Genomic DNA, 55,460 nt, shown 5'->3' with positions numbered 1-55,460 from the left:
GCCTCACCGTCGAGGGCATTCCGGAGACCACCGACACGACCAGCAACTCCCTGGTGACCGTGCAGTACCAGGTCTGGCCGGTCACCGACCCGACGCACACCGCGACGGTCACCCGCCCCAACGCCCTCCCCGGATTCGAGGCCACCGCCAGTCTGCCCGCCGACGCGCTCCCCGACGGGCAGACCTACGCGTGGCGGGCACAGACCGTGGCCGGGAGCACCGCATCGGACTGGTCCGCTCCCTGCTACATCGCGGTCGACAACACGCGGCCGGCGAACCCTCCCGGCATCTCCTCGTCCAACTACCCGCAGGGCACGCGGAATCCGGGCGGAAGTCCGGTCGAGTTCACGCTCAACGCCAACGGCGACGAGGATGTCACCGGGTTCGAGTACTCCTGGCAGCAGGACCTCCCGATCGCCGGTTACGCGAACATCGGCGAGCACGGCGTCCCGCAGTTCGTCGACCCGTACGCCGACCCCAGATACTTCACCCGCGCCGATGCCCCGGGAGGTTCGGCCACGATCAGCCTACTTCCGCCCAGCGGCTCCTCCGGTCTGACGACCCTGTGGGTTCGCAGCCTCGACCGGGCCTACAACGGATCGGCGATCACCAGCTACTCGTTCTTCCTCAACTCAACGGCGCCCACCGTCACCCCGGCCGTCGCATCGCCAGCGTTCGACAAGCCGACCACCTTCACGTTCCAGCCCGACGCGGGCCTCCAGTCGACGAGTCCGGTCGTCAGCTATTCCGTGGAGATCGTCGGCGGTCAGGGCGGCGACAGGACCATCGACGTAGCGGCGGGGCCGGACGGCACAGCGAGCACCAAGCTCACGCTGGACGGCATCTACGGCGAGTCCCTCCGGGTGAGCAGCAGGAGCGCGAACGGCTGGGTCAGCGACGCCACCTTCTGGGGCATCACCTACGACACCACACCCACCGTCGCCTCGGACGTCTACCCCGAGAACGCCTCCGGCGGCGGCGCCGGCGTCCCCGGCACTTTCACGCTCAGCCCGAAGGTGAAGGGCGTCGCGAGCTACACGTACTCCGTCAACGGGGACCCGGAGATCACGGTCGCCGCGGGCGCACACCACTCCGCGAGCGTCGACTGGACCCCGACCGAGAGCGGCGACTACGACCTCACGGTCTACGCGACGACCCGCTCCGGCATCCAACTGGCGCCCTACTACTACTCCTTCACCGTGAACTGAACCGCGTCACGGGTGGACAAGCACTCCGAGGACGTCGGGGCCATGTACATCGTCGTCGACACCGGTGTCGGCAGCTACTACGGGAACCCCCGCGCCTGATTGGCATGTCGCGGCTTGACAGGGTGGTGGGGGGGGGGGGGGGGGGGGGGGGGGGCGCCCCCCGCCGGCCCCCCCCCCCCCCCCACCACCCTGTCGTGCTACCCCCGTAGACTGCCGGGGCGGTGACCGCCGTCCTCCTCGTTGCCGCGCTCCGTGGACATGTCCTGGCCCGGCACGACAAGGATCGAGGTGGCGGCGCGATGAGTACGGCCACCGACGGTGCACCGTTCGCGCATCCCGCGCTGTTCTACCGGGGCGAGGAGCAGTACACGGCCGGTACGGTGCCGTTCGTACATGCGGGGCTGGCCGCCGGGGAGGCCGTCGCGGTCGCCGTTCCCGGCCCTCAACTCAATTTGATCAGGGCCGGACTTGGGTCGAGTGCCGTCGGTGTGCGGTTCCTGGACATGACCGAGGTCGGGCGCAACCCGGGGCGGATCATCCCGGGCGTGCTGCGGGCCTTCGCCGACGCCCATGCCGACCGCGGTAGCCGGGTGCGGATCATCGGGGAGCCGATCTGGCCCGGCCGTACCGCCGTCGAGTACCCGGCGTGCGTCCAGCACGAGGCACTGATCAACTCCGCGTTCCGGGGCCGTGAGGTGACGATCCTCTGTCCGTACGACGCGGACCGGCTGGAGCCCGACGTGCTCGCCGACGCTCACGCCACGCATCCGGTCGTCATCGACGAAGGCGCCCAACTACCCAGCGGCACCTACGATCCGCAGCGTGTGATCGCCCGCTACAACGAGCCGCTCCCCCACCCGCCGGGCGCCGCGTCCATCGTTTTCGACGTGGGAGAGCTCCCCAAGTCCCGTTATTTCGCGGTGCAGGAGGCCGAGCGGCTGGGCTTGGCGGGCGCACGGCTGCAGGATCTGACCCTGGCCGTGGCGGAGCTGACCACCAACAGCGTGCTGCACGGCGGCGGTTCGGGGACGCTGCGGATCTGGGCCGAGGGCGAGCGGATCGTCTGCGAGGTGCACGACCACGGCCGGCTGACGGATCCGCTGGCCGGCCGGCGCCCGCCGTCACGTGACCAACCCGGTGGACGGGGACTGCTGTTGGTGCACTACGTCGCCGACCTCGTCCGCGTCCATACGGCACCGGACGGCACAACCATCCGTTTCTACCTGGCCCGTTGACGCTTCAGCGGCGGTCGGCCGGAGGTGTCCAGATGATCGGCGCTACCGTCCGCGCGCAGGAGCAGGGCCGGCGGATGGCCGCCGCGGTCGCCCTCGGGGGTGAGCAGGCCGAAGACGACGGTGCAGAACCGCGGGTCGTGGCCGTTGCACTCGTGGTTGAGGACGGTGTTGAGGTTGCTCAACACGGCGGCGGGGTCGGAGTCGCAGACGGCGGCGGCGCGCAGCGGGCCAGCGGGCCAGCGAAGTGACGGCGGCCGCCGCGGCGCCCTTGCCGCACACGTCTCCGAGGAACAACCCCCAGGTCCCGGCGGAGAGGGGGAAGAGGTCGTAGATGTCGCCGCCGACCATGTCGGTGGAGGCCACGTGGTAGGGCGCGGCGACGTCAAGTCTCTGCACGTTCACCAGAGTTGGGGGCAGCAGGGGCTGCTGGAGGTGGCGTTGAGGCGCTTGAGTTCGTCCTGGTCGTGTTCCGCCTGCTGTCGGGCGCGCAGCAGTTCCGTCTCGTAGGCGCGGCGGTCGCGGGCGTCGAGGACGGTGGTGCGGATCAGCAGCGGCTGTCCGTCGCCGCCGGTCTTGACGGTGGAGGTCACCAGCACGGGCAGCCGGCTGCCGTCGGTCGCCTTGAGTTCGAGGGCGATCCCGCTGACCTCGCCCTGCATGCGCAGCAGCGGGCCGAAGCCGAGCCAGTCGAGCAGTGTCGTGTTGATCTTCGCGATGTGCCGTCCAGCAGCGTGGAGAGGTAGCCGCACGGCGCGTGTTCGTACAGGTCCTCGGCTCTGTCCTCCAGGAGCGCGGAGAACGCCGCGGGGTCGTCACCGGGATGCTTGCCGGGCTGATTCCCGTGTGATCTCTCGGGCGGCCGCTGATCGCCGCTCTCGCCGTCGCCGCTCGCACCCACCAGCGCACGGCTTCGACGAACTCGGTGATCGCGGCGGCTGTTTCCTCCGGGGCGGAGAGCTGCGGGCAGTGCCCGGTCGCGTTCAGGGTGACCAGCCGGTTCCCGGGATACGGTCCCGTACGAAGCGCACGCGGCACATCCTCACAGACCGCTTCCGTCTCCCCCCACCCACCACGCCCACCCTGTACCGACGCCTATGGCGCCTCAGGGCTGCTTCGGCTTGCCCAGGGACCAGCCGGACACGTCCGTGAGCCGGCCGCGCCACAGGGGCATGACGGCGGTCCCGCCCCCGCCGGCGACGCCGGTGGCGTCGCGCAGATGGATCCACTGCGGCAGCCGTCGCGGACCGGGACCCCCCTGCCTGTCCTCGACCACCTCGTCCACCTGTTGCGGGAACCGCTCCAGCAGCTGCGCGCCGGGGCCGTCCATCCCGTGCAGGCTGCGTGCCCAGTCGGTGGTCCATGCCTCGTGGGAGATCAGCTCGCCGTGGAGGAAGACGCCTCCGACGGTGAGCGTGATGGGCAGCGCGGCCTCCGCGTCCTGGCCGATCAGCCGTACCAGCAACTGGAGTTGGAGGTCGGGCACGGGCTCCGTCACGATCGGTGCGGCGGGCTGGTGCAGGGGATCGTGGTCGGTGCTCGTGGTGCTCGTGCGGGGTGATCCTTTCGGTGCCGCGCGAGGGGAGAACTGTCGGGCGGGCGGATCACGTGGGCAGGAGGCCGGTTCGTAGCTTGGCGAGGGTGCGGTTGAGCAGGCGGGAGATGTGCATCTGCGAGAGGTTCAGCTCGCGGCCGATCTCCGCCTGGGTCAACTCCTGGCCGAAGCGCATCTCGATGATGGTCCGCTCCCGCTCGTCGAGCTGCTGCAGCAGGGGGGCGAGCGTGTGGAGGTCCTCGAACAGCTCCAGCGCCGGGTCGGCGTCGCCGATCGTGTCCGCGTACTTGGGCGCGCTGTCGGACTCGTCGTCGCCGCTCGGGGTGTCGATGGACCCGGCGACATAGCCGTTCGCGGCGACCAGGCCCTCGATGACCTCGTCCTCGGACAGCTCCAGGTGCGCGGCGAGTTCCTTCACCGTGGGCGTGCGGCCCAGCTCGGTGCCGAGGGTCTCCTTGCTCTTCGCGAGGTCGACCCGGAGCTCCTGGAGGCGGCGCGGGACGTGCACGGCCCAGGTGGTGTCGCGGAAGAAGCGCTTGATCTCGCCGAGTATGTAGGGGATCGCGAAGGAGGTGAACTCGACCTCGCGCGACAGATCGAAGCGGTCGATGGCCTTGATCAGGCCGATCGTGCCGACCTGGATGACGTCCTCCATGTCACCGCTGCCCCGGTTGCGGAACCGGCGCGCCGCGAAGGACACCAGCGACAGGTTCATCTCGATCAGCGTGTTCCGGGCGTACTGGTACTCGTGGGTGCCCTCCTCCAGCTCCTGCAGCCGGTCGAGGAAGATCCGGGACATCACCCGCGCGTCCTTGGGAGCGACCTTGGCCCCGTCCTCGATCCACGGGAGGCCGTCCACGACATCCGGTACTCCCGCTCGGACAGGAGCAGTTGCTTCGAGAGCCTTCACGGAGGAAGCCACGATGCCGCCTTAACTGGAGAACAGGACGAACGTCGCGTGCCCCCTTCCGGCACAACCATGTCTCCCCGGACCTCACAATTCCGCAGTCGGCCGAAAGGCCTGCCCCGCAGGGCTCAACCGACTCGGGGAGCGCACGCGGTCGCGGCCGGACGGCCGGGTGCCGTGACGCCGGGGTTCACAGGCGGCGCCAACGAGCCGAGGCGAACGAGAAAACGCCGAAGAGGACCAGCCCGACGGCGACGGCGACCAGCAGCCACGGCCCCGCCGGAGTGTGCGCGAAGGTGCGCAGGGTGGCGTCCATCCCCTTGGCCTGGTGCGGGTCGAAGCGGATGGCGGCCACCAGCGCGAACACGCCCACCCCGGCGAACACGACACCGCGCGCGACGCCGCCGCCCACGCCCAGGGCGGTGACGGCCTGCCGTACCCGGCGGCTCATCCTCCCGGTCTCCAGCTTCCGCAGGAAACGCCGCATCACCGCGCGCACCGCGAGGACCACGCCGACGCCGATCAGGACGCAGCCGACGAACCCCACCAACACCTGACCGCCCGGCAGTTTCAACGCCGAGGCCGTCCAGTCCTGCGACTTGGCGTCACTGCCGGACGACCCGCCGGCCCCGGCGGCGAAGGAGGCCGTACCCCAGCAGACGAAGCCGTAGAACACGGCCCGGCCGCCGTCCAGCAGGCGCGAACCGACCTTGTTCTGCGGACCGTTCGCCAACACCGCCTGGGAGGCCCGCCAGATCGCCATGCAGCCGAAGCCGACGACGAGCATCCACAGCATCCACTTCCCGAAGGGCTGTGCCGCGACCTGCTGCAACGCGCCCTGGCGGTCCGCCTCCCGGCCCCCGCCGCCGAACGCGATCTGCAGGGCGAGCGCGCCGACGAGGACGTACACGACACCGCGTGCGACGAATCCGGCGCGGCCTGTGACGGCCAGCGCCTGTTTGCCCTCCGCCTCTCCCGGTGCGTGACTCTCGGCGGTCGAACTCGCCCTCCGAGGGCCCCACTTGTGCGTGTGCGACGAAGTCATGATGCCTTCCTGGAAACACTGGACGAGCCGAAACGCGGACGCACGGTACGCGTCCCGTACTGTCGCGTGCCCCCGGCGGAGACTTCGATGTGCGTCGCGGGGACGGCATCGCCCGATCGCGCCACAAAGGCCCCTCACAGCTGTTACTTTCCCTTTCAAGATCCCTGGATCTTCTGTCCCCTCCCCCCACCCACACACCCCGCGGCGAGGCCCCCATGCCCAACTCCCCCTCCGTAGACCGTGCGAGCGGACGTCACCGCAGGAACAGAGCGATGAGTCCGGCGCTCCGCCGCGCCGCCGTCATAGCCGTGACCGCCCCCGTCGCCGGGACGATCCTGCTCGGCACCTCCGCCTTCGCCGCCGAGAAGTCCGTCGCCAACACCGCCGCCACGCTCGACGCCGCCGAGCAGAAGATCGCGGACAACCTCAACACCCGTGTCCAGGACACCCGTTTGGGCAGCACGCTCAGCGGCGTCGTGATCGACGCCGAGTCCAAGAAGGCCGTATGGGGTCACGACGCGACCACCGCGCTGATGCCCGCGTCGAACACCAAACTCGCCACGTCGACCGCCGCGTTGACGATCCTCGGCCCCGGTCACCGCTTCACCACGAAGATCGTCTACGACAACGGCACCCTCACCCTGGTCGGAGGCGGGGACCGCACCCTAACCACCGCCGACCTCACCACGATGGCCACAACTGCCGTGGCGGGCCTGAAGAACGCGGGCCTGACCACGGTGAAGGTGACGGTGGACGACAGCCTCTTCCCCGCGCCCACCCTCGCGACCGGCTGGAACGACGGCTACTACCCCGACTCCATAGCCCCCGTACGGGCGTTGGTGGTCGACGGCCGCCACGTCACGGACACCTCGCTGGACGCCGGGCAGATCTTCGCGAAGCTCCTCGCCCGGCAGGGCGTCACCGTCACCGGGAGCGTCACCCACGCCACCGCCGGCTCCACAGCGGTCCCGGTGGCCCAGCACGAGTCCGGCACGCTGTCGTCCATCGTGGAGCACATGCTCAAGGTGAGTGACAACGATATCGCCGAGACCCTGCTGCGGAGCACCGCGCTGGCCGCCGGCCGCCCGGCCACCTTCGAGGACGGCACGGCGGTCGTCCGCCAGGTCCTCACCCAGTACGGCGTATCGCTGGCCAACTTCGAGATCCACGACGGCAGCGGCCTCTCCCGCTCCAACCGCATCCCGGCCCAGACCATCGCCGACATCCTCGACCTGGCCGACGACCCCGCCAACGCCCCGACCCTGAAGTACATCGTGGACGGCCTCCCCGTCGCGGGCGAGGCGGGCTCGACCCTGGGTCCCGAGTGGGGCCGCTTCGACACGGCGGACTCCCAGTGCGCCGTCGGCAAGGTCAGCGCCAAGACGGGCACACTCACGGGCGCGATCGCACTGAGCGGCCTGACCAAGGCCGAGGACGGCCGCTGGAAGATCTTCTCCTTCATCGAGAACAACTCCACGGCCGCCCCGGACGCCACGAAGGACGCCCTGGACGGGCTTGCGGCCACGGTCAACGGGTGCTGGGCATAGCCGCCCGACCCAGCCCACGCTGATCGGTTCCGGGCACCGGCGACCTATGCGTTCCCGGTGCCGGAACCATCCGATCGACGTAGCGGCAAATCGATTCGCCGGGTGAACGCGGCGGCATACGACCGGCCGCGCAGGTCAGTGCGGCAATCCTGGAACGGCTGTCGGCCCGCTCGACAGCGACAGCCCTTCCAGGCCTGCCTCTTCCCTGACCAAGGAGTTCTTTTGCGTTTTCGTCGTACGGTGATCAGCGCCCTCGGTTCCGCCGCCCTCGTGCTCGGCTCGCTCGGCGCCGCGGCCGCCGCGAGTCCCGCGGCGGCCGGTCCCTGCGGTTTCTACGAGACCGGGTCCGACGCCTTCTACCGCCACTGCACGACCGACGGTTCGCGGGTCGTCATCAAGGTCGAGGTCGCCCGGGCGCGCGACTACGAGCGGTGCGTCGCGCGCGGTACGACCTGGCTGGGCTCCGCCCGCAAGATCCAGGGCGCCCACTACGCCGGGCGCACCTGCTGACACCGGTCGCCGTGCTGTCCGGTGACGTCACCGCGGCGCGTCACAGCGCCGCGGTCGTCCCCTCGCCGGAGCCGCTGCCCGCGAGCCACTGGTCCCAGCCGAGGTTGAAGTCGGCGTAGCCGTTGTCGGCCGGGGCCTTGCCGCGGGGCGACCCGGTGATGGTGATGGGGTCGCCCTGCTTGACCTGGCCGTAGAACCACTTGGCGTCCGACAGGGACAGGTGGACACAGCCGTGCGAGCCGCGGGCGCTGCCGCTGCCCGGGTTCGGGTCGCCGGTCGAGTAGTGCACGTAGGTGCCGGACTGGGTGAGGTGGATGTCCCAGGGCAGTGTCAGGTCGTAGTAGTTGGCGCTGCCCTTGTCGCAGCTGATGCCGACGCTGCAGGAGGTCATGTGGACCTTCTTCTGCTTGTCGATGACGGCCATCGTGCCGTCCCACGTCGGGTACTCGGCACTGCCCGCGTTGATCGACAGGGTGCGCACCGCCGCGCCGTTCTTGGTCACCTTCATGGTGTGGTTGGTGACGGACACGTCCGCGCGGACGTCGTCGCCGACCTTGAAGGTGTGCGTGTAACTGTGCACGCCGTAGCGGCCGTTGCCGTTGCTGACGCCCTTCATGTCGGCGTCGATCTTCACCGTCGTACCGGAGGGCCAGTACGTCTTCGGGCGCCAGTCGACGCGCTGGTCGCCCATCCAGTGCCAGGCGCCGACCACCGACTGCGAGGCGCTGACCTTCATGTGCTTCTCGACCGTGGCCCGCGCCTTGGACGCCACCGGGTTCGTGAAGATCACCGAGATCGGCATGGCCACGCCGACCGTGGTTCCGGTCTGCGGGGTGATCGTGTCCAGCAGCATCGGCGGGCCCAAGGGCTTCGTCGGCGACGGAGAGGCGGTCGCACTCGCCTTGCCCGACGCCTTCGCGTCGTCCCCGCTCGCCTTGTCGCTGCCGCCCCCACCGCAGGCACTCGCACCCACCAGCACCGCACCTGTGACGAGTGCGATCCCTATGCTGCCCTTGCGCCGTCCCACGACTTGCCCCACTCTCTAGCTCCTCGATCTCGACCCTGACGGGCCCGACTCACTGTCAGACAGCGACAGAGGGGGCCTCAGTTGCGTGCGTCGCGTAAAACGTCTCTCAAGATTCGGTACGCACCCGGTGATCGATGACGGCGGGTGCCCGGCTCCCCCGGCTGCCGCACCCCTCCCGATCGCGACCCCTGCGGCCGCCCTGGCGTCTACCACGTAAGGGCCGAGATATGCCGAACCTGACCATCGGTTCGAGTTGGTCGGAGCCGCTACGGCCGCCTGGCTGGCGGAGTCCGACCGTCCCGCCACTCCTCCGCCGCCCGTCGGCTGATGCCTTCTCCAGGCCCAGGCGCAGCGTGATCTGTCACTGAGGGAACCGCTCCGGTCGGAAGTCCGCGAGCAGCTCGTCCCTCTTCCCGGTGAGGATCTCGGCCGCGAGCAGCCGCCCGATCACCGGCCCGAGGGTGATGCCGCTGTGGGAGACGGCCTCGTAGTAGCCCGGCACGGACGGCACCGCTCCCACCGAGGGGAAACCATCGGCCGGGATCGGCCGGTGCGCCACCTGTGCCTGTGCGATGCGGGAGTCGGCGAGGTCGGGTACGACGCGCCGCGCCAACTCGTGGAGCAGCCGGGCGAGTTCGGCCGGTTCTTCGCCCGTGTCGATGAGCGCGTCGATCTCGCGACTGTGGAGGACCATCGCAGCGTCTCCGTCCGGACGCATCTCGATGTGGGGCGCGTGCATGGCCCGGTGGATCGGGACCGCACAGTCGATCCGGGTGACGACACCGGGTTCCCGGCGCATCGGCAACTGCCGTGCGACGAGCCCGGCGACATGGGAGGCGCTGGGGCCCGCCGCGTTCACGATGACGTCTACGTCGAGACGGCTGCCGTCGGACAGGGATACGGTCCGGACGCTCCCGTCGGCACCGGTCACGATGTCACGGACCTCGGTGTCGGACCGCAACTCTCCGCCCCCTGCGACGACTTGGCCGACCACGCGGTCGACGAGATGACGTCCGTGCACCCAGGCCTCGTCTGGGTAGAGCAGGACGGGAACCTCGGCGGGCAGCGCAAGAGCGGGTTCGAGGCGGCGCCGCACCTCGGCCCCCGTGGACACCTCGACCCGGTAACCCCAACTGCCCAGCACCTCAGCGGTCTCCAGGAACTTCGCCTCCGCCACGGGATCGTCCGCCCAGCGCAGGTGACCGCTGGGATGCCACCACGAGTCCGGCCCGATGATCCCGGCGAGCTCACGGTGCGCCGCCATGCCCGCGACGTTCAGGTCGAAGTAGGGCCTGGTCACGGTCTTGTTGCCGGCGTTGACCCACGAGAAGGACCAGTTGGTGACGCCTTCGCCCGGCCGGCCCGCGTCGATGAGGACGACCTCGGCACCGCGCCGGGCCAGGTTCCAGCCCACGCAGGCTCCGAGGATGCCCACGCCGATGACAGCGACACGTCCAGGCGGCTTCACGGACTCGCTCCCCACGAACGCCCCCTTCCCGGATCACGGACGAACTCAACTCCCTTTCCCAGCATGCAAGATGGCCGACGGTGAGCACTATGAACGGGCGCGGAAAAGGCTCCGAAATCGACGGCCAAAGCGATGGAGACTGCGGAAACGGCAGAAGCGTTGCCGCGTACGTACCGGTATCGATACCTTCCGCACCTACTGGCGATCACCCGGGCCCGGCACAATCCCCCGTGTGACGATCACCCAGGGCGCACCGCCGCCCACCCGCAACACTCCCTTCGCCTTCGCCCGAGGGGTTCTGACGGGCGGTGTGATCGGCGCGTCGTTGGCCGCTTTCGTCGTCGGCTGCGTCATCGAGAGCGTGCCGCTGTGCGTGACGGGCGTGGGCCTGCCCGCAGTCTACGGCCTGCTCTTCTTCCTCGCCGGTATGCCGAGGCGCGCCCGGGAGGCGGCGATCCCGCCACGCACGGCTCTCGCGCGGATCGAGAGCCTGGAGGCTGTCGGTGGTGAGGCGACGAGCGACGTGGCGGTGCGCTTCGACGTCACGGTCGCCCCGGACGACGACATACCGGCGTACCGCGTCGAGTTCACCCAGCACATCAACCTCGCCGACCTGCCCGACTACCGGCCGGGCGGCGTCGTGGTGGTCCAGTACCCGCCGGACCGGTTGTGGAAGGTCCGGATCGTGAAGCGGCCGACGCCGGAGTGGGAGGAACGGGTGGCCGGCGCCCGCCTCGATGCGGCGCCGCGCCCGACCACGGTCCGCGAGCCCTCCGCGGGCTGTGCCGTCGGCTTCGTCACGCTGCTCACCCTGCTGCTCGCCGCGGCCGGTGTGATCCTGCTGTTCCGCGCCGACCTGTTCGACAAGGACACCTCCGCGCAACAGCCCTCTTCCGTCCAACCCTCCGTCTCCTCCACGCCGTCGACCACGGTCGTGTCGTCGGCGTCCGGCACAGTCGCCGTCGGCCCCGGTCAGTCGCTCCTCGACAAGGGCGAACTGCGCCGGGCCGTCGACTCGTTGACCAAGGGCAAGGACAAGAACACCCGCCAGGCGCTCACCGTCGTCGTACAGGAACGCCTGCTGTCGGTCGTGTTCGCCCCCACCGGCTCGCAGGCCCCGCACTTCGACCCGGGTTCCGTCCCCTACGAACGTTTCCCCGCCCTGGTCAAGGAGGCCAGGTCCACCCTCGGCATCCGTCCCCCGCAGACCTGGCAGATCACCACCGACCGCCTCACCGGCTCCCTCACCATCCGCATCGGCGTCACCGGTTCCGACGGCGCAGCCTCACTGGAGGCGAACGGCAAGGGCGAGGTGGTACGGCGCACCCCGGCCCCGCCTCGCGCAGGCCGCGCAGATTGCCGTACACCAGAATCAGCACCACCCCCACGCTGCTTGGTGACCACGCCGACGATCCGGTCCTCCACCCACAGCGCGGCCCCGGACATGCCCTCCCACGGCGACGCCGCGCCGCCCGGAGCGGGCCGGGAGGTGACGACGATCTCCAGGGTCCGCTCCCGCCAGTGCGACAGCGGGGCCGCAGACCCGACGACGTGTGCGCTGTCCCGGAACCAGGTCCCTGCGGCCTCCGACGTCCCGGCGGTCCCGCGCAGCTTCCAGCGGGGGAACCCCACGGCCTGCACCGGCAGTTGGGCGGCCCGCGTCCCGATCCGCCCGAACCGGGCGTCCACCGGCGCCGGTTCGCCCGGTCGGGGCGCGATGGTCACCACGGCGGTGTCCGAGGCGGCGTCCACCGTCCAGGACAGCGCGTCCGCGGTCCACTCCCCCGGCAGGTCGGGCTCGAACCGCACCTGTACGGATACGGCGTCCTCCAGCAGGTGCGCGGCGGTCAGCACCGCGTCCGCGGTGACCCGGTAACCCGAACCGCGCCGTCGCCCGCCCGCGTGGGTCACCAGCAACTCGGCGACGCGGGCACGGTCGAGGCTCTCGGAACTCGTACGCCCGTGCTCATCGCCACTCATACGCCCACGCTCATCGCTCGCCGTCGACTTCCTCGCCGGAGATCAGCGGCCTGCGGTCGGGTACGCCGGACTGCCGGGGATCCAGCACCAGCTTGATCCGCTGGGTGGAGGTGTGGGACACCTTGCCGTCGGTGCCGAGTTCCGCGACCCAGAACCTGACCTTGCCGCCGGCTCCGCCCTCCTTGCCCACGGAGAGCGCCAACTCCAGCTCGACCGGGCCGAGTTCGAACCGCAGCCCGGCGTCCTCGCCGGCCCGCATGGCCTCGGTGAGTTCCGCCCTCAACTGGGCTATCAGTTCGGTCAGTTCCACGCCCGCCATCGCAACCATCCCCGTTCATGACGTACCCGGCGCCGCGGCGAACGGCACCGCTCACTTCACACGGTTCCCAACGGCCGCCGGGGGCACTCCGATTGTGCCCACGTCACGTCGCTCCGAGCAGATGACACGAAGTCAACTTTCCGGCGTCCGCTCAGTGCTCGTCCTTCTGCCACGCTGTGACCCCGAGCTTTCCGGTGGTTCCGAGGTCGAGGTTCGGGGTGACGACCACCGGGTCGGCACCGGCCTTCGCCCGGACCCGCGCATAGGGCACGTTCACCGGTGTGCCGAACTCGGTGGTGTTGTGCCAGACCAGGCTGGCGGTCGCCGACTCGCCGGGCTTGAGCGTGACAGGACCGGGCTGCTTGTCGTCCACGCTGCCGGGGGTGATCTCGCCACCGCCGTCGACAATCTTGACGCCGTCGACGTGCTGGAAGTCGTCGTCCAGGAGCTCCAGCAGCGGGTGGCCGTCGACGCCGTAGTCGCGCGTGCCGCAGTTGTCGAGATGCAGGCCCACGACGCGCAGCCCCATGGCCGCGTCGCCCCGGTCGGCGCTGACCCGGATCCCGGAGGCGGGGCATGTGCCCGGTGCGGCCGGCGCCTCGCTTGAGGGGACCTTGCGCACTTCGAGCACCTTGGCCCGGGTCACCCGCGGTGTGGTGGGCGGCAGTTCGCCGGCCCGGATCGTACCGCGTACGGTCTTTCCGGGGCCGACGTCGCGGACCGTCGCGGTCTGGTTGGACATGGCCCCGCCGTCGGCGCTCATGAAGGTGATGACGACCGAGTAGGTCAGGGTCTCGGTGCCCTTGTTGGTCACCTCGTAGGCGGCGGAGATCCCCGAGTCCGCGGTGAGGCCCTCGGCGGAGACGGACGTGCCGCGGGTGGGTGACGGGGAGGCCGACGGGAGGGTCAGGGATGTGATCCGTACGCCGTCCTTGCCCGGGTCGTCGACCTGCGTGCGGGACGACGGTTCGGCCGTGGCCGCGCCGGTGTTCCCGGAGCCCGCGCGCTCTGCCCCGCAGGCCGTGAGCAGCAGAGCGGTCGCTGCGACAGCCGACAGGAAGGGGGCGGTGCGGGCGAGAGCCGGGCGGAGCGTGGCGGGTCTGGGCATCCGGTCATCTGATCAGCGCGTGAACCCCGCGCATGTGATGGAGGCCATAATTCCAGTCACAGGGCTGTCACAAGTTCGGTGAGGGCAGGGGCTGTTGGGCGTTTCTGTCCACCGTCACCCGTCATGGCCGATGGGGTGGGCTGCCGCCTCGCGTCGCGCCGCGGTCGCGTCGGGAGGGAGCTTCGTCACCGCACGGACCGCGGCCGCCTCAGGCGAAGTCTGCTGCGGTGATGCCGTCGGCGTGTCCGGGCGGCCACTCCACCAGCTCGATCCGGTAGCCGTCCGGGTCGGTGAGCCACGACGTCTTCGGGCCGTGGGGACCGCCCGGGTGCTGGGCAGGTCCCGGCTCCAGGCCGGCTTCGGCCAGCGTCTCCAGAGTGGTGGCGAGTATGTCCACCTGGATCGCGAGGTGGTCGAAACCGCTGCCCACGTCGACCGGTCCGTCGCCGGGGCGGTGGACCAGTTCGAGCGAGGCCGCCGGTTCGCCGGGGAAGCCGAGGATCACGAGGCGAGCCCCGTCGCCGAGGTCGACCCTGCCCAACTCGACGTAGCCCAGGGCGGTGTAGAAGCCGAGCGAGGCGTCCAGGTCGGTGACGCGGTAGGAGACGAAGAGCGTCTTCACGCGGCCTCCCCGGTTCGGCGCACCCGGTAGCGGAGATGCGTGACGTCCCGGTCCTCAAGCCGTCGGACGAGGTCGAGTTCGATGTGATCACCACCGAGGTGGTCGAAGAGCCGTCGGCCGTCCCCGAGGAGGACCGGAACCAGGTGGATCTCCATCTCGTCCATCTGCCCGGCCCGGAGGAGCGCTTGGGCCGCGCCCGCCCCATGGACCATGACCGGGCGGTCCCCGGCGGCCGCGCGAGCCTGACGGGCGCAGTCCTCGACGTCGGTGACGAAACGCGCGTGGCCGGGTGGCACGTCCCCGTCGTCCACCTGGTGGGTGAGGACGAGGATCGGCACACCGTCGTGATGGTCGCCCTGCCAGCGCCCGGCGAGTTCGAAGGTCCGACGTCCGGAGATCACCGCGCCGGTCGCGAGTGCCTCGCGGTGGACCTGTCCGCTGGGACCGTCGGATTTCCGGTCGTCGAGCCAGTTGAAGAGCCGTCCACCATCACGCCCGAGCTCCTGCCCCGGCCGATCGTCCGGACCGGCGATACAGCCGTCGAGCGACATCGACATGTACAGCCGAATCGGATTGCTCATCCTGACCTCCCTCTCTCCTCACTGGCACCGGGACCCGCCGCCTCCTTATCCGCCGGCGGGCCGGGCATGTCACGGGGAAGACTCCGGGCAACCGGCGAACTCATCGGCCCGACCCGCCGACCCTGCCGACGGTGCGGTCAGACGGCCTTGACGACGGTGCCGGTGTCTTCGAGCGCCGTGACCTCGTCGGAGGGTGCGGCGGTGTCGGTGACAAGGGTGTGCAGGAGGGTGGAGGGGCCGACGTAGGCGTACGCGGTGTGGCCGAGTTTGCTGCCGTCGGCGGCGACGATGATGCGGCGCGTGGCGGCGATGCCCGCCTTCTTCACGGCCGCGTCGTCGAGGTCGTAGGCGGTCAGGCCCTGAGCCGCGCTGAGACCGCAGCAGCCCATGACGGCGGTGTCGAAGCGCAGTGCCGCGAGGGAGGCGAGGGTGAGGGGGCCGGTGAGGGCTCCCTCGGCTGCCCGGGGCTGCCCGCCGGGCACCATCAGCGTGGCCGGGCCCGGGCCCTCGCCGAGTACGTGGATGGCCTGCAAGGAGAGGGGCATCACCGTGACCGGCCGCCGGCGCAGCAGGTGGGCGATCTCCAGGCAGGTGGTGCCGCTGTCGAGGAGGACGGTCTCGCCGTCGGCGATGAGCGAGGAGACCTCGGCGGCGATGCGGCGCTTGGCGTCGACGGCCTCGTGGGCACGCAGGGCGAAGGGCGGCTCCTCGCCCCTGAGCAGCAGGGTGCGCGCGCCGCCGCGGACGCGTTCGAGGACGCCTTGCGCGGACAGCGCGTCGAGGTCGCGCCGGATGGTCATCTCGGAGGCGCCGGTGAGTTCTACGAGTTCCTGGACCGTGATCCTGCCCGACTCCCTGACGGCCTGCGCGATGGTCCCGTGCCGGTCTGCGCTGCTGCTCATGCCGCGATTGAACACCACCCAAAACGAACATTCAATGTGTGCGAAGCGACAGTATTCAATCGCCGTGGATGTTCGTTACCGTGGTCGGCATGAATGACTCGCTCCGAGGCGCCCGCATAGCGACCTTTGTCTACTTCAGCCTGTGCGGCACCCTGATGGGCACCTGGGTGGTGAACATCCCCGCCATCGAGGAGCGCGTGGGCATCACGCACGCGACCCTCGGGGGGCTGCTGGTGCTGCTGGGCCTCGGCGCCTTCATCGGCATGCAGGTGGCCGGGCCTCTCACCGACGCTCTGGGAGCGCGCGTCGTCGTCCCCGCCACCGGCGTGCTGTGCAGCGCGGCCCTGGTGCTGCCCGGCCTTTCCCGGGAGCCGTGGACACTGGCCGGTGCCCTGCTGGTCTTCGGGTTCTGCAACGGCTGCCTGGACGTGAGCATGAACGCCCACGCCGTGCACGTGGAGAAGGCGTACGGCCGGCCCGTCATGTCGGCCTTCCACGCCACGTTCTCGGTCGGCGGCGTCCTCGCCGCGCTCGTCGGGGCGGCCACGGCGAGCGCCGGTCTGAGCCCGGCCGCGGGCATGGCCGCCATGGGAGTCCTGGGCATCGCGTTCGCCCTGATATCGGCACGCGCCCTGCTGCCGGCCGCACCCACCACCGCCGGCACCGACCCTGCGGAGAAGGTCGAGCACACACCGTCCACCGACCGCGGCGGCACCCGCAGGCGGATCTGGATCCTCGCCGCCCTCGCCCTGATGGTCATGCTGTGCGAGGGAGCCGCCAACGACTGGAGCGCGCTGCACCTGAAGGACGTCCTCGGCGCACCCGCGAGCACCGCCGCCTTCGCCTACGGCACCTTCGCGGCGACCATGACCATCGGCCGACTGCTCGCCGACCGCCTCGTCACCCGGTTCGGGTCCATGGCGATCCTGCGGTACGGCGCGACGACGGCCGCGGTCGGCATCACGATCGTGACCGTCTCCCCCTGGATCTGGGCCGCGTTCGCGGGGTGGGCGCTGTTCGGCCTGGGGCTGTCCGGATGCGTCCCGCAGTTGTTCAGCGCGGCCGGGCACGCCGACCCCGCCGCCGCGGGGGCCAACGTCTCCCGCGTCGCCGGGCTCGGCTACGTCGGCATGCTCGCCGGCCCCGCCGCCATCGGCTGGCTGACCCACGTCGTCGCCCTGAACCACGCCTTCGTCCTGCTGATCCTGCTGTGTGCGACCACCGCCGTGGCCGCAGGGATCCTCCGCACCGGATCCGACCGCACGCCCGAGATGGCACATGGCAGCCACTGACCGCCTGTGCGGCGCGGCTCACTCCGTGCCGCACAGGCTTCTCCTCCCGCCCCGGCTGCCAGATCCGGAGGAATCCTCGCCATGCGCACCGACCGCAGCATCGTCCTGTTCGACCTCTTCGGAGTCATCGCCCGCCACCAACGCCCGGGCGCCCAGGGCAAGATGGCCGCCCTCTGCCACACACCCACCGAGGCCTTCACCACGGCCTACTGGGACTGCCGCCCGCCCTACGACGCCGGCCGGCAGTCCACGTCCGAGTACTGGACCGCCGTACTGCGACGGCTGTCCCGGTCCGCCGCCGCCGACACGATCGAGGAACTGCTCCTCACCGACATCGACAGCTGGTCCCGCGTCGACGACCGGATGGTCTCCTACGTCCAGTCCCTCCGCGATGTCGCCGAGGTCGCCCTGCTGTCCAACATCCCCTCGGACCACGCGGACGCCTTCCTCGCCGCGCAGCCCTGGCTGCACCACCTGGACCACGTCGCCTTCTCCGGAAAGATCAAGGCGGCGAAGCCGGACCCGGCGGCCTTCCGTCACTGCGTCGTCGCCATGCGGGCCGCCCCGACCGACTTCCTCTTCGTCGACGACCGCGCGGAGAACGTACGCGCCGCGCAGGCCGTGGGCATGAACGGGCACGTCTTCACCGGCCGCGACGAGCTGGCGGCCGTCATCGACAGCTGGTTGCCGACCGACGGCCCACGTGGAGATGACTCGGGCAAGCCGATCGCGAGCTCGCCCGGCCCGGTCAGTCGAGCAGGGTGTCGCCCTGCACCGTGCGCGTCGAACCGTCGGCCAGGTGCAGGGTGAGGGTGCCGGTGATCACGCCGTCGGGGTCGCCGTCGGGCCACCAGGCGGTGAAGCGGCCGTCCTGGATCGTGGCCTCGATCGTGTGCCCGTGGTCCCGTACGGTGATGCCCTCGACGTCCGAACCCGCCCAGCCGACCACGTAGTTGAGCTCCTCGTCGCCGCTGCCCCGGGAACCCAGCGTGTCCACCTTGATGTGTCCGTCGGGCTGTTGACGCACCGGCGAGATGCCCATCGACGCCCCGCCGTCCGAACCGGCCAGGCAGTAGGCCGACACGTCGCCGCGCGTGACGACCATCGAGGCGACCTTCCCGCGCAGGTCCGCGTTGCTGATCACCGGCTCGGCGCCGGTGCCGTTCAGGTCCGTCGCGTCCAGGCACCACTTTCCGGCGGCGGAGGCGCGCGCGGCGGCGACGTCCACGTTCTTGGCGGTGCCGGTCCAGCTGGCCAGCTCCGAGGAGGACAGCGGACCCGAACCGCCCATGCCGGGCACACCGCCGTTCACCGCGACCAGCGCGAGGCCGGCCGCAAGCGCACCGGCCGCCGTGAAGGAGAGTCGTCGTACCAGCGGGCGTCGGCGGAAGGTGGCGCCGACCATACGGCCGGGACGCTCGCTGTCGTCAAGGATGGTCCGCAGCAGCGTCTCCTCGCGGTCGATCTCCTGGGCGGACGGCGTACGACGCGGCGCGGCGTCGAGGTCGGCGAGGCGGGCGAGCAGGTCATTGGTCATGAGAGTTCCTGGCTTCCTGTTCAGTGCGTGAGGGGTGCATGAGGGGTGGAGCATGAGGGCGCGTGGGGTCAGCGCGTGGTGAGGGAGAGCGCCGCCGACTCGGCGCCGGCGTTGCCCAGTTGGCCCGCCAGGCGCCGCTTCGCACGGGTGAGGCGCATGGAGTACGAGGCCCGCGTACAGCCCAGCACCCGCGCCGCCTCCTTCGCGGTCAGGTCCTCCCAGACGTGCAGCGCGAGGACTTCCTGGTCGGCCGCGGCGAGCGCCTGCCAGGCCTCGACCAGCTCCAGCCGGCTGTCCACGCCGTCCGTCGGGTCGTGGGCGTCGGCGGTGGCGGTCCGGCCGATGTGCACGACGAGCGCGGACTGCCGGCGCATGCCCCGGTTCGCGTTCAGCATCAGGTTGCGGGCGGTGCCGAACAGCCACGGCCGCGCGTCCTCGGGCACCTCGCGCCGACGGCGCCACGCGGCGAGGAACGTCTCGCCGACGACGTCATCGACGTTCATCGGATGCGCGCGACGGCGGACGAACCGCAGCACGTCCTCGTAGTGCGCCCGGTACACCTCGGTGAACTGGGCTTCGGTGGCAATGGGCATGTGCTTCCTTCCCTGGCGTCTGCCCCTACATGTCCGGCGCGCGTACAGGTGCAACAGGCGCTCAGGAAAACCGTGTTGGGGCTCAGCCGGGGTCACACCACCGGGGCGTCTCCCGGCTCCGGCCGGAACGGGCTCTCGCCGGCGTCGTCCGACGGCGGGGTGAAGGCGACGTCCAGGCGGGTCAGGCCGCGGAAGTTGAGGCTGCGCTGCCACTTCGGGGGCTCGGTGCCGTCGAGACGCAGGTCGGGGAGGCGGGTGAGGAGGGCTTCCAGGACGATCGTGCCCTCCAGCCGGGCCAGCGCCGCGCCGAGGCAGAAGTGCGGGCCGTGTCCGAACGCCATGTGCCGTCCGCCGGGCCGCTCGAAGTCCAGCACGTGGGGATCGGGGAACACGGCCGGATCCCGGTTCGCGGCGCCGCACACCAGGAGCACCGTCTGCCCTTCGGCGATGGCGCGGCCCGCCAGGTCCAGGTCGTGCCGGGCCCGGCGCAGCATGAGCTGGACGGGGGCGTCGTAGCGCAGAAGTTCCTCGACGGCGGCGGGCATCAGGTCGGGCCGCTTGCGCAACTGCTCGGCCGCGTGCGGGTGGTGGAGGAGGGCGAGGGTGGCGTTGCCGATGAAGTGGGTGGTGGTCTCGTGGCCGGCGATCAGCAACAGGGCGCAGTTGGCGAGGAGTTCGTCGGGGTCCTGGCCGGTGTTCTCGGCCTGTGCGGTCACCAGGGCGCGCAGGCTGCCTGGGGCCGGCGGGGTGTCCGGGCTGGTGAGGAGTCCGCGGAAGTAGGCGAGCATGTCCGTCATGCTCTGCGAGGCCTCGCGGTTGCGGTCGGCGTCGAGCCGGGAGTTGCCGATGGCCTCGGCGATCGGCTCGGACCAGGCCGTGAGGGCGGGGCGGTCCTCCTGCGGTACGTCGAGGAGGTCGCAGATGATGGTCAGCGGCAGCGGGCGGGCGAGGTCCGCGACGATGTCCATCCGCCCGGCCGGCGCCGCTTCGTCGATGATCCGGTCGACGGCTTCGGAGATCCGGGCGCGGAGTGTCTCAACTGCCCGCGGGGAGAAGGCTTTGCTGATCAGGCCCCTCAGCCGGGAGTGGTCCGGGGCGTCGTTGTAGAGCATCTGCCTGCTCAACACCCGGGCCAGCGGCCGCAGTTCCTCGGACACGGCCTCGATGTCGGGGTAACGCACCGAGGACAGACCCGGGTTGCCCGTGGCGCTGCTGACCACTCCGTGCCCGGTGGCGATCCAGGCGCTCAGGTGACGGTCCCAGAACAGCTCGTCGGTGGTGCGCAGCTCCTCGTAGAAGTCGTAGAGGCGCTCCTGGATCTGGGGGCGAAAGGCCGGCAGCAGCGAAGTCGTGGTGCGCATCGCGCCAGGCTAGATCAGGTACGGACATGGAGGAGTCGCCGTTCCGGAAACGCGCTGTGCCGGTTCGATGCGCTTGTCACCGGCCCCGTCACGGGCGTTTCTCGTCGGTTCTCGCGAAGCGCGACTCGACGGTCGCGGCGGCGACAGCCGTGGAACCCGCCAAGAGGCCGACGACGAGCGGTAGTTGGACGGCCATGCCCGTCAGGGAACCGGCCAACGCCGTTCCCGCGGAGCCGGACGTGATCTTCAGGGCCGCGACCCAGATGAAGACCCGGCCGCGCGCTCCGTTCGGCGCGAACTCGGTGCGGGCCGCGAGGGTGGAGGCGAAGAAGAAGGTGTTGAGGATGCCGGTGAGGGCGTAGGCCGCGACGGTCACCGTGAAGGCGGGGCCCGCGGTGACGGTGAGGAGACCGGCGACGACGCCCAGGGCGAGGCGGCGCATCAGCCGGTCCGGGTCGCCGGTGAGCGGGAAGACCATGACGGCTGTGGACCCGGTGAGATTGCCGAGGCCGTAGGCGGCGGTCAGTACGGCCGCGGTGGCCGGTTCGACGCCGAGGATCTTCGTCAGGTGGACGGCGGTGATCGGCAGGGCGGCGACACTCAGGGCGACGGTCGTCGTCAGGTAGACGGTGCGCCGCAGCGGGCCGCTGCGGGCCATCAGCGCGAGGGTCGCTCCCGGCTTGAGGATCGCCGCCCGGTCGCCGCCGTGGGACGGTTCGGTGAACGGCAGGAGCAGGACGCCGCCCGCCGCTGCGGCCGCCCCCACCGCGAGGGCGAGAGCCGCGGCGGTGGGCGAGACCCAGCCCGACAGAGCCGCCACCAGGGACGGGCCGACCGTGCCGCCGATGCCGTAGGTGGCCACGTCCCAGCCCTGGGCCCGGCGCCGCGTGCGCAGTCGTGGTCGCGGTCCGACGATGGCGGGCAGCCGGCTGCTGATACCGCCGGTCAGCAGGGGCCCGCAGGTGCCGGCCGCGGCCGGCAGCAGCCCGGTCACCACGGCAGGTGCGTGGCCGTACGTCAGTACTCCCGCGGTCAGCGCGACGGCGTACAGCAGGCAGGCCGCGGCGATGACCTTCCGGCCGTCCCGGGCGAGGTCCAGCGGTCGCGCGACGAAGGGACCAAGCAGGTGCGGGGCGGTGATGCAGGCACCGAGCACCCCGGCGAGCGTCCCGGAGCCACCGGACGAGGTGACGAGCAGAACGACGGCGACCACGGCTCCGCCGTCGGCCGTACGGGCGAGAGCCGCGGCGACGACGTAGCGCGCCAGGCCGTTGCCGCCGTTGCCATCCTTGCCGTCCTTGTCGGGCGAAGGGGGAACTTCCCACACCCTCCGCGTACTTGCTATGTGCTGCTCACCCATGTGGTTCGTGCTCAGGAGGTGAGGCCGAGGGCGTCCAGCGCGGCGACGACCTCCTGGCGGGCGGTCTCGTCCAGTCCTCGCAGGGGACGCGGCAGGTTCGGTTCGCCCGTCAGGCCGAGGTGGGAGGCGGCAGCCGACATCACGCGCAGGCTGCCGTGGCGGCGGAAGAGGGCCCACAACGGTTCGAGTCCTGCGGACAGTTGGTCCGCGTGGCCGGCCTGGGCGGCGCGGGTGAGAGCGAGCGCGGTCCGCGGGAAGGTGCCGCCGAGGACCGAATACCAGGCGTCGCAACCGGAGTTGAGGCCGCGGGCCGCCGTCCAGTCGCCGCTCACCCCGATGGTGACGGTGTCGGGGATCAGCGCACGCAGCGCGTCGACGCGGAGTCCGGCCTCGCGCGGGTCCTCAGGCACTCCGGGGATCTTGATCGAGCCGACGTTCGGCAACTGCGCGATACGGCCGTGCAGTTCGTCGGTGAAGTGGACGTGCGTGGTGCCCGGGTTGTCGTAGACGCACAGCGGCACGGAGAGTTCGCGCGTGACGTCCTCGTACAGGCCGAACACCTCGTCCTCGGTGAGCGGTTGATACGTCATCGGGGCGAGCAGCACTCCGGAGGCGCCCGCCTTCTGCGCGTCCTCGGCCAACTCCAGTACATGCGCGGTACGCAGCGCGCCGATACCGACGATGACGGGCACCCCGTCGGCGGCCCCCACCGCGATCTTCGCGGCGCGGGCGCGCTGCTCCCGGGTGAGGTAGGCGTAGCCGCCGGTGGAGCCGAGCGCGCCGATGGAGTCCACGCCGGCGGCGGCGAGGCGGGCGACGAGCGCCGCGTACGCCGTTTCGTCGATGCCCTGCTCGCTGGTGGGTGTGAGAGGGAAGGCGCTCAGGCCGCGGAACATGATGGCTCCTTCAGTGAGGAGGGGGAGAAATGGGCGGGCGAAGGGGGCAGGCAGATCGTCATGGTCAGGTGGCGTTCGAACGCAACTCCGCGACGGCCGCGGCGAGTTCGGCGGCGAACGTCTCGGCCTGCGGCTCGGTGACAGTGGCGGCGGTGACCCGGATCGCACCCTGATGGGCGGCCGGATCGGGCGCGAAGAGGTGACCCGGCCGCACCGCCCAGCCTCGCCGCGCGAGGGCTGCGACCACGGCTCGTCCGTCGACGTCGAGTTCGACCCATACGTTCAACCCGTCGGGCCGGTACGGGACTTCGATCCCGTGGGCGCGCAGCCGCTCGACGAGCAGACCGCTGCGCCGGGCGTAGAACTCGCGTGCCCGCTCGTGGAGTTCGTGGACGCGGGGATCCAACAGAAGCTCACGGGCGGTGTGTTGCAGCAGCCGGCTGACCCAGGTGGTGCCGGCGCTCAACCGCGCCTCCAGGCGCGCGGTCGTCTCGGCGTCGGCGGCGACGAGGGCGAGGCGCAGATCCGGTCCGAGGAACTTGGACACGGACCGCACCAACGCCCAGCGCGTACTGCCCGGCGGGGTGACCCGGTGGTACGGCCGCGCGGAGACCGCCGAGAAGTGGTCGTCCTCGATGACGAGGACCTGGGGGTGTTCGGCGAGGATCGCCCGCAGGTCTGCCGCCCGTTCCTCGGTGAGACTCGCCCCGGTCGGGTTGTGGGCGCGGGGCGTGCAGACGACCGCGCGGGCACCGGCCTCCAGGGCGGCCCGCAGCGCGTCGGGTCGCATACCGGAGCCGTCGACCGCGACGGGCGCGGAGCGGTAACCGCTCAGCCGCAACGTCCCGATGCTCGCCAGGAAGCAGGGGTCCTCGATCGCCACCAGATCCCCCCGGGTGAGGTGAGCGTTCAGCAGCCGCTCGGTGGCGTCCACCGCTCCGTGTGTCACCAGCGTGCGGAACGGCTGATCGATGTCCTCGGCGAAGTCGGCGCGGGCCCATGCGTCCAGCCCCGGGTCGATGGCGGGCTCACCGTACAGCGGCGGGCTGTACTCCCCGCGCCGGGCGGCGCCCAGGAGGTCGGGCAACAGCGTCGGGTCGGGATTGCCGCTGGCCAGGTCGACGCAGTCACCCCCGACACCGGCACCAACACCTTCCCGCGCGAGCTGCGGCACCGCCGCGACCACCGTGCCGCCACGCCCCCGCGTCTCGGCCACGCCCGCCTCGACAAGCCGCCGGTACGCGAGGGCAACCGTGTTCCGGTTGACCCCCAACTCGGCCGCGAGCACGCGCACCGGGGGCAGACCGGCCCGCGGCGCCAGCTCACCCGAAGCGATCTGATCCCGCACGCTGCCCGCGATCTCGGCCGCGGTGGTGCCCTTGATGTCCATGTGATCAGCTCCGCCCGAACAGGAGGTTTCGTCCTATGCCAAAGTTTGCCCTAGGCCAAAGATACGTCATGGGTGGGATCGGGGGTTCATGGGTCGCGAGTTCGGGGTTGGTGGACGAGTGGGAGGTGAGTGCGAGCCGGCTACGACTCCCCGTCCGTGGCCGCGTCCGAAGCGGTGATCGGCACCGTCAAGCCAGCGACGGCGGGGGCCGAACACCCTTGTGGAACACGGCGGTTGGCTACAGCGAGACCTTCCGTTCGTCGGCCTTGAGGCCGCGGAGTGTCCAGAGTCCGTACAGAGCCAGCAGCGGTTTGACGACCACCCACTCGCCAGGGCGGTAGTCGTCCGCGCGCACCAGCCTCTCCGCGAGGTCGGGGCGCTGCCGCCGCAGGTACGCACGGGCCTTGAGCGCATGCGCCGGCTGGGAGAGGATCTTGATGCGGTCCACGTCTTCGAGGAGTGGGATCACGTTCGTGATGTTCTCCCACGTCGTCGCGCTCTGGTCTTCCATGAGCACCGTGCCGTCGAACCCAAGCACCGACTTCGCGTAGTCAGCCATCAGTTGGGCCTCCGCGACGCCTCTGCCGGGCGCACCGCCGCTGAAGATCACGCACGTCTCCTGAGCACCGCCGGCGTCGACGGAGCGGACGCCGGCACGAACTCGCCATCGGTTGATCACGTTCGCCGTGGCTTGGGGATTCCTGTACCCCAGCACCACTACGGCCTCCGAAGTGCCCTCGCTGTCCCCCACCAGAACCCGGGACCAGCGCCAGTTCAGCCACTCACCCCAGGCCAGGGCCGCTACTCCGGCCATCGCCAGCCCTGTCCTTCGCCGCATGCGGCGACTGTAGGGCACGTCAGGAGTTCTCAGCGGTGGCTTACGCGATATGCCGGTTGATGAAACCGTGCCACATGGCAGAGGCGTGTGCCGGGGTGTCCCGGTGACCTCCCGAGAAGCCAAGCAGTTCTTTGCCGGAACTCATGAAAGCGTCGAACAGCTGGAGTTGGCCCGTACGCGGGAAGATCTCGTCGTCCCACTGCACATGGAAGAGGACGGGTGCGGTGATGGCGGAGGCGTCGTTCAGGACGCGGTGCGGGGCGTGAAGTCCGGGATTGATACCGGGAGTTGACTGTGTGCCGAACTTTCCGAACACCGCGCACCTCAGCCCCGGCCCGAGCGCGCGTGCGGCAGCGAGGCCGAAGCGGGTGCCCATGGACAACCCGAAGTACGCCTGACGCGTCGGGTCGGCCGTCCCCACGTCCACCAGAAGGTCACGCGCGGCGACCCAGTCGTCAGCCATGCGGTCCAGCACCCGACCGATGCCCTCGGCCGCCATCCGGCTCTGGTACTCCACCGGCGTGAGAGGGGATGCCACCCGCGCGCCGTGGAACGGACCATCGATCGCTACGGCCGCGCACCCGGACGAGGTGATCCTGTCGGCCATCGACAAGATCCGGTCACTGTGCCGATGGCCGCTGCCACCGTGCCCCAGCAACACCAGGGGTACTGCCCCTGACCGGCCGCTCGGCGTCCACACGGTGCCAGGAATCGTCGAGAGCGGCCGGTCGATCACGAACGAGCGCTGAGTGGAGTGACCAGAGCCAGCGCGACACTCGGACCAGACCACTTGCCGACTCACACCCCCATCAAAACACGGGAAAATCCAAGCCCGCCACAGGCGTTCAAGGCTTCGACTGTCCGTGGCTTCGACACTGGAGAGGGCCGTCCCCATGTCAGATCTCGTGTCAGATCTCGCTGCCGAGCTCACTGCGTTCATGACGCGGTACGAGCAGGCCGCCAACACGCACGACATCGGTCGCGTGGCGCCGTTGATCGATGCGGATGCCGTCTACTGGTTCTCCGACGGCTCCCATCGGGGCCTGGCCGAGATCACGGAAGCAATCGAGCAGACCTTCGCGGCCATCCAGGACGAGGTGTACGAAATCAAGGATCTTGAGTGGGTCGTCCTCGCCGCCGACCACGCCGTGTGCCGGTATCGCTTCTCCTGGACAGGCGTGGTCGACGGCCGTCCTCGCTCCGGACAGGGACGGGGCACGAACGTGCTCGTGAAACGGAAGGGTGGGTGGAAGATGCAGCACGAACATCTGAGCTCCTGATCCGCGGGTCCGCTCCCACCCCGGCAAACGAGCTCCTCGTCGGTGTCGAGCGAGCCGACGATCGACCGCAGGCTCACGACGAGACCGGCGACGGAACCAGCACGGGCCGCAGAAACTCAGCGCCAGCCGAGCTCCGGTGCCACGTGAGTCAGGATGCTCTCCAGTACATGGGCGTTGTAGTCGACCCCGAGCTGGTTCGGGACGGTCAGCAGGAGGGTGTCCGCGGCCTGGATGGCCTCGTCCTCCTGGAGCTGCTTCACCAGGATGTCCGGCTCTGCGGCGTACGAGCGTCCGAAGATCGCCCTGGTCGTGTCGTCGATCATGCCGACCTGGTCCCGCGAGTTGCGGTCGTTGCCGAAATAGGCCCGGTCCATGTCGTCGGTCAGGGCGAAGATGCTGCGGCTGACCGAGACCCGGGGCTCGCGCGTGTGGCCCGCCTCCTTGTACGCCTCGCGGTACGCCTCGATCTGCTTGCGCTGCTGGACGTGCAGCGGCTCGCCCGTCTCGTCGTCCTTCAGCGTGGAACTCTGCAGGTTCATCCCCAGCTTCGCGGCCCAGACGGCGGTCGCGTTCGAGCTGGAACCCCACCAGATCCGTTCGCGCAGGCCCTCGGAGTACGGCTCGACGCGCAGCAGCCCCGGCGGGTTGGCGAACATCGGCCGCGGGTTCGGCCGCGCGAACCCCTCGCCCTCGATCACCTTGAGAAAGGCCTCGGCGTGCTGGCGCGCCATGTCCGCACCGGTTTCCCCCTCCGCGGGGGCATAGCCGAAGTAGCGCCAGCCGTCGATCACCTGTTCCGGTGAGCCACGGCTGATGCCGAGCTGCAGCCGGCCGCCGGAGATGAGGTCGGCCGCACCCGCGTTCTCGGCCATGTACAGCGGGTTCTCGTAGCGCATGTCGATCACGCCGGTGCCGATCTCGATCTTCGAGGTCCGCGCGCCGATCGCCGAGAGCAGCGGGAACGGGCTGCCCGCCTGCTGCGCGAAGTGGTGCACGCGGAAGTACGCACCGTCCGCGCCGAGTTCCTCGGCGGCGACCGCCAGGTCGATGGACTGGTGCAGGAAGTCGGCAGCGGACCGGGTCTTGGAGTGCGGACTCGGCGACCAGTGACCAAAGGAGAGAAAACCTATCTTCTTCACACAGCCTGAAGCGTCCGGCGACCACGATTGATTCCCCGGGCCCGCATGGTGTGACCAGGCCATCTGGTCGACGCGGCAAGGGCGACGATGACGGCGAAGCCGGCGAAGGCGAACCGGACTGGAGGCGGGGTTGTTGAGCGATCACCCCCAGGAGAGTTCAAGAGCGAGGCCAGGGCACTCAAGGATGACGACTCTCTGCGCCCCTGACTCAGTCCGGCTGGGCGGCGAACAGTTCGAGGTGCGCGCAGGTCGGACAACGATAGGCATCGATCTGCCAACGCGGTCGGCCCATCCTCCTGGCATTGCCGAGCGGGCCTCGCTGAAGGGGGCCCGCGATCCACCGTGCGAACCCGCGAGCCCCCTGCCCGGACTCCTCGACGAAGCCCGGCTCCAGCCCCACCGCACCGCATTGCGTGCACCGTATGTTGTTCACCGGGGGACGGTTCCCATCATCGCGCCGTTCGACACCCGGAGTTGAAACGTCGGACAGGGCCACCGCCGGCGCCATCGTCCTGCTCATCACCTCATCACCTCATCACCTACCGCGTACCGTTCGTCAACTCCCGTCACGGACTTGGCAGTTCGGTAGCACTGCCACAGATGGGCGGCACCCGCAAGCATCACGTCTTGGAACGTTCGGCCGGTCGCCTTCGGCTGCCGGCCACCACCCAACTCCCTTGCCCCATAAAGACGTTGACGCTGTGGCCGGCGAAGCGCAGCACCGGGGCGTCCAGGTCGATCCCGCAGGGACCGGTCAGCCCGGCCAGGAGGCCCTGCGGGGCGCGACCTACCGGTTCTCAGACACCCACGCCGAAATCGGAGGCGATCCCCGCCAGTCCGGACGCGTACCCCTGGCCGACCGCACGGAACTTCCACTCCGCGCCGTTGCGGTACAGCTCGCCGAAGACCATCGCGGTCTCGGTCGAGGCGTCCTCGGACAGGTCGTAGCGGGCGAGTTCGGCGCCGCCGGCCTGGTTGACGACGCGGATGAAGGCGTTGCGGACCTGGCCGAAGCTCTGGCTGCGGGACTCGCCGTCGTGGATCGAGACGGGGAAGACGATCTTGTCGACCTCGGCCGGTACGGCGGCGAGGTCCACCTTGATGGACTCGTCGTCGCCCTCGCCCTCACCGGTGGTGTTGTCACCGGTGTGCTCCACCGAACCCTCGGGGCTCTTGAGGTTGTTGTAGAAGACGAAGTGCTGGTCGGAGATGACCTTGCCCGAGGCGTTGAGCAGCAGCGCCGAGGCGTCCAGGTCGAAGTCCGTGCCGGTCGTGGTGCGCACGTCCCAGCCCAGACCGACCAGCACCGCCGTGAGCCCCGGCGCCTCCTTGCTCAGCGAAACATTGCCACCCTTGGACAGGGAAACACCCATGACTCACTCCTCCACGCGTACCGACGGTTCGGGTCCGCGGCACGGACCCGAACCAGAATCTACAACACTGTAGAAATAATCGAGGGGGCGGGACGATGCGGCCGACTACGGTGCGGCCGAGCAGTACCCCGTCGATACGATGGGACGGTCGCGACCCCGCGGCAACGCAGTGGCATACAGGAGGGAGACGGAGCGTGGCGAGACCGGATCCGCGCCCTCAGCGCCGGGCGCAGGGCGAGTTGGAGACACAGGTGCTCACCGTCCTGCACACGGCCGACGCACCGGTGACCGCGGCCTGGGTGCAGGAGCGCCTGGACGCCGAACTCGCCTACACGACCGTGATGACCGTGCTGAGCCGGCTGCTGGAGAAGCAGGCCGTGACCCGGGTGCGGGACGGCCGCTCGTTCGCCTGGTCGCCGGCCGCCGACGAGGCGGGACTCGCCGCGCTGAAGATGCGCAAAGTGCTCGATCGCGAGCAGGACCGCCGGGCGGTGCTGGCCAGCTTCATCACCGCCCTCCCGGAGGACGACGAGCAACTGCTGCGCGACCTGCTGGACCAGGCCACCGACGAGTCGGCGGGCTGACGTCCCGTGGGCGTCTTCGTCTTCCTGCCGCTCGTCCTGCCGTTGACGGCCTGGCCGATCGCCCACCTGGCCACCCAGCACCTGCATCCCCGCACCGCCACGGGCCTGTTGAGCGCCATGGCCGCCGTCATGGCCCTGTGCAGCACGCTGTGCCTGGGCCTGCTGATGGTGGTCGGCACCGCCCAACTGCCGGGCAATCCATTGCCGGACGGCTGGTCGGACCCTGATGTGCGCGACAGCGTGCCCCACGACGAGATCGTGGGGAAGGCCGCGATTCCCGTACTTCTCGCCGTGGTCCTGGGCTGCGGCCGAACTCTGTGGCGCCACTGCCGAGTTCGGCGCCTGGCCCACGCGGCACTCGCCGGTCTGCGCGACACATCGGTCGCTGTCCTTCCCGACAACGAGCCGTACGCCTACGCCCTCCCCGGCGGCCCACGCGACCGCGTCGTGGTGACCACCGCCCTGCTGGCCTGCCTCACCTCCCGTGAACGCCGGGCCCTGTTCGCCCACGAGCGGGCCCACCTCACCGCCCGGCACCACCGCCACCTGCTGATCGCCCAACTGGCGGCCCGGGCCAACCCGTTCCTGCTGCCACTGCGTACGGCGGTCTCCTACGTCGCGGAGCGCTGGGCGGACGAGGAAGCCGCCCAGTCCGTCGGCAGCCGCAGAGCCGTCGCCCGCGCGATCGGCAAGGCGGCCCTCGTCTCTCGCAGCACGCCGGCACCGACGCTCGCGGCCCTCGCGGCGCCGGGCCCTCTCCCCCGCCGGGTCGCCGCCCTGCTGGCCCCGCCGCCCCCGGCACGCACCTGGCCACCGCTGTTCACCGCCGTGAGTCTGGCGCTCTGGAGCGCGGCGGCGGGCGCCGCCCTCTCCGCGACGCTCTCGGCGAACTCGGCCGTGACACTCCTGCTGCTCCTGCACGCGGCAACCCCGCTCTAGGGCTGTTGCGCTCAGAGACCAGATCACTGGCCCACCTCGTGCTGCTCCTCAGCCACGCTCTCCCGTCCGCCTGCCGTGTCGGACGCGGGTGCGGGCCTACACAGCCACCCGGTCAGGCGGGTGGCCGGCGGCTCGGTGCAACACGGCCGCGAACAGGTCCCGCAGCGGGGAAAGCAGATCGTGCGCCCCCCGCTGCCGCCCCCTTCAGGGCGATCACCGCCCGCCTGTCACACCAAACGCCTGATCTCCCCGCGCACTCGGTAGAAGCCGGCCGAGGAGGAATGCAGCGCGTCCACCACATAGCGTGCTCCGGGCTCGCGTATCGCACGCGGGAACTGGACGTTCCAGCCCGGCTCATAGCCCTCGGAGACCACGTGCACACGCACTCGGCCTCCTTGCTCGAAGCACTCCACGACGACTCCGTTCCCCGCCGCGGGGACGGTGCTGACCGTGGCGACGGAGGCGGCGGTGGTCAGCGGTGCGTACGTCGGCATGGCGGCGGCCAGCTTGATGTCAGCGGCGACCGGCACGGTGCCCGACTGGGCGGCGGTGATCGCGGCCTCGCTCGCGTCGATGCAGGCGAGTGAGCCGTCCGTGGAGACGATGTACAGCCGTTCGTCGTGGTACTGCATCGAGAGTGCCGATCCGCCACCCGTGCCGAGCTTCCACAGCCGGGTGCCGTCGGCGGTGAAGCAGTACACGGAGGACGCCGAGTCGCCCGCGAAGACATACCGACCGCCGGCGGACGTCGCGCACGAGTACACCGCGGCATCGCACTGGTAGGAGGCCTCGATGGCCCCGGAGGACTTCGCGAGGCGCTGGACGACACGCCGTCCCGTCCCGGCGTAGACCGCGTGCTCCTCCTGCCATCCGAAGAGCACGTTGCCGCTGGTCGCGGTGTGCCAGAGCTGTCTGGCGCCGTCCGCCGCGTAGGCCGTCACACCCTGGCCGTGCCCGTGGTAGACGGCGTGGTCGTCGGCCCGCACCATCCACGCGTTGTCCCCGGACGAGTTGCGGGACCACTGGAGCTCGTCCTCGTGGTCGATGACCGTCAGCCCGCCGTTGCGGTCGGAGACGTTCAGCACGCCCGCGTGGATGTCCAGCCAGAAGATGTCCACCTCGGCCGCGATGTCGTAGGCCGCGAAGGGCACCTTCGAGGAGAGGTCGTACACCCGGCCGTCGTCGCAGCCCGCGTAGATCCAGAAGTCGTCGGCCACCAGGCACTTCACGCCGTCGGGCAGGGAGTAGTGCGCCAGCACCTCGCCGTCATGGCTCAGGTTGTAGACACTGCCGTGCTGGTTGCCGACCCAGCAGCGGTCCTCGTCCACGTGGATGCCGAACGCCGAGGCGCCGGTACGGAACCGCCACAGCACCGGGGCGGTCGCCCGCGCCGTCGACGGGGCGGACGTCACCTGACGGCGCGTCACGGGGCGGGCCGCCCGCTGCCCCTGAACGGCGGGCGCGTACCCCTTCCGTACTTTCTCGGCTATCTTCTTCGCCGCTGCCGCCTGCGCCTTCTCGACAGTGGGAAAGGCGGACGTCTGGTGCTGCCCGTCCACGCCGATCCGTCCGTACCGCACGGCGACGGTGGTCCCCTCGACAGTCACCTCGTAGAACTTGTGGGCGCCACCACTCTCCTGAGACAGCTCCAGGTACGTCGTGTTCCCCGACTGTCGTGTCTGCGCAGCGGACACAGCACACCCCTCCCCAAAGGCCCGTTCGGCCGGTACGGCCGATCTCCAGTGACTCCAAACTAGTGGTGACCACTGACATCGTCGTCCCGGGGCCGCCCGTTCCAGGGGACCGGCCGTACCTCTCCTCATGTCGTCAGGAGGGCGTCAGGGCGCGGGAGTTCGCGTCAGGCGCTCCGCGCCGGTGTCGACCCGGCGATCGGCCTGTTCGCGTCGTTCACGATGGCCGTGACCATCGCGGTCGTCGGCGGCCGGCCCGCCATGATCTCCGCGGCGACCGGTGCCGTAGCCCTGGTCGTCGGTCCGCTCCATCGCGAGCACGGCTTCGGCTGTCCGGTCGCGGCCGTGATCCTCGCCGGAGTCTTCCAGATCGTCCTCGGCGCGCTCGGCGTCACGAAGCTGATGCGGTTCGTGCCGCGCTCGGTGATGGTCGGCTTCGTCAACTCCCTCGCCATCCTCATCTTCGAAGTGCAGCGCTGTCGCCGCGTCGATCGGGCGCCCGGTGAGCAGATGGCCCATGGCCGTCTTCAGGGGCAACTGGCGGGCGAGCCGGAAGGCGCAGCCCGCGCCCGGGACCAGCCCGAGCCGCGCCTCCGGCAGGGCGAACCGCGCGTCGTGCGAGGCGATGACGAGGTCGCAGGCGAGCGCCAGCTCGAAGCCGCCGCCGAGGGCGTAGCCGTTGACCCGTGCCACGACCGGTTTGGACAGGGTGAACCGCTCGGTGAGCCGGGGCCAGCCTGGCAGGGCCCCTGCTTCCGAACGTCGTCCGAGGGGTCCCTTCCGCGTCGAGGCGGCTCCGTTCCTTCAGGTCCGTGACGAACCGCCTCCCGGTAGCCCTTCGTCGTGTACGGCGGTGACGACGTTGTGGGTGGGGCGGTTGACGAGCAGATAGGTGATGCCGAGCAGGACCGCGCCGGAGGCGATGAACAGCAGCCCGAAGAGCATGGCGAAGCGGACCCGGACCCGGCGGGGCGTGAGGAGGCGGGCCAGTGCTCGCACCCGGGCGGCGCCGGGGCCGCTCAGCCAGGCGTGGGCGCGAACTCGGGTGCGGGCCAGAAGGGTTGTCGCCATGTCAGATCCGGTAGCCCTCTCCGGGCACGGTCTGGATCACGGAGCGGTCGACGAGTTTGGTCCGGAGCCGGTTGACCGTGGCCTTGACGGTGGTGGTGCCTGGGTCGGTGACCTCGTCCCACACCTTGGCGAGCAGCTCGTCGGCCGGGACGGTCCGTCCCTCGGCGCCGAGCAGATAGGCGAGCACGCCGAACTCCTTGGCGGTGAGGGGCAGTTGGGTGCCGGCGTGGCTGGCGGTACGGCGGGCGGGGTCGAGCAGGAGGGAGCCGCGGGCGAGGACGGGTTCCCGCACGGGGTGAGCGCGGCGGCCGAGGGCACGGGTGCGGGCGAGGAGTTCGGCCCAGGCGAAGGGCTTGGGGAGGTAGTCGTCGGCGCCGAGGCCGAGGCCCTCGACCCGGTCGGCGATGGAAGCGGAGGCGGTGAGCATGAGCACCTTGGTGCGGACGCCCTCGGCGGTGAGTTCGGCGCAGACCTCGTCGCCGTGCACGTCGGGGAGGTCGCGGTCGAGGACGACCACGTCGTAGTCGACGTCGATGGCGAGGTCGAGCGCGGTCCTCCCGTCGTAGGCGGTGTCCGCCGCGAGGCCCTCGCGGCGGAACACCCTGGTGATCGAGTCCGCGAGTTCCGTGTGGTCCTCAACCACCAGTACCCTCATCGCTCCCCCTACGAGACACACGTCACGGACCCCAGGCTCCCCCGCCCCGGGTCACACCCGGGTTACTCCCCTCACAGGCTGGCGCACCGTCACCCGCCTGGCAACAACGGCCGTCCCGCGGTCGCGCCCGTCAGATCCGGTAACCGACGTGCGGGAGCGTCTCGATGACCGGCGGATCGCCGAGCTTCCGGCGCAGCCGGCTGACGGTGACCTTGACGGTGTTGCTGAACGGGTCGGCGTCCCGGTCCCAGGCCCGTTCCAGCAGTTCCTCGGCGGATACGACGGCGCCGCCGGCGGCGAGCAGCACCTCCAGGACGGCCATCTCCTTCGGCGACAGATCCACCTTGCGTCCGCCGCGGAGCGCGGTGCGGCGGGCGGGGTCGAGCTCGATGTCGCCGCGCACGAGGACGGGAGGCACGGCGGGCTGATCGCGTCTGTCCAACGCCTGGACACGGGCGATGAGTTCGGCGAAGGAGAAGGGCTTGGCAAGATAGTCGTCCGCGCCGAGGTCGAGGCCGTCGACGCGGTCGGCGAGGGTGCCGGCGGCGGTGAGCATCAGGACGCGGGACGGGCTGCCCTGCCGGACGAGCGCACGGCAGATGTCGTCACCGTGCACGAGCGGCAGGTCACGGTCCAGGACGACGACGTCGTAGGCCCCGCTCGACGCTTGGCTCAGCCCCTGCTCGCCGTCGTGCGCGAGCTCGACCTCCATGGCATGCCGACGCAGCCCCCTCGCGACGCTCTCCGCGAGATCCTTGTGGTCCTCCACGATCAGTACGCGCATGACCCAACTCTGGCAGCAGGAAGGTCACTTAGAGGTAACAGGGGACATAAGTGGCTCATCACGGTCGTGGCCTCCGACACGGTGGGCCACTCGGAGCGGGACCGGACAGCCACGGACTCGGACACCAACACGCAGTCCCGCAGTGGTAGTTACGGCTGGCAACAGGGCGTTGTCAGTGGTGGGTGGCAGCATCGGGCGTATGACGGAATCCACGGCATTCGACTGGCGGTCCTTCCTGCTCGGGTGGAGCGGGGAGTGGGCGGACTCCCTGCCGGAAGGCGAGGCGCGGGGCTTGGGCGACGAGGCGGCGCGCAGGGCACGCTGGCTGGGGTTCCCGGCTGCGTCGGAGGAGCGGATCGCGGCGATGGAGGAGCGCCTCGGCCGGCGCATGCCCCCGTCGTACCGGGAGTTCCTCAAGGTCAGCGACGGGTGGCGGCACGCGGGCGGGTTCGTGTCGCTGCTGGCGGGGACCGAGGACGCGCGCTGGCACAACAACGCGTCAGGGCTCGCGGGCATGTTCGAGGAGTACCAGGACGAGGACGCCGGACCCGAGGAGCGGCGGGAGGCGGACCTCTGGCGGCGCGGGCTACAGCTCGACGTCGAGTCCGACATCACGTACGTCCTCCTCGATCCCGAGGACGTGGACGAGGACGGCGAGTGGGCCGTGTACACGTGGTCGAGCTGGCGGGCCGAGGCGCCCGAACGGCGCGTGAACTTCCGTGCGTTCATGCGGGACATGCACCGCGAGTTCCACAGCCTTCAGGCGCGCCGGAGCGACGGTGGGCCGGTGTTCGCCAACGACACGACGCGAAGGCTGGACGCCCAGGTGGAGGAGGCCCGGCTGGGGGCGCTGCGCGGCGGCTGGGAAGAGGCCGTGAGGGCGCTGGACGAGGCCAAGGGATACAGCAGGGCGCGGGCCGCCGGGCTGGGGGACCAGATACGCCGACTGCTCGGACAGACCTACATGGTGTACTACGACGGCCTGGTGACGGACCCGCGGTACGCGCCCGACCTGCTGCCGCCGCTGGTCGCCGAGCACGCGAGGCACTCGTACTGGGACGACTCGACACTGGCGTACCAACTCCGGGGTGGCGACGAGGACTTGATGTCACTGGCTCACGCGACGCTGGATCGGGTGAGGGAGGGCGCGTACCGGTACACGGCGGCCGGACCGTTCGGGGAAGCGGTCGAACGGGCGCGGGAGTCGGCGCGGTGGGGAGACACCGACGGGGCATGGCGGACGCTGACGAACGCTCTTCCCCTGTGGGAGCCGCTGGGCCCGGACCACCTGGCGCCGCTGGGGTGGGTGGCCGATCCCCTGCTCGGGCCGCTGCTGACCCCGGACCGGGGCCGCGAGCTGCTGTCCACACCGAGGGGCGGACAGGTCGGCGAGGCACCACCTCCGACGGCCGACCTCGACCCGGGCGACCTGGCGTGGCTCGCGGAACCCGACCGGGGCAACAACCGCACGTCGTACCGGTTCGTCCTGGTCGAAGGCACGGAGCCGAAGGAGTTGCCCGGACGCCTCGCGGACGCTGAAGGGGACGGGGACGGCACCGTGTTGAACGAACCCATGACCTTCTGGGAGGCGTGCCAGAGATCGCGGCACAACCGGATGGAGTTCTCGTCCTACGCCGACAGGGCCCTCATGGCAGTCGGCCGGGCCGGCACCGGCTGGAGCTTCGCCTTCGACGGCGCTCCCGCCTCGTTCGGCCGACAGCGTTTCCTCTCCCCCGCCGCGACCGCCGGCGAGGGCACTCGCGCGGTGGTGGTGTGGAGCGGCTTGAGGTCACCGCACGGGAAGCCGTTCTTCCATCTCTCGGTGGCACGAGACGGTGCCGAGCAGTACGCGTTCACGTACGCGGACGGAGAAATCCGGCGGAGCGGGGAAATACCGCGGGCGCTGGATCCGAGCCGGTTCTTCGACGACCTGGAGGACAGCGCCCGAGCAGAACGACCGCTGCTGGAAGCGGTGGCGGAGGAGTTCGGTGCGTCTCTACCGCGTCATGCCATCACGAACGGGCGCCTGCACACATTCACCACCCGCTCCTGGACGCGACCACCAAGGGACGGCGAGACGTACGCGACGATCCGCATGCACCCGGCAGCCACGCGCCCGGCGGACGGCAACCGGCCGGGAGACAGCGGGCCGAGAGGCGGGTAGGCAGCCCGAGGGGCGCCGGGTGGGCATCCCGGCCCGGAGCAGATGGACAGTGCCGGTTCCCCCACGACGGGACAGAGGGCTCGCTGCCCCAGGGTTCGGGGACACCTAGGGTGCGGGGAACCCGCCGACCGCCCGTTCATAGGTGTGCGCGACGCGCAGCACAGTGGTGTCGTCGAAGCGCCTGCCGGTGATCATCAGGCCGGCCGGGAGGCCGTCGACCAGGTCGGTCGGGACGCTGCACGAGGGGTGGCCGGTCGCGTCGAAGGGTGCGGTGTTGCCGACCATCGACAGCGCGAAGTGCAGGTAGTCGGCCAGGGAGATGTCGGCCGGCGGGATCTCCTTGGCCGTGTAGGGGACGGTGGGCATGACCAGCACGTCGTACCGGTCCAGTGCCGCGTCGTAGGCCGCGCGGACCTGCGGCAGGAGGCGGCGGGCCATGCCGTAGTACTTCCCGCCCCCGGCCTCGAAGGTGTAACGGCCGGACAGGCCGACGAGTTTCACGGTCTTGGACAGTGTGGCGCCGCGGTCGACGCGCCCCCGCGCGTAGTGGGCGATCAGCTCCGGGTCGTAGAAGTCGTCGGCGTTCATGCCGTAGGCGTTGCCGTCGAGCATCTGATAGGCGGCGCCCTCGGTCGCGATCACGTTCCACACGTGGAGGGCGTCCAGGTGCCAGGGGATCGACACCTTCTCCACGGTGAGTCCGGCCGAGGCCAGCACGTCGATCGCGGCGTGGACGGCCTCGTCGACGCCGGTGTCCGACACCGGCGTACCGAAGCCCTCCGTGACGACTCCGACGCGCAGGCCCGAGGCGGGCTCGGTGAGCGCCGTGAGGTAGTCGACCGGTTCGATCACGTCGAGTTGACGCGGGTCGAAGCCGTCGGCGCCGGCGAGCACGCCCAGCATCGCGGCCGCGTCGGCGACCGTGCGGGTCATCGGGCCCACGTGGTCGAGGGTCCGCTCGATGGGAAAGGCGCCGGTGTAGGGCACCAGGCCGTGGGTGGGCTTGTGTCCCACGACGCCGCAGAAGGCGGCCGGCATGCGGATCGAGCCTCCCTGGTCGCCGCCGAGGGCAAGGTCGACCTCACCGGTCGCCACGAGTGCGGCACTGCCGCTGGACGAACCGCCCGTGTTCCGGCTCTCGTCCCACGGGTTGCGCACCGGCGCCGGGTGCGAGGTGAAACTGGCGCCGGAGAAACACAGGTCCTCGCACACGGACTTGCCCGCGATCGTCGCGCCGGCGTCGAGCAACCGCCGTACGACGGTGGCGTCTTGGCGCGGGACGAAGCCCTCGACCGTCCGCGAACCGTTCATCATCGGTACGCCCGCGACGGCGATGTTGTCCTTCACCGCGACCGTACGACCGGCCAGTTGGCCTTCGGCGGACTCGTTGACCGAGGTCTTCACGTACCAGGCGCCGAGCGGGTTCTCGTCCGGAGCGGGTGACGTCCAGGCGCGGTCCGGGGCGGTGGGAGCCGTGCGTTCGTAGAGCCGCTCGACCGCCTCCGAGGCGGCGAGAGAGCCTGCCACCGCGGGCGCGAACTCCGCCAACTCCTCGGCGGACAGGCCGAAGTGGAAGTGCTGGTCGATCGCCGCGAGGCGGGCGGCGTCGGGTGCGGGGAGTGAGGACAAGGGACGACTCCTTTTCGGCTGGACACGCATCAACCTAGAACATCGCGCCAATAGGTCAATACTTATTGACGTAACTTCGCGGTTAACCGGATCGGCAGGGCTACAGCGAGACCGGTCGCAGTCCGGTGCCGGTCGCCTCGGCGACGAAGAGGTCCTGGGTGACCCGGCCGCTGTCGTCCAACGTGACGGTGCCGCGCGGGAGTTGGAACCTGCCGGGGCGCATCGCCTCGGCGATCAGCCGCGGTTCGTCCGCGCCCACCCGGCGCGCGGCGGACCACCAGATGTGCGCCGCCTCGAAGACCGACTCGCTCAGGGTCGACAGCGGCGGGGCCCAGCGACCGTACGCCTCCCGATAGCGGTGCAGCAGTACGGCGTTGCCGGGAGACGCGAGTTGCTCGACGTAGCCGGAGACGGCGTACAGGCCGGGCGCCGCGTCGGCTCCGACGTGCTCAAGGGTGGATTCGTCCATGGCCGGCGCGAGGGTGACGCACTGCTCGCGCAGGCCCGTCGCGTGGCACTGGCGCTCGAACGCGGCGGCGTCCGCGCCGACGAACGTGGACAGGACGATGTCCGCGCCCGAAGCCGTCACCGCCTCGATGACCCGTGTGAAGTCACGGGTGCCCAGGGCGGCGTACCGCTCCCCCACCACCCGTGCGCCCGATCGCGGCAGGATGCGACGGGCGGCCGCGTGCGTGCTGCGCGGCCAGCAGTAGTCGTTGCCGGCCAGGAACCAGCGCTTTCCGTCGGCCGCCCGCATCAACGGCCGTACCGCGGCCGCCAGTTGGTCCTCGTGGTGCTCGCCGAGCTGGACGCGCAGCGGGCCGGTTCCGCCACCCTCGTTCATGTGGGGCTGGATCAGGAGCACTTCGGTTCCGGCGAGGGCCCGCGAGACCGCGAAGTAGGTGGCGGAGGTCGTGGCGACCAGGATCGTCCGGCAGCCGGCCCGGACCAGCCGGCGGGCCTCGGCGACGCCGACCGCCGGGTCCGAGGCGTCGTCGCCGACCACCAGCTCCACCGGCCGGCCCCGCACCCCGCCCTCCGCGTTGATCTCCTCGACGGCGAGCATGGCCATGTGGTCCGTCGCGGCCCCGAACATGCTCCCCAGGCCCGACTTGCTGTTCAGCAGACCGAGCCGCGCGTTCGGATTCGGCCCGGACCCTCGACCGGCCGGCAGCCCCCGGCGGCGCATCAGCCACTCCAGCCCGGCCTCGTCGAGCTCGGCGAACAGCCGGACCCTCGTCCCGCCACGGTCGGCGTCGAACCGCAGCTTGATCCGGCCCCGCCAGGGCTGATCGTGCACGATCTCGATACGGCCGCCCTGTCCGGCGTGGCCGCGTACGTTCCCGCGTGCCGGCGACGGCGGCCGTACTTCACTGATCCGGCCGATGATCTCCACCATGTCGGAGACCGGGCCGCCCAGCGGAGCGCCCATCCGCACCACCGCGCCAGCCGCGACCCGGTCGCACACGGCGTCGAAGACCCAGCCCGCACCCTTGCCCGCGCCGAACAGGCCGAACGTCGCGGCCGGCGATGCGTCGGTCCATTCCTCGGCGGGCAGCAGGAGTACGGCCATCACGTCACCTCATCAGGCGGACCGGCTGTCCTGGACGTCGGGGTCGGTGGCCGCGGCCTCCGTCGCGGTGGCGGCGCGCCCGGCGTCGGCGAGCGCTCCCTGGAACAGCGCCTGCAGTGTCGCGATGACGTCTCGCGCGGGTCCTGCCGGGTCGATCGAGTAGTGCCGGAACCGGCCCGCCTTCCGCTCGGTCACCAGACCGGCGGCGCGCAGGACACGCAGATGGCTGGAGACTCCGGTACGGCCGATGCTGGTGATCCGCTCCGCCAGCTCCCCCACGGTGCACTCCTCGCGCTCGGCCAGCACGCCCAGGATCTGGCGGCGTACGGGGTCGGCGAGCGCGTCGAACGCCAGGTCTGCGGGCACCTGTGTTCGCCCCCTCCATAGGTCAGCGACGGTTGACATGTGCCAGCGTAGTCGAGGGTGCCGGACCGCTGTGCGGAGCCGCCCGTGTGGTCGTGACGCGCAGGCCGGCCCGGCGGATCTCCAGGACCTCGCGGTACGGCAGCACCGTCCAGCGGTCGTCGGGGCTGCGGAATACCGCTGGAGGCTACGACCACCCGGTCCTCGTCGACCCGGTGGCGCAGCCGGAAGAAGTCGGGGCCGCGCCGCCTGCTGACCTCGGACTCCGGGTCCTCGTCGGCGTACGCGTACAGGGCGTCCTCGGTGAGCAGCAGGCAGTTGAGGCTGGCGTAGGCGGCGGCCCGCTCCCGGACGTCCGCCGCGGCGCGGGCGAGCGCGTCGACGGGACCTGTCTCCCGCAGCAGGGTCAGCACGCGCAGGAAGTACCGCTCGGAGTCGGTGCTCCCGGCCGCCCCGGCCGGCAGTTCCGGCGCGATCAGTTCGTCCAGGGCGTCGTACGGCGTGAAGTACCCGTTGTGCGCGAAGGCCGCGGTGCCGGCCGTGAACGGGTGGGTGTTGCCGGGGACGTCCGGCAGCCCCGGGCTCGCCAGCCGCAGGTGCAGCAGGGCGGCGTCGGTGACCGTGCCGGTGAGGGCCCGCCCCCAGGAGTCGGCCTCGGCGGCTGGCTCAATTCCCTTGATGACCAAGGGGCTTGACCCGTTCCCCTGCCCTGCGGCGATGCCCCAGCCGTCACGGTGCTCAGGGCTCAGCTCGGTGAACGGCCCGGCCAGACCGTCCAGCGCGGTGTCGAGCGGCAGGGGGGCGCGGGTGACCACGCCGAGCAGGCGGCACATGCCGGTTCGCTCCTTCTCTTGCGTTGCTTACGGTTCTTCTCGTACGCCGGTGTCAGGTGCGTCGGGCTTCCAGCCATGAAGCGGCCCCGGACAGCGCGGCGTTGACGGCGATGAAGCAGGCCGCCACGACCAGGTAGGTGGAGAGCACGGCGTGGTAGTACTCGCCCAACACCTTTGCCTGGTGGAGCAGTTCGAGGTAGCTGACCACATAGCCCAGCGTCGAGTCCTTGAGCAGCCGGACCAACTGGCTGACCAGGGCCGGGCTCACCGCCCGCAGCGCCTGCGGGACGACCACGTACGACATGGCCTGACGGTGTGTCATACCGAGGCTGTACGCGGCCTCCGTCTGTCCGCGCGGCAGGCTCAGCACCCCCGCGGCGACGACGGCCGCGTTGCCCAGCACGATGGGGATCACCAACTGCCAGAACACGGGGAACGTCAGGCCGACACCGGGCAGCCCGAACACGAACAGCACGAGCAGGACGAGGAGCGGGATGTTGCGGAAGACCGTGACGTACCCGGCGCCGAACACCCGCAGGGGTGCGCAGAGCGGTTCGACAGCGGCCAACGACATCAAGGACTTCGCCCCGAAGGCGCACGTCATCCTCTTCGACGGCAACCTCCACATCCAGGCCATCCACACCCGCCGCCCGGGCCAGGAGGTCCCGGTCGACAGCGCCCGTCTGCTGCCCCTGCAGCGCCGGGCGTCCGACCACTGGTCGCAGATCGAGGAACGGCTCGGCGCGGACGTGGAGTTGCGGCGCGGCGGCGGCTTCATGGTCGCCGAAACCGCCGTACAGGAAGAGGAGTTGAGGGAGAAGCACGAGTGGGAGCGGCGGGCGGGTATCCCCACCGAGGTGCTCACCGGCGACGAGGCCCGCAAGCAGCTGCCGTTGCTCTCCGACCGGGTGCGCGCGGCCAGTTGGTGCCCGCTCGACGGCTACGCCAACCCGCTCCTGATCACCCCCGCCTATCTGGCCGCGGCCCGCCGCCTCGGCGCCGAACTGCACGCCTTCACCCCGGTGACCGGCATCCGGCGGGTGGGCGACGACTACAAGGTGCTTTCGGGCGAACGGAGTTGGACCGCGCCCGTGGTCGTCAACGTGGCCGGGCCGTGGATCACCGGGATCTCCGCACTCGCCGGAGTGGGGATCCGGATGTCGCCGGTCGCGATCCAGATGCACGTGACCGTGCGGGTCCCGCCGGTCATGCATCATCTCGTCCAGCACATCGGCGAGGGCATGTCGGTCAAGCAGGTCAGCGCGGGCAACCTGCTGATCGGCGGCGGCTGGCCCGCGGCGAGGCTCGACATGGAAGGCCGCAGCACTGTCAGCGTGCCCAGCATGGCCGGCAATCTCGCCCAGGCCGGGCGCATCCTGCCGTTCCTCGGCGACCTGCGGCTGCTGCGCATGTGGGCAGGACCGCTGGCCGCGACCCCGGATGAGATGCCGGTGATCGGTGAAGTCCCGGGCCACCCCGGCTTCTTCGTCGCGGGCGGCACCTACGCGTTCACCCTCGCCCCGGTGTGGGGCGACACGCTGGCCCGCCAGATCGCCGGGGAGCCCCCGGCCGACCCGGTGGACGACCTCGGCCCCGGCCGCCTGCTCCACGACGACGCCACCACTGCCGTATCACCTTGAAAGGCGCTCCCCCATGACACTGAAGATGTTCGTCAACGGCCAGGCGATGTCCGGAGGCACCCTCAACCACGCGCTCAGCGACGCCCGTCTGCTCGGCCCCGCCCGTACGGCAGCCACGTATCAATTCTTCTCCGTGCGCGACGAGTTCCCCGGACTGCACCCCGTCACGGAGGGCGGCGCGGCGATCAACGGCGAGGTGTACGAGGTCAGTTACGAGGTGCTGCGAGAACGGCTGCTGCCCGAGGAGCCCGCGGAACTCGAACTGGGCGTGATCGCGCTGGCGGACGGCTCGGGCTCCTTCTCGATGCGCATGCGCGCCTCCGCGCTGACGGCCCCCGGAGTCGTCGACATCACCGCCCACGGCGGCTGGCACGCCTACCTCGCCTCTCTCTGACACTTCGCCCTCGCTGGAGGTCTGCCATGCCCAACCCCTCATCGATCGAACCCGTCCAACCCGTCGACCTCGTCGTCCGGGGCGGCACCGTGGTCAACGCCGACTGGCAGGGCGCCGCGGACGTCCTGGTGGGCGGCGGCAAGGTGCTCGGGGGGGTGGAGCCGGGCGCGTATCGCACCCAACAGGCCCCCGGCACCGCCGAGTTGGACGCCTCCGGACGCCTCGTGCTGCCCGGCGGCGTGGACCCGCACTGCCATGTCGGCTTCACCTCGGGGGACTTCACCTCCCTCGACGGCTACCGCCAGGCCACCACGGCGGCGGTCTTCGGCGGTACGACCACCATTGTGGACTTCGCCATCCCGCGCCCCGGCGAGAACCCGGCCGACGTCGCCGCGGCCCAACGCGCCAAGGTGGCGCAGGGGTTGTGCGACAGCGCCCTGCACGGGTGCGTGGTCGAATGGGACGACACCGTGCCGGAACAGCTGCGGTCGATGGCCTCCGACGGCATCGTCACGGTGAAGATGTTCACCACGTACCGCGGCGAGACCATGGCCGACGAGAAGACCATCCTGAACGTGATGACGACACTGCGGGACCTGGGCGGCATGGTGGTCATCCACTGCGAGGCCGACCACATCATCGCGGACACGCAGGAGCGCGGCGAGGCGGCCGGGGCGATCAGCGCTTCCCATCACGCGGGTACGCGGCCGGAGTTGGCCGAGAACGCGTCGGTCGCCGAGATCCTCGCCATCGCGGAGTCGGTGTCGGCCCCGGTGTACTTCGTCCACCAGTCGACACCCGAGGCGGTCGACCTGGTGGCCCGTGCCCGCGGCCGGGGTGTGCGGGCGTTCACGGAGACGGTGGCCCACCACCTGGTCCTGGACGACACGGCGTACGCGGGCCCGCACCCCGAACGCTTCGTGTGCTGCCCGCCGTTGCGGGACGCCGGCACGGTCGCCGGGCTGCGCTCACGGCTGCTCATGGGCCAGGTGGCGACGATCGGCAGCGACCACTGCTGCTACGACACGGCCCAGAAGGAGTCGGTGAGCCACGACGTACGGGCAATGCCCAACGGCCTGCCGGGAGTTGAGACGCGCATGCCGGTGATCTTCAGCGAGCTGGTGGTCAAGGGCGGTCTGCCGGTGGGCCGCTTCGTCGAATTGACGTGTGCCAACCCGGCCCGGCTCAACGGCCTCTACCCCCGTAAGGGAGTCATCGCACCCGGCTCGGACGCGGACCTGGCGATCTGGAACCCGACGGCCACCCGGACCGTCCGCAGCACCGGCCTGCACATGGCCACGGACTACACGCCGTACGAGGGCATGCCTGTCACCGGCTGGCCGGAGACCGTCGTGGTGGGCGGCCGTCCCGTCGTCGACGCCGGCCGGCTGACGGACCCCGAACCCCGGGGCCGCCACCTGCGTTCGGGCCCGCTGAGCCGGTCCCTGGTCTGCTGACCCCTCGATCGACCCGACGCGCCCAGGGGCCCTGGTTGCCTCGCGGCGGGGGGCGAAGGCCAACTCATCGTCGTCACACCGACGATGAGTTGGCTACGTGGCGGCCTGAAGAGAACTGAGGACTTCTGAGGCGCCGTCCGCCGGCTACTTCAGGTTGAGGGTGTCTCCGGCCGACGCCTTCAGCGAGGTGGTCGTGGTGCCGGGGAAGTACCAGCGCCAGCTGCCTGCCGAGGTGATGGTCACCTTGGTGGTCAGGTTCCCGGTGCTGTTCGTCGTCACGGTCTTGACGGTGCCGTAGTGGGCGGCGCCCTTTTTCCTGAACTGGAGCTTGACCTGCTGCCCGGTGAACCCGTGGTACTTGCGGTCTTCCCAGTTGGCCCGCGACAGCTTGCCGGTGACGGTCGCCTTGGAGCCCTTCGCGACCTTCTCGGGTCCGATCACGGTGGTCAGCTGGGCGGCCCGCTTGACCTTGTACTCGGCGATGTGGTCGGAGATCCAGTAGTCGCCGTCCTTCGCCTTGACCGTGGCGTCGACCTGCCAGACGCCCGCGACCTTGTTGGTGTCGATGTCGTCGCTGTCGGCGATCCAGGCGGGGTCGATGGTCAGCGTGGCCCGGCACACCGAGGTCGTCGCGCTCTTCTTCGTGCAGGACGAGTCGTCGTTCCAGGTCGCGAAGGTGTAGGCGCTCGACTTGTTGAGGGTGCTGACGTCCGTGAGCCCCTTCACCCCCGAGTTGTCCTTGATCGTGATGTCGACCGGGTAGCGGATCGTCTTCGCCGTACCCACGATGACGTTGCCGCCGCCGTTGACGACGGCCTTCACCACTCGGACGTCGCCCCGCCCCTCCGCGTGCGCCCCGGTCGCCGTCGTCAGCACCAGAGCCGCCGCCCCGCCAGCCGCGGCCCAGGCCGTTCTGCCTCTCATGGTCCTCCCCTTGTCGTGTGCGTGCCGGGAGAGGCTACGTGATCAGGGATGTTCCACGGTGTTCGGTTTCCGGGCCGCGGCCGGCCCTTTGAACGCCTCCACTTCGAGGAGAGGCTCGATGAGTCCAGCAACTCCCCTCCGTCGGAACACCGATGGCCGTTATCGGTGGGCCCGGCTTTCACAGCCTGCGGAATGCCGGCGACCACTGGTCATCGATCGCCGTGGGAGGGCGGCTCAGCCTCGGTGTCGATGGGGAGAGCGGGGCCCCTCTCCGCCGTTCCGGGTACCACCGGCCTCAACTGGGTTCCTCGACGCGCCCTTGCCTGCCTGCCACCCGGCGTTCTCGCAGGCTCACCGCCCACGATGCCAGGGAGAGACAGATGGGCAGGTACAACTCCCACAAGTCGGAGGCACCAGAAGGTGCGAGGAGAAGCCATGAAGACACAGCAGCCGTAAGCAGTGCTGCGGGCAGCCACTGACGCCAGGGGGGCAAGTCGCTCATCCGAACGACCGACCAGGCCATCCAGGCGAAGACGCACACGACGGGGAAACCAAAGATCATCCAAGGCTCCGAAACATGGAGATGGGTGCTGCACCCGGGCGGGAGCGCCGACTTTAGTGCTTGCTCCTGTGACCGGTCCCGAGTCAGCCATCCAGCCTCAGTCGTCACGGACGCGCGGTGTCAATGAGGGACAGCGTTCCGAAGCCCTGGCTTTCGCGGGTCCAGTCATCTTCGGTGGACCGGTGGAATCCGAGCAGGCTGATGACGACTGCGGGCAGCTCCTGGGTCGTCGCGCGTACACACTCGTGGATGAACTGCTGCGGCAAGCTCCGGCGCTGCGCAGAGAAGAGCGGCAGCGCCGTGGACTTCTGTCACTCGGACGGCCGCCCCGCCGACCGACGCCTCACGCGATCCATTTTCCAGTAGGTCTTGCATGGGCCTCCGCGCAGGGAGACACGTCCTAACAGGAGGAGGGAACCACCGGTCCCCGGGCGATCAGGACGTCGGCTTCGTGGTGCCAGCCGAGGGCGGAGTAGAGGCGCTGGCCTTCCTCACTGGCGATGAGAAGGCCGGTACGGGCGCCCTGGGACACGGCGGCCTCCGCCAGTGCGCTCATCATGGCGCGGCCCAGGCCGCGTCGGCGGTGTGCCTCGTCCGTCTCGATGCGATCGGCGATCGCATCGGTGCCGACCACGGCGATGGTGCCGCGCGCCGCCACCTCTCCGGACGGGCCACGGAGGGAGACGACCGTGACCGGCCCCTCCGTACACACCTCGCTCTCGTACGGCGCGGCGGGCGCGTGCTGCGGATGTTCGGTCAGTTTCGTCGTCATCAACCATTCGGACCGGCGGAGCAACTCCAGTCCGGCGGCGCCGATGACGGATTCGACGGTGTCCGGGCGCAGCGTAGGCACCGTGAGCCAGGTGGTCTGCCGCGCGGCGGCGACGGCTGCCGCCAGCCGTGCCAAGGACTCGGGCTCCTCGTCCGCACGCAGCGCGAACACCTCGACCTCCCGGCCGGGTTGGTCGCACTTGGACCGCAGGCCGTCCCCGGCGGGCTCGACCGGCTCGGCCTCGGGCAGGGAGCGGGCCACGGTCCAGCCGTCCAGCCAACGTCGTACCAGCTGTGATTCGATCTTCGCCATCGGGCGATTAGAGCATGACCGCAACTGGTGGTGGGCAGGCGGATAACCGCCCCCGTCGTTCGTCGCCGCCGGGCGACGCCGGCTCTCCGAGGCACGCGTTGGCACAGCAGCATCGGGAACGAACCGAACGCCGCGAACGCCGCCGTCGTCGGCGAGCCGGGCTGCTCCGGGTGCGGCGCAGGCCGGTGCCCGCGGTGAGGCCGACCTGGTCGGGGCTCGTCTGGGTGCGTCGCGCGTACGGGAACCGGCCCAGCTCTCCGCCGTCGCCCCTGTCCGTGCTCTGCTCGGGTGCCAGGCCGCCACTGTCACACCGCGCTGACCTGGGTGGCCGACGGGTGGGGGGCCCTGTCATTACCCCGAACGCCGCTCCCCGGCACAGCTCGACCTGCCACAAGGGGCGCGAAGGCGGGATGCTCGAAAGAACCCGCGAAAGCTAAGGAACACCCCATGCAGACCATCACCCTCAACAACGGCGTCGAGATGCCGATCCTCGGTTTCGGCGTCTACCAGATCCCACCGGAGCAGACCGAGCAGGCCGTCAGCGATGCCCTCGCCGCGGGCTACCGACTGCTCGACACAGCTGCCGCCTACGGCAACGAGGAGGCCGTCGGCCGCGCGATCAAGAACAGCGGCATCCCGCGCGAGGAGCTGTTCGTCACCACCAAGCTGTGGGTCCAGGACGCGCCCGCCGAGGAGAACACCAGGCGCGCCTTCGAGACGTCGCTGGCCAAGCTCGGCCTGGACCATGTCGACCTGTATCTGATGCACCAGCCCTACGGCGATGTGTACGGCCAGTGGCGCGCCATGGAGTCCCTGAACCGCGAGGGCCGCGTCAAGGCGATCGGTGTCGCCAACTTCTACCCCGACCGGCTCCTCGACCTCGTCCTCAACAACGAGGTCACCCCGGCGGTCAACCAGATCGAGACCCACCCGTTCTTCCAGCGCACGGCCGACCAGGAGCTCATGCGAGAGCACGGGGTGCAGATCCAGTCGTGGGGCGGGTTCGCCGAAGGCAAGAACGACATCTTCAGCCACCCGGTCCTGAGCGAGATCGGCACGAAGCACGGCAAGTCCGTGGCCCAGGTCGTGCTCCGCTGGCTGACCCAGCGCGGCGTCGTCGCGATCCCCAAGTCGGTCCGTGCCGACCGCATGGCGGAGAACTTCGACATCTTCGACTTCGAGCTCACCGACGACCAGATGGCGGCCATCGCCGCGCTGGAGACCGGGGCGACGCTGTTCTTCGACCACCGCGACCCGGCTATGGTCAGCTGGCTCAGCGCCCGGCGCCTGGAGGCCTGAGCCGACAAGGGGTAGCGCCACCCCACCAGAACAAGCTCTCGCGCGAGTCCTCCTCCCGTACGGCGCCCGGCACCCGCCCGGGAGGGGCACCTCCTTGCCGTTTTCGGACAGCACCCATCTCACGCACCAGGACCTCGCCATGTCCCAGAAGCAGAACATCACCGACGTCCTCAGGGTCGGCGCGACCGGCAGCATCGGGCGGCTCGCGGTGGAGGCCGCACAGCGGCAGGGCCTGCGGCGCGGGGCTGGTGGCGCTGGTCGGCGCCGCGGGGGCGATGGCCGCCGACGCCCTCTCCTTCGCGTTGTCGGCGGGCTCGCTGAGGGCTGTCCGTACCCGCGAGCGACGACGGCCCTCGGCCGGAGCCGACCGGCGGCCCAGGCTGTGGGCGCAGATCCGTGAGGGGCTCGCCCATGTCACCCGCGACCCCATCCTGCGGAACTCGGTGGCCTTCAACGGCACAGCCAACTTCTTCGTCATCATGGTGGAGACCCTCGGCCCGGTGTTCCTGATCCGCACGCTGCATCTGCGTCCTGCCATGGTCGGGCTGCTGCTGGCGCTGGGGGCCGTCGGCGGGGTGGCCGGCGGCGTGGCGGCACGGTACCTCGCCCGGAAGGTCGGCTCGGCGAGGTTCAGCTGGATCTCGATGACCGTGCTGTCCCTGCCCGGCCTGCTGATCCCGCTGGCCGGGCACGGTTGGTGGGTGCTGCTGTTCGGATTCGGCTGGATCTCGTGGACCTTCGCCTCCATCGTCGCGGGCGTCTCGCTGACCACTTACCGCCAGGCCGCCTGCCCGCCGGACATGCTGGGCCGGGTCAGTGCCGCCGCACGCTGGATCACCTGGGGCACACTGCCGCTGGGCGGCGTGGTCGGCGGAGCGCTCGCCACCGCCCTCGGCGTCCAGGCCACCTTGTGGATCGCCGTCGCCGGCGGCTGCTGCGCGGGACTGTGGCTGTTCTTCTCACCATTGCGGGGCATGCGCGACATCCCTCTCGGAAAGCCCGAGCCCGCACCCGTCGGCGGAATGCCGTAACGCCACCGCGACTTCGTCGGGCCGTCGGCTTCCCACAGGCCCGAGTAGGCGCACCGGCACGAACGCAACGTGACACATCCAGCTGTCCCACCGCGGCGAGTTCGTCGATGCCTCGGCGGAGCCGGGCCCGGACGCGGTCCGAAGTCACCAGTCCTGCGGTACTAGCGAGTTCCGCCGGATTCCGTTCCGCGGTACCGGATGATCGCCAAGTACCGCTCCTACGTTGAGATCGCGGGTCAGTCAGGCCCAGCTCACCCAATGATCTCTTCTCTTGGTGGGAGCAATCCCGGCCACCTTCCTCTATCGGCTCGGCCGGCCGGCGTTCCGGCAACGACGCATCGTCGTCATGCTGTGGATCGCTGTCCAGGCCGCCATCGGCATCGGCGCCATGAGTGCGCCCGGCACGTCCTCCGAGGTCCTGGGTGTTCCGGGCACGCAATCGCAGAGGGCGATCGATCTGCTGCAGAAGGAGTTCCCGCAGGCCTCCGCTGCCAACAAGGCCAAGGCCGAGTCCCTGGTGGCGGAGCTGGAGAAGTCGCACCAAGTGTCGGGCGTCACCGATCCCTTCACCAGCGGCCTGGTCAGCAGGTCCGGCACCATCGCCTACACCCAGGCGTCCTACAAGGTCGCTCAGGCCGAGATGCGCAGCGCGGCCCACGCCGTCCAGACCGACGTCGTCCAGGAGGGCGAGAAGGCCGGCCTGAAAGCGAGCCTGGGCGGCAACGCCGTCAAGGACACCGACCCCGCCGAAATACTGCGCGCCGTCCACCTGGTGGCCGCCGGCTCGGCCATGCTCCACACCGCTGCGGCCCGCCGCCTCATCGACCGTTACCACGCCACCAACCAGCCCGAAGCAGCCGCGGCCAAAGACCGGGTGGACGGGCTCCCTCCGGCTCTCTGCGAACACCGAACTCGGGCACCTCATCGAGGACCGAGAACAGGTGAACGGGGTGGGCACGGCGGACGGTTCAAGGGGCCGGCCCGGCTCAGGCCGCGCGATGGTGAGACTGAGATCCACCAGCAACTGACCGAACAGGGCATGCAGCCGAGCGACCTTCCTTGTCATCCCATGAATTTCCCCAACTCCTCCCTCTGTCCGCACCGTTGACAGCTCACCAGCTCTCCTCAATCATCAGACATCCGATGATTTGGAGCCGCTCATGAGCACGTATCCAAGACGTCAGGTCCTCGGCGCGACGGCGGGCGTCGCCGCTTCGGCCGCCCTTCCGCTCACCCTGGCGACGGCCGCGCGGGCCGCCGAACCCGCCCCCGCCCAGGCCGGACAGTGGGTCCCCGTCCCCGAGCCTGTCCCCGTCCCGCTCGACGGCCTCTACGACAACGACGGCATCGACACCGCCTCCGCACGCGGCGGTGACTTCGACGGCTCGGGCTACACCTTCCCGGGCGAGGAACTCCCCACCGGCCGCGTCGAGGTCGACGGGATCCCCTTCCTCTTCCCCTCCTCGGCCGCGGGCGCCAAGAACAACGTCGTCGCGATGGGCCAGCGCGTCGAACTGCCCCAGGGCCGCTACCTGTCGGCCGTCTTCCTCACCTCGGGCAGTTATGGCAACGCCTCCGGCAACGCCACCGTCCGCTACGCCGACGGCTCCACCACGACCGCCGGCCTCGGCGGCGCCGACTGGTACGCGGCCGGCGGCTCGCTCTCCGCCCCGTACCGCTACCGGCCGGACGGCACCGAGGACCAGCACAGCGTCGGCATCGGCACCTCGGAGGTCTGGTTCGACCCGCAGCGCGAGGCGGTTGCCCTCACCCTCCCGGTCACCAACCCGGCCGAGGCGGGCCGGGCTTCGCTGCACGTCTTCGCGCTCTCCCTCCAACCCGCCGCCCAGGGACGGGCGTTGGCCCTGCGCGACGCCCACTCCACGAATTCGCTGCTGGAGTCGTCCGGCGCGCAGAGCGTCGAGGCGACGGTCGTGAACGCCGGTACGGTCGCGATCCTCGCGGGTGACGGAGTGTCCGTGCGGGTCGACGCCGAGGGTGCCCGTACGGTCGAGCCCGCCCGCGTCCGGCGCCTGGACCCCGGCGAACAGGCACGCGTCCGCGTCGGCATCCGCAGCGGCGCCACGCCCGGCACCGTGCGGGACGGCACGGTGACCGTGACCGGACGCGGCTCCCAAGTCGCGGTGTCCCGCGAGCAGTTGACCCTCGGCGTCGCCGACTACGGACCCACCGGGACCTCCCTGGCCGGCCACCAGGCGCCGTACTGGTTCCAGGGCGCCAAGTTCGGCATCTTCATCCACTGGGGCGTCTACTCGGTGCCCGCCTGGGCGCCGGTCGGCAAGCAGTACGCCGAGTGGTACTGGGACCAGATGCAGGACCCGAACAACCCGACGTACGCCTACCACCGGGACACCTACGGCGAGGACTTCGCCTACGACGACTTCATCCCGCGCTTCACCGCCGAGAAGTTCGACCCGCGAGCCTGGGTGGAACTGTTCCGGGACGCGGGCGCCCAGTACCACGTGCTCACCTCGAAGCACCACGAGGGCTTCGCGCTGTGGGACACCAAGGTCTCCGACCGCAACGCGGTCAAGATGGGCCCGAAGAGGGACCTGGTCAAAGAACTCTTCGACGCCTCACGCCGTTACGCGCCCGAACTCCACCGCGGGCTCTACTTCTCGATGCCGGAGTGGTTCAACCCCGACAACCCGTGGATGGGCCACGCCCCGCGCAATCCGTACACCCTTCAGTCGTTGCCGTACACCGGATACACCGCGGGCAAGGACTATGTGACGCAGTATCAGGCCCCGCAGATGCTGGAACTGATCCACGGCTACGACCCCGAGCTCATCTGGTGCGACATCGGCGGCGCCAACGACAGCCTCCAGGTGCTGGCGGAGTACTTCAACCACGCCAAGAACCGCCGCCGTCCGATCGACGTGACCGTCAACGACCGTTCGGGGATCGCCTTCCACGACTTCACCACGCCCGAGTACACGACGTACGAGAACACGGTCGTCGCCAAGTGGGAGTCCAGCCGCGGCCTCGACCCGTTCAGCTACGGCTACAACCGGGCGACCCCCGACGACGGCTACATGACGGCCGAGGAGGTCGTGCGCAACCTCGTCGACATCGTGTCGAAGAACGGCAACTTCCTTCTCGACATCGGCCCTCGGGCCGACGGCTCGATCCCCGAGATCATGCAGACCCGGCTGCGCGAGACGGGCCGCTGGCTGAGCGTCAACGGCGAGGCGATCTACGACACGACGTACTGGTCGCGGATGGCGCAGCTCGGCGACGACCTGAGGTTCACGGTCCGCCCGGACGAGGCCTTCTACATCCACTCCCTGGCCGAGCCGAGCGCCAGACTCACCGTCGAAGCGCCGATCCCGATCCGCAGTGGCGACAAGGTGACGATGCTCGGCCACGGCCGCCCCCTGACATGGACCCTCAGCAACGGGGCGCTGGTGATCGACGTCCCCGAAGCCGCACGCAAGGCGGGGCAGCACGCGTGGGTGTTCAAAGTGCATTGGCGTGCCTGAGACCCGACGGACGCCCTGGGCAGTTCAACCGCGACGAAACCCGAACCGTCGGCGTCCCGGCCTGTCGCCCGATGCGCGGCTGTGCCGGGCCATGGCTCGGGCCCATTCGCGCGGCCCGCGGTCCGAATGTCGCCGAACCGCGGTCGCCGAGTCGGGGCTACGCGGACCTGCAGCCCAGTCTCTTGAAGCCGGCGCCGCGTCGGCCGGACCAGGCGGAAGCGTGCACCCCCGAACCGCGCGCCTCCGGCGGCACCTGCCCCGACGTGGGGCTGGCCGCCACCGCGTCATCGCCCGGCCCGACAGCTGCCGTCCCGGTGTCCCGGATGAACTCTGTTCCGCGTGGCCCGGTCTGTCCGGGTCGCGTCAGTCGGCTGTCCCGACTCGTGCGACCCGGACAGGCCCTCGGGAGAACTCAGCGGTGCCGGGTGGCGTCCGCGCGGGTCACCTGTGGTGCGGGGAGGTCAGGTAGTGCTGGCGCAGCAGTTCCCTGCCGTAGTCGTTGCCGTTCGGCGTGCGGACCACGGAGTGGATGTGCTTCTGGGACGGCCCGTCGGCGCGGGTCTTGCCGTACGCGCCGCCCAGCGGGCCGGCCGCCTGACAGTCGACCTCGATCCATACGACGGGGCTGTGGAGGCGCAGGTAGAAGGGGTCGTCGTCGCCGGTGCCGCCGATCCAGGCGGCGTAGGTGTCGTCCAGGTGGGCGCGGATCTCGGCCATGCGGGCCTTCGCCACGTCCGCCTTGCCACGGTTGACGAACGCTTCGGCGACCGCGAGGAGCTTCCGCTTCTGAGAGGTGGTCAGGGCGGTGGCGCGGATGCCGGCGTAGGCCTGGACGGCGTTGTCGGCGAAGGCGCCCGCCTTCATGTCCTCGTCCGCCTTGGTGGCCGAGATGATCGCGGTCGTCTGCTGGGCGGCGGTGAGGGACTGGACGAACGCGAGGCTCGCCTCCACCTCCTCCTGGCAGACCGAGACGGTCTCGCCGTCGATCTCCAGGGAGGTGGGCTCCGAACCCCAGAAGCAGGGGCTCATCACGACCTGGTCGCCCAGCACGAAGTAGTTGACGACCAGATGGTGGCCGTCGAACTGGAAGCCCCAGGGCTCGGTGGCCGACGGGGTGCCCATGACGGTCCAGTAGAAGAGCTCGTCGTTGAAGACGTCGCTCTTGCCCACCAGTTCACCGGCGGCCTTGTTGAGGCGGCGGATCTTCTCGGTGGTCTCCAGGCCGTCGGCGCTCAGGGCCGCCTTCATCAGGGCGGTGCCCAGGGCGTTCTGATCGTCCGTCAGGTCGGCCAGGGACACGCCCTGCCGCTTGAACTCGCCCGGGTCCAGGTTGCTCCACAGCCGCCACTCGGTGGAGTGGACGGTGAACTGCGTCGCGGTCTTCTGGGTGGCGGTGAGCCCGGCCAGGAACGCCTGCGCGGCCGCGACGACCGGCCCGGTGTCGACGCCCTGCGAGTGGACGGTGAACAGGTCGTCGAGCTGCCTGCCGTCGGTGGTCAGGCCGTAGAAGTCCTCGGTGATGGTCTGCGCGCCGAGCGTGCCGCCGCCGCTGCCGCGGGTGGAACTCGCGCTGGGTGAGGGGCTCGCGCTGTCGTCGGCGGAGGGCGACGCGGTGGCGGTGGTGCTGTCGTCGGCGAACGCGATCGCGCCGGCGCCGCCCATGGCGGTGAACGCCGTGGCACCGCCGGCGAGGAAGACCCTGCGCATGAAGCCGCGCCGGTCCGATTCCGCCGAGCGCGCCTCCTCCGCCTGGATGTCGCCTCCCGTGCTTCCACCCATTCCCGCGTCGGTCATTACGCGTACCTCACTTCTCTCGATGCCGTGTCGAGGCCCCAGCGGCCGTCCGTCCGAGGCTCCCGCAGGGGGATGAGAGTCCGATGAACCGGCCGGCCGCGGGGGACGGGGCGGGGACGAGAGCCGGTCGGCGGCGCGCCCATTTCCTTCGTCCCAAGGCTTACGGAAGCTTTGGGCGCCCCGCCCGCATCGGCCTGACATGAGGGGACATGGGGGACGTTTTTTCGGGATACCTCTGAACTTCCTGTGGTTCCTGTGCCCTCTCTCAGAGTTTGCCGAAGTGCTTGTCGATCAGTGCGGTGGCCTTCTCGCGCTGGCGGACGCTGATGTCCTCGGCGTGCTCCTCCCAGCCGAAGACACATGAGGAGATCACCCCGTCGAAGCCGACCGAGGCGAGCGCCGCGAAGACCTCGTCG

51 protein-coding genes and 6 pseudogenes (2 of these 57 cut by a window edge) are annotated in these 55,460 nt (G+C 70.4%); 19 read left to right on the top strand and 38 right to left on the bottom strand.

All coding sequences use genetic code 11. The features are described from left to right. A protein-coding gene (locus tag ACGFY9_RS17265) for a hypothetical protein (protein WP_393754930.1) crosses the window boundary here: on the top strand, nucleotides 1–1,208 show its 3' portion. It extends 187 nt beyond the left edge of the window; the window shows 1,208 of its 1,395 coding nt (coding positions 188–1,395); its start codon lies off the left edge, out of view; the stop codon is at nucleotides 1,206–1,208. A gap of 299 nt (nucleotides 1,209–1,507) precedes the next feature. Beyond that, nucleotides 1,508–2,443 carry an anti-sigma factor RsbA family regulatory protein gene (locus ACGFY9_RS17260; RefSeq protein WP_393754928.1) on the top strand — a complete coding sequence of 312 codons (936 nt, stop codon included), beginning with the start codon at nucleotides 1,508–1,510 and terminating at the stop codon, nucleotides 2,441–2,443. 17 nt (nucleotides 2,444–2,460) lie between these two features. Here ACGFY9_RS17260 and ACGFY9_RS17255 read toward each other — a convergent pair. The 4 genes and pseudogenes from ACGFY9_RS17255 to ACGFY9_RS17240 form a co-directional block, all read right to left on the bottom strand. Beyond that, nucleotides 2,461–3,344 (bottom strand): annotated as a pseudogene (locus tag ACGFY9_RS17255) (PP2C family protein-serine/threonine phosphatase); the annotation flags it as partial. Nucleotides 3,345–3,545: 201 nt separating this feature from the next. Beyond that, a complete protein-coding gene (locus ACGFY9_RS17250; protein ID WP_393754926.1) occupies nucleotides 3,546–3,938 on the bottom strand; it encodes a hypothetical protein in 393 nt (130 codons plus the stop codon). A gap of 106 nt (nucleotides 3,939–4,044) precedes the next feature. Continuing rightward, nucleotides 4,045–4,920, bottom strand: coding sequence for an RNA polymerase sigma factor SigF (locus tag ACGFY9_RS17245; protein ID WP_393755272.1), 876 nt, complete (start codon nucleotides 4,918–4,920; stop codon nucleotides 4,045–4,047). Nucleotides 4,921–5,092: 172 nt separating this feature from the next. Continuing rightward, the gene (locus ACGFY9_RS17240; protein ID WP_393754925.1) at nucleotides 5,093–5,947 is read right to left on the bottom strand and encodes a DUF1206 domain-containing protein; all 855 of its coding nucleotides are present in this window, start codon (nucleotides 5,945–5,947) and stop codon (nucleotides 5,093–5,095) included. 272 nt (nucleotides 5,948–6,219) lie between these two features. Between ACGFY9_RS17240 and dacB the strand changes: the two genes are divergently transcribed. Then, entirely contained in the window at nucleotides 6,220–7,494 is a 1,275-nt protein-coding gene (dacB, locus tag ACGFY9_RS17235; protein WP_393754923.1) for a D-alanyl-D-alanine carboxypeptidase/D-alanyl-D-alanine-endopeptidase, read from the top strand. Nucleotides 7,495–7,716: 222 nt separating this feature from the next. After that, nucleotides 7,717–8,004 carry a DUF6355 family natural product biosynthesis protein gene (locus tag ACGFY9_RS17230; RefSeq protein WP_393754921.1) on the top strand — a complete coding sequence of 96 codons (288 nt, stop codon included), beginning with the start codon at nucleotides 7,717–7,719 and terminating at the stop codon, nucleotides 8,002–8,004. 40 nt (nucleotides 8,005–8,044) lie between these two features. Here ACGFY9_RS17230 and ACGFY9_RS17225 read toward each other — a convergent pair whose 3' ends face one another. Continuing rightward, nucleotides 8,045–9,043 carry an Ig-like domain-containing protein gene (locus ACGFY9_RS17225; RefSeq protein WP_393754919.1) on the bottom strand — a complete coding sequence of 333 codons (999 nt, stop codon included), beginning with the start codon at nucleotides 9,041–9,043 and terminating at the stop codon, nucleotides 8,045–8,047. A gap of 349 nt (nucleotides 9,044–9,392) precedes the next feature. Next, the gene (locus tag ACGFY9_RS17220; protein ID WP_393754918.1) at nucleotides 9,393–10,499 is read right to left on the bottom strand and encodes an NAD(P)/FAD-dependent oxidoreductase; all 1,107 of its coding nucleotides are present in this window, start codon (nucleotides 10,497–10,499) and stop codon (nucleotides 9,393–9,395) included. A gap of 232 nt (nucleotides 10,500–10,731) precedes the next feature. Here ACGFY9_RS17220 and ACGFY9_RS17215 point away from each other — a divergent pair. Continuing rightward, a pseudogene (locus ACGFY9_RS17215) lies at nucleotides 10,732–11,832 on the top strand (hypothetical protein); the annotation flags it as partial. A gap of 131 nt (nucleotides 11,833–11,963) precedes the next feature. Here the strand turns inward: ACGFY9_RS17215 and ACGFY9_RS17210 are convergent. The 6 genes and pseudogenes from ACGFY9_RS17210 to ACGFY9_RS17185 form a co-directional block, all read right to left on the bottom strand. Then, nucleotides 11,964–12,479, bottom strand: a pseudogene (locus tag ACGFY9_RS17210) (hypothetical protein); the annotation flags it as partial. Between the two features lie 10 nt (nucleotides 12,480–12,489). After that, the gene (locus tag ACGFY9_RS17205; RefSeq protein ID WP_393754916.1) at nucleotides 12,490–12,798 is read right to left on the bottom strand and encodes a trypco2 family protein; all 309 of its coding nucleotides are present in this window, start codon (nucleotides 12,796–12,798) and stop codon (nucleotides 12,490–12,492) included. Nucleotides 12,799–12,949: 151 nt separating this feature from the next. Further along, entirely contained in the window at nucleotides 12,950–13,906 is a 957-nt protein-coding gene (locus tag ACGFY9_RS17200) for a DUF4232 domain-containing protein (protein WP_393754914.1), read from the bottom strand. A gap of 208 nt (nucleotides 13,907–14,114) precedes the next feature. Then, the gene (locus ACGFY9_RS17195) at nucleotides 14,115–14,528 is read right to left on the bottom strand and encodes a VOC family protein (RefSeq protein WP_393754912.1); all 414 of its coding nucleotides are present in this window, start codon (nucleotides 14,526–14,528) and stop codon (nucleotides 14,115–14,117) included. Beyond that, complete coding sequence (locus ACGFY9_RS17190) at nucleotides 14,525–15,109, bottom strand: dihydrofolate reductase family protein (RefSeq protein ID WP_393754910.1); 585 nt, start codon at nucleotides 15,107–15,109, stop codon at nucleotides 14,525–14,527. The genes ACGFY9_RS17195 and ACGFY9_RS17190 overlap by 4 nt, the downstream gene beginning before the upstream one ends. 137 nt (nucleotides 15,110–15,246) lie before the next feature. Further along, complete coding sequence (locus tag ACGFY9_RS17185) at nucleotides 15,247–16,011, bottom strand: DeoR/GlpR family DNA-binding transcription regulator (protein ID WP_393754908.1); 765 nt, start codon at nucleotides 16,009–16,011, stop codon at nucleotides 15,247–15,249. Nucleotides 16,012–16,100: 89 nt separating this feature from the next. On the opposite strand from ACGFY9_RS17185, the gene ACGFY9_RS17180 reads away from it, so the two are divergent. Next, nucleotides 16,101–17,303, top strand: coding sequence for an MFS transporter (locus ACGFY9_RS17180; protein WP_393754906.1), 1,203 nt, complete (start codon nucleotides 16,101–16,103; stop codon nucleotides 17,301–17,303). An 81-nt stretch (nucleotides 17,304–17,384) separates the two neighbouring features. Further along, nucleotides 17,385–18,113, top strand: a complete 729-nt coding sequence (locus tag ACGFY9_RS17175; RefSeq protein WP_393754904.1) for an HAD family hydrolase — start codon at nucleotides 17,385–17,387, stop codon at nucleotides 18,111–18,113. Here the strand turns inward: ACGFY9_RS17175 and ACGFY9_RS17170 are convergent. The 8 genes from ACGFY9_RS17170 to ACGFY9_RS17135 form a co-directional block, all read right to left on the bottom strand. Beyond that, nucleotides 18,052–18,840: a hypothetical protein gene (locus tag ACGFY9_RS17170; protein ID WP_393754902.1), complete on the bottom strand. Its 789-nt coding sequence runs from the start codon at nucleotides 18,838–18,840 to the stop codon at nucleotides 18,052–18,054. The two genes, ACGFY9_RS17175 and ACGFY9_RS17170, sit on opposite strands and share 62 nt — an antisense overlap. Before the next feature lie 68 nt (nucleotides 18,841–18,908). Next, complete coding sequence (locus tag ACGFY9_RS17165; RefSeq protein ID WP_393754900.1) at nucleotides 18,909–19,433, bottom strand: RNA polymerase sigma factor; 525 nt, start codon at nucleotides 19,431–19,433, stop codon at nucleotides 18,909–18,911. A gap of 92 nt (nucleotides 19,434–19,525) precedes the next feature. Next, on the bottom strand, nucleotides 19,526–20,794 hold the full coding sequence (locus tag ACGFY9_RS17160) for a cytochrome P450 (protein WP_393754898.1): 1,269 nt from the start codon (nucleotides 20,792–20,794) through the stop codon (nucleotides 19,526–19,528). Between the two features lie 88 nt (nucleotides 20,795–20,882). Beyond that, nucleotides 20,883–22,154 carry an MFS transporter gene (locus ACGFY9_RS17155; protein WP_393754897.1) on the bottom strand — a complete coding sequence of 424 codons (1,272 nt, stop codon included), beginning with the start codon at nucleotides 22,152–22,154 and terminating at the stop codon, nucleotides 20,883–20,885. A gap of 11 nt (nucleotides 22,155–22,165) precedes the next feature. Beyond that, nucleotides 22,166–23,050, bottom strand: coding sequence for a dihydrodipicolinate synthase family protein (locus ACGFY9_RS17150; protein WP_393754895.1), 885 nt, complete (start codon nucleotides 23,048–23,050; stop codon nucleotides 22,166–22,168). A gap of 64 nt (nucleotides 23,051–23,114) precedes the next feature. Further along, a complete protein-coding gene (locus tag ACGFY9_RS17145) occupies nucleotides 23,115–24,440 on the bottom strand; it encodes an aminotransferase class I/II-fold pyridoxal phosphate-dependent enzyme (RefSeq protein WP_393754893.1) in 1,326 nt (441 codons plus the stop codon). Nucleotides 24,441–24,678: 238 nt separating this feature from the next. Further along, nucleotides 24,679–25,278 carry a YdcF family protein gene (locus ACGFY9_RS17140; protein ID WP_393754892.1) on the bottom strand — a complete coding sequence of 200 codons (600 nt, stop codon included), beginning with the start codon at nucleotides 25,276–25,278 and terminating at the stop codon, nucleotides 24,679–24,681. Nucleotides 25,279–25,318: 40 nt separating this feature from the next. Next, nucleotides 25,319–25,885: a dienelactone hydrolase family protein gene (locus ACGFY9_RS17135; protein WP_393754890.1), complete on the bottom strand. Its 567-nt coding sequence runs from the start codon at nucleotides 25,883–25,885 to the stop codon at nucleotides 25,319–25,321. Nucleotides 25,886–26,171: 286 nt separating this feature from the next. Between ACGFY9_RS17135 and ACGFY9_RS17130 the strand changes: the two genes are divergently transcribed. Beyond that, nucleotides 26,172–26,558, top strand: coding sequence for a YybH family protein (locus ACGFY9_RS17130; protein WP_393754889.1), 387 nt, complete (start codon nucleotides 26,172–26,174; stop codon nucleotides 26,556–26,558). A 116-nt stretch (nucleotides 26,559–26,674) separates the two neighbouring features. Here ACGFY9_RS17130 and ACGFY9_RS17125 read toward each other — a convergent pair whose 3' ends face one another. Beyond that, complete coding sequence (locus ACGFY9_RS17125; RefSeq protein ID WP_393754888.1) at nucleotides 26,675–27,697, bottom strand: LLM class flavin-dependent oxidoreductase; 1,023 nt, start codon at nucleotides 27,695–27,697, stop codon at nucleotides 26,675–26,677. A gap of 797 nt (nucleotides 27,698–28,494) precedes the next feature. After that, nucleotides 28,495–29,070, bottom strand: coding sequence for a TerD family protein (locus ACGFY9_RS17120; RefSeq protein WP_393754886.1), 576 nt, complete (start codon nucleotides 29,068–29,070; stop codon nucleotides 28,495–28,497). A 194-nt stretch (nucleotides 29,071–29,264) separates the two neighbouring features. Here ACGFY9_RS17120 and ACGFY9_RS17115 point away from each other — a divergent pair, with 194 nt between their 5' ends. Both ACGFY9_RS17115 and ACGFY9_RS17110 read left to right on the top strand, forming a co-directional pair. Continuing rightward, a complete protein-coding gene (locus ACGFY9_RS17115) occupies nucleotides 29,265–29,654 on the top strand; it encodes a BlaI/MecI/CopY family transcriptional regulator (RefSeq protein WP_393754885.1) in 390 nt (129 codons plus the stop codon). Between the two features lie 6 nt (nucleotides 29,655–29,660). Further along, nucleotides 29,661–30,593 (top strand): M56 family metallopeptidase, encoded by a 933-nt coding sequence (locus tag ACGFY9_RS17110; protein WP_393754884.1) that lies wholly within the window; start codon nucleotides 29,661–29,663, stop codon nucleotides 30,591–30,593. A gap of 227 nt (nucleotides 30,594–30,820) precedes the next feature. Here ACGFY9_RS17110 and ACGFY9_RS17105 read toward each other — a convergent pair whose 3' ends face one another. Next, complete coding sequence (locus tag ACGFY9_RS17105) at nucleotides 30,821–32,287, bottom strand: WGR domain-containing protein (RefSeq protein ID WP_393754882.1); 1,467 nt, start codon at nucleotides 32,285–32,287, stop codon at nucleotides 30,821–30,823. Nucleotides 32,288–32,464: 177 nt separating this feature from the next. On the opposite strand from ACGFY9_RS17105, the pseudogene ACGFY9_RS17100 reads away from it, so the two are divergent. Beyond that, nucleotides 32,465–32,758 (top strand): annotated as a pseudogene (locus ACGFY9_RS17100) (SulP family inorganic anion transporter); the annotation flags it as partial. A 48-nt stretch (nucleotides 32,759–32,806) separates the two neighbouring features. Here ACGFY9_RS17100 and ACGFY9_RS17095 read toward each other — a convergent pair. From ACGFY9_RS17095 to ACGFY9_RS17080, 4 genes and pseudogenes are all read right to left on the bottom strand, one after another. Then, nucleotides 32,807–32,977: pseudogene (locus tag ACGFY9_RS17095) on the bottom strand (enoyl-CoA hydratase-related protein); the annotation flags it as partial. 111 nt (nucleotides 32,978–33,088) lie between these two features. Next, nucleotides 33,089–33,355, bottom strand: a complete 267-nt coding sequence (locus ACGFY9_RS17090; protein WP_393754881.1) for a hypothetical protein — start codon at nucleotides 33,353–33,355, stop codon at nucleotides 33,089–33,091. A 1-nt stretch (nucleotide 33,356) separates the two neighbouring features. Further along, nucleotides 33,357–34,010 (bottom strand): response regulator transcription factor, encoded by a 654-nt coding sequence (locus ACGFY9_RS17085; protein WP_393754879.1) that lies wholly within the window; start codon nucleotides 34,008–34,010, stop codon nucleotides 33,357–33,359. A gap of 130 nt (nucleotides 34,011–34,140) precedes the next feature. Then, on the bottom strand, nucleotides 34,141–34,794 hold the full coding sequence (locus ACGFY9_RS17080) for a response regulator transcription factor (protein ID WP_393754877.1): 654 nt from the start codon (nucleotides 34,792–34,794) through the stop codon (nucleotides 34,141–34,143). Between the two features lie 199 nt (nucleotides 34,795–34,993). Between ACGFY9_RS17080 and ACGFY9_RS17075 the strand changes: the two genes are divergently transcribed. After that, nucleotides 34,994–36,958, top strand: coding sequence for an SMI1/KNR4 family protein (locus ACGFY9_RS17075; RefSeq protein WP_393754875.1), 1,965 nt, complete (start codon nucleotides 34,994–34,996; stop codon nucleotides 36,956–36,958). Between the two features lie 105 nt (nucleotides 36,959–37,063). Here the strand turns inward: ACGFY9_RS17075 and ACGFY9_RS17070 are convergent, their stop codons facing one another. The 5 genes from ACGFY9_RS17070 to ACGFY9_RS17050 all read right to left on the bottom strand — a co-directional run bounded on the left by ACGFY9_RS17070 (nucleotide 37,064) and on the right by ACGFY9_RS17050 (nucleotide 41,888). Beyond that, nucleotides 37,064–38,587, bottom strand: coding sequence for an amidase (locus ACGFY9_RS17070; protein ID WP_393754874.1), 1,524 nt, complete (start codon nucleotides 38,585–38,587; stop codon nucleotides 37,064–37,066). Nucleotides 38,588–38,687: 100 nt separating this feature from the next. Next, nucleotides 38,688–40,160: a substrate-binding protein gene (locus ACGFY9_RS17065; protein ID WP_393754872.1), complete on the bottom strand. Its 1,473-nt coding sequence runs from the start codon at nucleotides 40,158–40,160 to the stop codon at nucleotides 38,688–38,690. A 12-nt stretch (nucleotides 40,161–40,172) separates the two neighbouring features. Beyond that, nucleotides 40,173–40,466, bottom strand: a complete 294-nt coding sequence (locus ACGFY9_RS17060; protein ID WP_393754870.1) for a winged helix-turn-helix domain-containing protein — start codon at nucleotides 40,464–40,466, stop codon at nucleotides 40,173–40,175. Beyond that, nucleotides 40,352–41,356, bottom strand: coding sequence for a class II glutamine amidotransferase (locus tag ACGFY9_RS17055; RefSeq protein ID WP_393754868.1), 1,005 nt, complete (start codon nucleotides 41,354–41,356; stop codon nucleotides 40,352–40,354). Before ACGFY9_RS17055 ends, ACGFY9_RS17060 begins: the two co-directional genes overlap by 115 nt. Nucleotides 41,357–41,408: 52 nt before the next feature. Beyond that, entirely contained in the window at nucleotides 41,409–41,888 is a 480-nt protein-coding gene (locus tag ACGFY9_RS17050; protein WP_393754866.1) for an ABC transporter permease subunit, read from the bottom strand. Between ACGFY9_RS17050 and ACGFY9_RS17045 the strand changes: the two genes are divergently transcribed. Genes ACGFY9_RS17045 through hydA form a run of 3 tightly spaced genes read left to right on the top strand, consistent with a single transcriptional unit; the run spans nucleotide 41,851 to nucleotide 44,847 of the window. Next, nucleotides 41,851–42,996, top strand: a complete 1,146-nt coding sequence (locus ACGFY9_RS17045) for an NAD(P)/FAD-dependent oxidoreductase (RefSeq protein WP_393754864.1) — start codon at nucleotides 41,851–41,853, stop codon at nucleotides 42,994–42,996. The genes ACGFY9_RS17050 and ACGFY9_RS17045 overlap by 38 nt on opposite strands. Nucleotides 42,997–43,009: 13 nt before the next feature. Next, nucleotides 43,010–43,390 (top strand): gamma-glutamylcyclotransferase, encoded by a 381-nt coding sequence (locus ACGFY9_RS17040; RefSeq protein WP_393754862.1) that lies wholly within the window; start codon nucleotides 43,010–43,012, stop codon nucleotides 43,388–43,390. A 26-nt stretch (nucleotides 43,391–43,416) separates the two neighbouring features. Next, nucleotides 43,417–44,847 (top strand): dihydropyrimidinase, encoded by a 1,431-nt coding sequence (gene hydA / locus ACGFY9_RS17035; protein WP_393754860.1) that lies wholly within the window; start codon nucleotides 43,417–43,419, stop codon nucleotides 44,845–44,847. Between the two features lie 144 nt (nucleotides 44,848–44,991). Here hydA and ACGFY9_RS17030 read toward each other — a convergent pair whose 3' ends face one another. The 4 genes and pseudogenes from ACGFY9_RS17030 to ACGFY9_RS17015 all read right to left on the bottom strand — a co-directional run. Then, complete coding sequence (locus tag ACGFY9_RS17030) at nucleotides 44,992–45,771, bottom strand: hypothetical protein (protein WP_393754858.1); 780 nt, start codon at nucleotides 45,769–45,771, stop codon at nucleotides 44,992–44,994. A 666-nt stretch (nucleotides 45,772–46,437) separates the two neighbouring features. Then, nucleotides 46,438–46,599, bottom strand: a complete 162-nt coding sequence (locus tag ACGFY9_RS17025; RefSeq protein ID WP_393754856.1) for a hypothetical protein — start codon at nucleotides 46,597–46,599, stop codon at nucleotides 46,438–46,440. 134 nt (nucleotides 46,600–46,733) lie between these two features. After that, nucleotides 46,734–47,417: a GNAT family N-acetyltransferase gene (locus tag ACGFY9_RS17020; protein ID WP_393754854.1), complete on the bottom strand. Its 684-nt coding sequence runs from the start codon at nucleotides 47,415–47,417 to the stop codon at nucleotides 46,734–46,736. Nucleotides 47,418–47,562: 145 nt separating this feature from the next. After that, nucleotides 47,563–47,712 (bottom strand): annotated as a pseudogene (locus ACGFY9_RS17015) (transcriptional regulator); the annotation flags it as partial. 152 nt (nucleotides 47,713–47,864) lie between these two features. Here ACGFY9_RS17015 and ACGFY9_RS17010 point away from each other — a divergent pair. From ACGFY9_RS17010 to ACGFY9_RS16995, 4 genes are all read left to right on the top strand, one after another. Beyond that, nucleotides 47,865–48,716 carry an aldo/keto reductase gene (locus tag ACGFY9_RS17010; protein WP_393754852.1) on the top strand — a complete coding sequence of 284 codons (852 nt, stop codon included), beginning with the start codon at nucleotides 47,865–47,867 and terminating at the stop codon, nucleotides 48,714–48,716. Beyond that, nucleotides 48,686–49,747: an MFS transporter gene (locus ACGFY9_RS17005; protein ID WP_393755270.1), complete on the top strand. Its 1,062-nt coding sequence runs from the start codon at nucleotides 48,686–48,688 to the stop codon at nucleotides 49,745–49,747. The genes ACGFY9_RS17010 and ACGFY9_RS17005 overlap by 31 nt, the downstream gene beginning before the upstream one ends. A gap of 274 nt (nucleotides 49,748–50,021) precedes the next feature. Beyond that, entirely contained in the window at nucleotides 50,022–50,855 is an 834-nt protein-coding gene (locus ACGFY9_RS17000; protein ID WP_393755268.1) for an MMPL family transporter, read from the top strand. 52 nt (nucleotides 50,856–50,907) lie between these two features. Continuing rightward, on the top strand, nucleotides 50,908–53,250 hold the full coding sequence (locus tag ACGFY9_RS16995; RefSeq protein WP_393754850.1) for an alpha-L-fucosidase: 2,343 nt from the start codon (nucleotides 50,908–50,910) through the stop codon (nucleotides 53,248–53,250). Nucleotides 53,251–53,691: 441 nt separating this feature from the next. On the opposite strand, the gene ACGFY9_RS16990 is transcribed toward ACGFY9_RS16995, so the two are convergent. Further along, on the bottom strand, nucleotides 53,692–55,044 hold the full coding sequence (locus tag ACGFY9_RS16990; protein ID WP_393754848.1) for a DUF3500 domain-containing protein: 1,353 nt from the start codon (nucleotides 55,042–55,044) through the stop codon (nucleotides 53,692–53,694). A 265-nt stretch (nucleotides 55,045–55,309) separates the two neighbouring features. Next, nucleotides 55,310–55,460: the 3' end of a sugar phosphate isomerase/epimerase family protein gene (locus tag ACGFY9_RS16985; RefSeq protein WP_393754846.1), read on the bottom strand. It continues 719 nt past the right edge of the window; 151 of the gene's 870 nt are visible here — the last part of the coding sequence; its start codon lies beyond the right edge, outside the window; its stop codon occupies nucleotides 55,310–55,312.

Origin of the sequence: Streptomyces sp. NPDC048504 (assembly GCF_043200035.1) — a bacterium.
Taxonomy (GTDB): Bacteria; Actinomycetota; Actinomycetes; order Streptomycetales; family Streptomycetaceae; genus Streptomyces.
Note: the sequence above shows the minus strand (reverse complement) of the source record. Positions and strands in the feature narration are given on the sequence as shown.

What these genes read in the sequence shown, in the direction of transcription:
- ACGFY9_RS17145 (WP_393754893.1), bottom strand. Translation starts at nt 24,440, where the DNA reads ATGGACATCAAGGGCACCACCGCGGCCGAGATCGCGGGCAGCGTGCGG.
- ACGFY9_RS17090 (WP_393754881.1), bottom strand. Translation starts at nt 33,355, where the DNA reads ATGGCGACAACCCTTCTGGCCCGCACCCGAGTTCGCGCCCACGCCTGG.
- ACGFY9_RS17175 (WP_393754904.1), top strand. Translation starts at nt 17,385, where the DNA reads ATGCGCACCGACCGCAGCATCGTCCTGTTCGACCTCTTCGGAGTCATC.
- ACGFY9_RS17085 (WP_393754879.1), bottom strand. Translation starts at nt 34,010, where the DNA reads ATGAGGGTACTGGTGGTTGAGGACCACACGGAACTCGCGGACTCGATC.
- ACGFY9_RS17045 (WP_393754864.1), top strand. Translation starts at nt 41,851, where the DNA reads ATGTTGCGGAAGACCGTGACGTACCCGGCGCCGAACACCCGCAGGGGT.
- ACGFY9_RS17120 (WP_393754886.1), bottom strand. Translation starts at nt 29,070, where the DNA reads ATGGGTGTTTCCCTGTCCAAGGGTGGCAATGTTTCGCTGAGCAAGGAG.
- ACGFY9_RS17180 (WP_393754906.1), top strand. Translation starts at nt 16,101, where the DNA reads ATGAATGACTCGCTCCGAGGCGCCCGCATAGCGACCTTTGTCTACTTC.
- hydA (WP_393754860.1), top strand. Translation starts at nt 43,417, where the DNA reads ATGCCCAACCCCTCATCGATCGAACCCGTCCAACCCGTCGACCTCGTC.
- ACGFY9_RS17040 (WP_393754862.1), top strand. Translation starts at nt 43,010, where the DNA reads ATGACACTGAAGATGTTCGTCAACGGCCAGGCGATGTCCGGAGGCACC.
- ACGFY9_RS17065 (WP_393754872.1), bottom strand. Translation starts at nt 40,160, where the DNA reads ATGGCCGTACTCCTGCTGCCCGCCGAGGAATGGACCGACGCATCGCCG.
- ACGFY9_RS17240 (WP_393754925.1), bottom strand. Translation starts at nt 5,947, where the DNA reads ATGACTTCGTCGCACACGCACAAGTGGGGCCCTCGGAGGGCGAGTTCG.
- ACGFY9_RS17140 (WP_393754892.1), bottom strand. Translation starts at nt 25,278, where the DNA reads ATGCGGCGAAGGACAGGGCTGGCGATGGCCGGAGTAGCGGCCCTGGCC.
- ACGFY9_RS17030 (WP_393754858.1), bottom strand. Translation starts at nt 45,771, where the DNA reads ATGAGAGGCAGAACGGCCTGGGCCGCGGCTGGCGGGGCGGCGGCTCTG.
- ACGFY9_RS17160 (WP_393754898.1), bottom strand. Translation starts at nt 20,794, where the DNA reads ATGCGCACCACGACTTCGCTGCTGCCGGCCTTTCGCCCCCAGATCCAG.
- ACGFY9_RS17155 (WP_393754897.1), bottom strand. Translation starts at nt 22,154, where the DNA reads ATGGGTGAGCAGCACATAGCAAGTACGCGGAGGGTGTGGGAAGTTCCC.
- ACGFY9_RS17130 (WP_393754889.1), top strand. Translation starts at nt 26,172, where the DNA reads ATGTCAGATCTCGTGTCAGATCTCGCTGCCGAGCTCACTGCGTTCATG.
- ACGFY9_RS17260 (WP_393754928.1), top strand. Translation starts at nt 1,508, where the DNA reads ATGAGTACGGCCACCGACGGTGCACCGTTCGCGCATCCCGCGCTGTTC.
- dacB (WP_393754923.1), top strand. Translation starts at nt 6,220, where the DNA reads ATGAGTCCGGCGCTCCGCCGCGCCGCCGTCATAGCCGTGACCGCCCCC.
- ACGFY9_RS17020 (WP_393754854.1), bottom strand. Translation starts at nt 47,417, where the DNA reads ATGGCGAAGATCGAATCACAGCTGGTACGACGTTGGCTGGACGGCTGG.
- ACGFY9_RS17010 (WP_393754852.1), top strand. Translation starts at nt 47,865, where the DNA reads ATGCAGACCATCACCCTCAACAACGGCGTCGAGATGCCGATCCTCGGT.
- ACGFY9_RS17135 (WP_393754890.1), bottom strand. Translation starts at nt 25,885, where the DNA reads ATGGCCGACAGGATCACCTCGTCCGGGTGCGCGGCCGTAGCGATCGAT.
- ACGFY9_RS17170 (WP_393754902.1), bottom strand. Translation starts at nt 18,840, where the DNA reads ATGACCAATGACCTGCTCGCCCGCCTCGCCGACCTCGACGCCGCGCCG.
- ACGFY9_RS17165 (WP_393754900.1), bottom strand. Translation starts at nt 19,433, where the DNA reads ATGCCCATTGCCACCGAAGCCCAGTTCACCGAGGTGTACCGGGCGCAC.
- ACGFY9_RS17190 (WP_393754910.1), bottom strand. Translation starts at nt 15,109, where the DNA reads ATGAGCAATCCGATTCGGCTGTACATGTCGATGTCGCTCGACGGCTGT.
- ACGFY9_RS17200 (WP_393754914.1), bottom strand. Translation starts at nt 13,906, where the DNA reads ATGCCCAGACCCGCCACGCTCCGCCCGGCTCTCGCCCGCACCGCCCCC.
- ACGFY9_RS17185 (WP_393754908.1), bottom strand. Translation starts at nt 16,011, where the DNA reads ATGAGCAGCAGCGCAGACCGGCACGGGACCATCGCGCAGGCCGTCAGG.
- ACGFY9_RS17055 (WP_393754868.1), bottom strand. Translation starts at nt 41,356, where the DNA reads ATGTGCCGCCTGCTCGGCGTGGTCACCCGCGCCCCCCTGCCGCTCGAC.
- ACGFY9_RS16995 (WP_393754850.1), top strand. Translation starts at nt 50,908, where the DNA reads ATGAGCACGTATCCAAGACGTCAGGTCCTCGGCGCGACGGCGGGCGTC.
- ACGFY9_RS17080 (WP_393754877.1), bottom strand. Translation starts at nt 34,794, where the DNA reads ATGCGCGTACTGATCGTGGAGGACCACAAGGATCTCGCGGAGAGCGTC.
- ACGFY9_RS16990 (WP_393754848.1), bottom strand. Translation starts at nt 55,044, where the DNA reads ATGACCGACGCGGGAATGGGTGGAAGCACGGGAGGCGACATCCAGGCG.
- ACGFY9_RS17150 (WP_393754895.1), bottom strand. Translation starts at nt 23,050, where the DNA reads ATGTTCCGCGGCCTGAGCGCCTTCCCTCTCACACCCACCAGCGAGCAG.
- ACGFY9_RS17205 (WP_393754916.1), bottom strand. Translation starts at nt 12,798, where the DNA reads ATGGCGGGCGTGGAACTGACCGAACTGATAGCCCAGTTGAGGGCGGAA.
- ACGFY9_RS17075 (WP_393754875.1), top strand. Translation starts at nt 34,994, where the DNA reads ATGACGGAATCCACGGCATTCGACTGGCGGTCCTTCCTGCTCGGGTGG.